Raw genomic sequence first — 57671 nt, 5'->3', positions numbered from 1 at the left:
GACGATCACCGTCATGCGGATCACCGGCGCCAAGGAGGTCCGGGAGGAGCCCATCCCGTACACCGTCGAGAGGACCCGCGACCCCGAACTCTTCGCGGGCACGGAGGTCGTCGAACGGCAGGGGGTACGCGGAGTGCGTCGGGTCACGTACGCCCTGCGGACCGTCAACGGCGTCAGGCAGAAGCCGAAGAAGATCGCCGAGGAGATCGTGCGGGAGCCGGTCACCCGCAAGGTGAAGGTCGGCACCCGGCCGCTGCCCTCGTCGGTGGACGGGGCGGACGGGCTGGACTGGGGCGCGCTCGCGGCCTGCGAGTCCGGCGGCCGGCCGAACGCGGTCGACCCCTCGGGCACGTACGGCGGGCTCTACCAGTTCGACCCCGGCACCTGGCGTTCGCTCGGCGGCAGCGGGACCGCCCAGAACGCGTCCGCCTCGGAGCAGACGTACCGGGCGAAGAAGCTCTACGTGCAGCGCGGCGCGAGCCCGTGGCCGCACTGCGGCCGAAGGCTGTACCCGTGAGCCGTAGGCTGTACCGGTGAGCACCACCACCGGCCCCGAAGGCCCCGACGCCCTCCTCGGCCCCGCCGACATCCGTGAACTGGCCGCAGCCCTCGGCGTGCGCCCCACGAAGCAGAAGGGCCAGAACTTCGTCATCGACGCCAACACGGTCCGGCGGATCGTCCGCACGGCCGAGGTGCGCCCCGACGACGTGGTCGTGGAGGTGGGCCCCGGGCTCGGCTCGCTGACCCTGGCACTCCTGGAGGCCGCGGACCGGGTCACGGCCGTCGAGATCGACGACATCCTGGCAGGGGCGCTGCCGGCGACGATCGCCGCCCGTCTGCCGGCGAAGAAGGACCACTTCGCGCTGGTCCACTCCGACGCGATGCACGTCCAGGAGCTGCCGGGCCCGCCGCCCACGGCGCTCGTCGCGAACCTCCCGTACAACGTGGCCGTGCCCGTCCTGCTGCACATGCTGGACCGGTTCCCGACCATCGACCGGACCCTGGTCATGGTCCAGGCGGAGGTCGCCGACCGGCTCGCGGCGAAGCCCGGGAACAAGGTGTACGGCGTGCCGTCGGTGAAGGCGAACTGGTACGCCGAGGTGAAGCGGGCCGGATCGATCGGCCGCAACGTCTTCTGGCCCGCGCCGAACGTCGACTCGGGTCTCGTCTCGCTCGTCCGCCGTACGGAGCCGGTGGCGACCACCGCATCCAAGGCGGAGGTCTTCGCGGTCGTCGACGCCGCGTTCGCGCAGCGCCGCAAGACCCTGCGGGCCGCGCTCGCCGGCTGGGCGGGCTCGCCCGCGGCGGCGGAGGAGGCGCTGGTGAAGGCCGGGATCTCGCCGCAGGCGCGGGGCGAGGCGCTGACGGTGGAGGAATTCGCGCGGATCGCGGAGGCGAAGGCGTGAGCGGTACGGGTCAGGGGTCCCAGGACCGCCTCGGCGGCGCGGTGACGGCGACCGGCGGCGCCACGGAGGCCGCGAGCGGCGCGGGTTCCAATGCCGCCCCGGGCGTCACCGTACGGGTGCCGGCGAAGGTCAACGTCCAGCTGGCGGTCGGCGCGGCGCGCCCCGACGGCTTCCACGGCCTGGCCAACGTCTTCCTCGCCGTCTCGCTGTACGACGAGGTCACGGCGGCACCCGCCGCCGAGCTGACCGTCACCTGCGAGGGACCGGACGCGGACAAGGTCCCGCTGGACCGGACGAACCTCGCCGCGCGCGCGGCGGAGCTGCTCGCCGCCCGGCACGGCATCTCCCCGGACGTGCGTCTGCACATCGCCAAGGACATCCCGGTCGCCGGCGGCATGGCGGGCGGCAGCGCGGACGGCGCGGGCGCGCTGCTCGCCTGCGACGCGCTGTGGGGCCTGAACTCCTCGCGCGCGGAGCTGCTGGAGATCTGTGCCGAGCTCGGCAGCGACGTTCCGTTCAGCCTGGTCGGCGGGGCGGCGCTCGGTGTCGGACGCGGCGAGATCCTGACGGAGCTCCCCGTGGGCGGCACGTTCCACTGGGTGTTCGCCGTCGCGGACGGCGGGCTGTCGACCCCGGTGGTGTTCGGCGAGTTCGACCGGCTCACCGAGGGTGTCGACGTGCCCGAACCCGCGGCCTCCCCGGCGCTCCTGGAGGCCCTGCGTACCGGCGACGTGACCGCCCTGGCCGGCGCGCTGGCCAACGACCTCCAGCCGGCCGCCGTGTCCCTGCGGCCCGCTCTGAACGCCACCCTGGAGGCCGGTACGGCGGCGGGAGCCCTGGCGGCCCTCGTCTCGGGCTCGGGACCGACGACGGCGTTCCTGGTGAAGGACGCGGAGGCCGCGGACGCCGTGGCGGCCGCCCTGATCGCCTCCGGCACCTGCCGCACGGCCCACGTGGCCATGTCGCCGGCGCCGGGCGCGACGGTCCTGCCCCAGCCCTAGAACCTGGCCCTGGGCCCTAGCCCTTGCCCTTGCCCTTGCCCTTGCCCAGGTTGAGCGTGGCCAGGAGCAGGTTCGGGTCCTTCACCGGCTCGATGAAGGACGAGCTGGTGACGTAGACGGTCTTGTCGCGCACCGCCACGGAGGTCGGGTTGGAGAGCCCGGCCTGCTCCGTGAGCACGATCTCGTGCGTGCCGTCGGGACGTACGAGAGCGATGTCGTTGTCCATGAACAGCGCGGCGAGGACGGTGTCCCCCTTCCCGGTGAAGCCGAAGTCGTCGATCCACATGAGCCCGGTCGCCCGGGTCTCGATCGGGCCGGCGCTCTTGTCGGCGCGTACGGGGATGCGCAGCAGGGTCTGGCGGTCGGTGTTGGACACCCACACGGCGCCGTTGTGGAACTTGAGCCCGTTGGCGCCGACGCCGAAGCCGGCGGGCGGGGCGACGGGCTGGAGCGCGGTCCCGGTGGCCCAGGCCGTGGGCGTACCGCCCTCCTGCGGGACGCTCCACACGGTGCCGCGGACCGAGTCGGCGACGTAGAGCGTGCCGCACTCCTCGTCGAGGGCGAGGGCGTTCGGGAACCCGTCGGCCGGAAGCTCGGCGATCTGCACGGGCGGGGCGCCGTGGGGGCCGATGCGCCAGACGCCGGTCTCGCTCGTCCCGGTCGCGTATGTGACATAGAGGGTGCCGTCGTGGGCGCGGGTGATACCCAGGACCGCGGCCACTCCGATGACGGGGGTGTTCGGGTTCGCGACGGCGGGCAGGGTCGCGAGGATCCGCGTGTCGCCGTCCTTGCCGACGCGGGCCACCTGCCGGGCGAACGCGAACGTCACGTTGGCGGAGCCGTCGGGCGAGAGGACGATGTTCTCCGGGGTCTGGCCGGCAGCGAAGTCGAAGTGGGCGACGATGCGCGGATCGGTGACGATCGGCTCTCCGGCGGAGGTGGGCGCGGAGGCGAGCAGAGCGAGGGTGAGGGCGGCCGTGGCGGTGATCGCCAGGCGTGGGAGTCCGGGCATGGACCTCTCCTTGGGCGGGCTGGAGGTGCCGGGTGTGCCCGGCACCAGAAGAACATGACGATGCGCCAGCTCGGGAGAGCGGCAGCCGTGGCCGGGGGATCGCCCGCCCGGCCGACGACATGGGGCCGGTTGGCAGGCGCGCGGGCGGTGCCGGCGGAGTGGCGGATACGCTCCGGGGCCGGGGCCGTCCGGCGGCGCATGTCCGGCACGGGGGAGTGGCTCCGGCACGTACGTGGTGGGCCCAGCTGCCCCTCCGTATCGCCGCCGCGGCCGTCCTGACCGGCCTGCTGGTCACCGCCTTCCGCCGCTTCGAGCGCCCTGCCCCCGCGGCCCCCGCGCGCCCGGCGGCGGCCCTCCCCCAGGCTCCGGCCGGGGGGACCCCCATCTCGCTTCGCTCGCCGTCGTCGGCGTCACCCTGGCGCTCTTCGGCGTCCTGGGCCTGTCCATGGTCGGCTTCGGGGGCCTTCTGGAGAGCCACTCGGCGACGCTGATCGCGGTCGAGGTCACCGCCCCGATGGCGGTGGCGATGGCCCTGGCGGGCTGGCTCCTGGTCGAACGGGCGGGCCGCGGACGGAACGCGCGAATGCCCTGACCCCAGGTCAGATGTGTTGCCGGACAACAGCCGTCGAAGGTTCCACGAGGCCGCCGGAGGTTCAGGTCCGGGCCGGTGTTCACCCGCGCGGCCAGGCTTCGGACCGTGCGCACTCGCACGTAGGCGTACCCCTACGCTGGATTTCTTGCGGTGGTGGATTCGAGCAGTGCGACGGACGGGGTGTGACAGGTGACGGGGGCGAACGGCGCGGAACTGGTCGGCGAGGTTCTGGGCGGGCGGTACCGCGTGACCGCGACGATCGGGCGCGGTGGCATGGGTGTGGTCGCCCGGGCGGTGGACCAGTTGCTGAACCGTGAGGTCGCGGTCAAGGTGCTGCGGGCCTATACCGACGCCTCGGCGGCCGAACTGGCCGATCTGCGGGTACGGATGCAGCGGGAGGCGCAGGCCGCGGCCCGTATCCGGCACAGCGGCGTGGTCACCGTGCACGACGTGGTCGAGGAGCGGGGACTGCCGGTCATCGTCATGGAGCTCGTCGACGGGCCCTCCCTCGACGACGTGCTGACGCAGCGCGGCCCGCTGGACCCGCGTGAAGCGGCCGCCATAGGCGCCAAGCTGATGGACGCGCTCGACGCGGCTCACCGGGCCGGGGTCCTCCACAGGGACGTCAAGCCCGGCAACGTGCTCCTCGAACGCGCCGAGCGAAGCGAGACGGGGCTCCCCCCGGCCGGAGGCGGAGGCTGGGGGAGGGTCGTGCTCACCGACTTCGGCATCGCCACCATGGAGACCTCCGGCGACGACGCCATGGCCAAGTTGACCCAGAGCGGTCAACTCGTCGGGTCCCTCGACTATCTGCCGCCGGAGCGCGCACAGGGACAGGACCCCGGCCCCGCCTCGGACATCTGGTCGCTCGGCATGACGCTGTACGCGGCGGTGGAAGGCACGTCGCCCTTCCGACGCACGTCGGCCTGGTCCACCTTGTCGGCGATCGTCACCGAGCCGCTGCCGGAGCCGGTGCGAGCGGGACCGCTCGCACCGGTGCTCCGGGCGCTGATGGCCAAGGAGCCGCACCGGCGGCCCGACGCCGGGCAGGCGCGCGAGATGCTGGAGGCGGTCGCCACGGGCGGGGGCATGGACCCCGCGCCGGGGTACGCACAGGCTCCGCCCGCTCCCGGTCCCGTCACCCCGGCTCCCGGTCACGTCACCCACGCCCTTGGCCACGCGTCCCCGGCCCCCGGTCCCGTGACCCCGGCTCCCGGTTCCATGACCCAGGCTCCCGGTCCCGCCACCCCGGCTCCAGGTTCCATGACCCAGGCCCCCGGTCCCATGGCCCCGGCTCCGGCGGCCGCTTTCGTACCGGCGCCGGCCCCCGGGCCCGTCACCCCGCCCGGTTCCTTCGGTTCCGCCGCCGCGCCGTTCCAGCAGCCCGGCGTACCCGGCGCCGGGCAGCCGGGCTTCCCGCCCGGATCGCCCACCGGGGGTGCGGGGCGCTCCGAGACCCGTACCGCGACCGTCCGTGCGCGCCGCCGTCGTACCCGTACCGTCGTCGCGGCGGCGGTCGCGACCGTCGTCGTCGGTGGCGGCGTCGCCTACGGGCTGATGAACACGGAGAGCGAGCCGGCCGGTGGCCCGCAGGCGGCACGACCCACGGCGAGCGCCCCGGCCGACGGCGACATGTCCGGTGGCGCCGGCTCGGGCGGCGACCCGACCTCCCCAGGGGACCTGACGTCCATGAGCCCCGGCGAGACGCCCGCCGGCACTCCCTCGGACGGGGGCGGGAAGTCAGGTGCCACTCCGACGACGCCCGGCGACGGCGACAAGCCGACCGCGACCCCGACCGCCTCCGCGAAGCCGACGCCCACGCCCAGCACCACGGCGAAGGAGCCCACCCCGGTCTCGACGGCGTGCACCGGATGGGCCCACTCGAACGGCAGCGACGGCTACGGATACCTGTCCCAGAACTCCCACCTCTACACCGGGCCGTACGCGGAGTGCGGCTGGGTGACCGCGGTCAAGGACGGTGCGAAGGTCTACTACCACTGCTACGTCACCAACGCCCACGGCAACAAGTGGATCTACGCCCGTATCCAGGGCACGGAGTCCGAGGGCTGGGTGTTCGCCGACAAGACCACCGGGGGGAGCGGCGCCCTGGCCCGCTGCTAGGGGGCGTCCTGGCCCTGCCCGGTGCGGGGCCGGGTCTCGGAGGAAAACGCCGCACGTCGTCCCACCGGCCCGGCGTCTACCCTTGGACGTCGATCCATCCCCCCGTACAGGAGTCAAAGTGGCCGTCAATCTGGTCAATGTCGAGGCTGTCAGCAAGGTGTACGGCACACGTGCCCTGCTCGACGGTGTCTCGCTCGGCGTCTCCGAGGGCGATCGGATCGGCGTCGTGGGCCGCAACGGCGACGGCAAGACCACCCTCATCCGGATGCTCGCCAAGCTGGAGGAGGCCGACACCGGGCGTGTCACGCACAGTGGCGGGCTGCGGCTCGGGGTGCTCACGCAGCACGACTCGCTCGACCCGAAGGCCACCATCCGGCACGAGGTCATCGGTGTCATGGCCGACCACGAGTGGGCCGGCAGCGCCAAGATCCGTGACGTGCTCACCGGGCTCTTCGGCGGGCTCGACCTGCCCGGGTTCGAGCAGGGCCTCGACACCGTCATCGGCCCGCTCTCCGGTGGCGAGCGCCGCCGGATCGCGCTCGCCAAGCTCCTCATCGACGACCAGGACCTGATCGTCCTCGACGAGCCCACCAACCACCTCGACGTCGAGGGCATCGCCTGGCTCGCCAAGCACCTCCAGGAGCGCCGCTCCGCGCTCGTCTGCGTCACCCACGACCGCTGGTTCCTCGACCAGGTCTGCACCCGCATGTGGGACGTGCAGCGCGGAGACGTGCACGAGTACGAGGGCGGCTACTCCGACTACGTCTTCGCCCGCGCCGAGCGCGAGCGCATCGCCGCCACCGAGGAGGTCAAGCGGCAGAACCTGATGCGCAAGGAGCTCGCCTGGCTGCGGCGTGGCGCCCCCGCCCGTACCTCCAAGCCCCGCTACCGCATCGAAGCCGCCAACGAGCTGATCGCCGACGTGCCGCCGCCGCGCGACACCTCCGAGCTGATGAAGTTCGCCAACGCCCGGCTCGGCAAGACGGTCTTCGACCTGGAGAACGTCACCGTCACCGCCGGCCCCAAGACGCTGCTCAAGCACCTCACCTGGCAGCTCGGCCCCGGCGACCGCATCGGCCTGGTGGGCGTCAACGGCGCCGGCAAGACCTCCCTGCTGCGGGCGCTCGCAGACGCGGCCGTGACCCAGGGCGACATCCAGCCCGCCGACGGGAAGATCGTCGTCGGCAAGACCGTACGGCTCGCCTACCTCTCCCAGGACGTCACCGAACTGCCCGCGACGCTGCGCGTCCTGGAGGCCGTCCAGCAGATCCGTGACCGGGTCGACCTGGGCAAGGGCCGGGAGATGACCGCCGGTCAGCTCTGCGAGCAGTTCGGCTTCTCCAAGGAGAAGCAGTGGACACCCGTCGGCGACCTCTCCGGTGGCGAGCGCCGCCGGCTCCAGCTGTTGCGCCTGCTGATGGACGAGCCGAACGTCCTCTTCCTCGACGAGCCCACCAACGACCTGGACATCGAGACCCTGACCCAGCTGGAGGACCTCCTCGACGGCTGGCCCGGCTCGATGGTCGTCATCTCCCACGACCGGTTCTTCATCGAGCGCACCACCGACCGGACCTTCGCGCTGCTCGGCGACGCGACGCTGCGGATGCTGCCGCGCGGTATCGACGAGTACCTGGAACGGCGTCAGAAGATGATCGAGGCGTCGGTGCCGACCCCGGCCGCCGCGGCGCAGAGCGCGCAGCAGAAGCCCGGTGTCTCCGCCGCGGACGCCCGCGCGGCGAAGAAGGAGTTGCAGAAGGTCGAGCGGCAGCTCGACAAGGTCTCCCAGAAGGAGGCCAAGCTGCACACGCAAATCGCCGATAACGCCACAGACTTCGAGAAGGTCGCGAAGCTGGACGCGGAGCTGCGGGAACTGGCCGGGGAGCGCGAGGAGTTGGAGATGCGCTGGCTGGAACTGGCAGAGGACGCGTAGAGAAGCCGTGCAGGACGCGTAACGAGGGCATCACGGGCCGGTCCTCCCTTGGGAACAAGGGACGGACCGGTCACTTTTGCGCCAACCCGGGAGTGGTAGAAAGAAAACCCGCTCACATCAAGGGGGAACGCTGATGACCCAGCCGCCCAGCAACCAGCCGCCGGGCTTCGGCGCATCGAAGGATCCGCAGGACCACGGCTCGGGACAGGGCGTCCCGCCGATGCCCCCGGTCCCGCCGCAGGCTCCGCAGGCACCTCAGGCTCCGCAGACACCTCAGGCTCCGCAGACTCCTCCGCCCGCCGCGCCCGGTCCGTACACCCAGCCGCCGCAGCCCGGTTACGGCTATCCGCAGCAGGCGCCGCAGCCCGGCTACGGCTACCCCCAGCAGCAGCCGCAGCCCGGCCCGTACGGCCAGCCGCCGCAGCCGGGTCCCTACGGCCAGCAGCCCGGCCCGTACAACCAGCAGCCCGGTCCGTACGGTCAACCCGGTCCCTACGGCGGCTACCCCGGCCAGCCCCAGTACCCCGCCGCTCCCACCCCCTCCGGTGGCGGCAACTTCTTCAAGGGCAAGCCGGGTGTCATCGTCGCCGCGGCCGTGGCCGGACTCCTCGTCATCGGCGGCGGCACCTGGTTCGCCCTCAGCGGTGACGACGAGAAGGAGCCGATCGCCAAGCCGACCGCGACCAGCGGCACTCCGAAGGCGTCCGAGTCCGTGGACCAGGGCGACGGCAGCGGCGACGGCCGCAACGCCGAGGACGACCTCAACGCCGGCCGCAAGGCCGGCGAAGCGAAGATCAACTGGCTGCTGAAGAACAATGTCGACCTGCCCCGCAACGGCGCCGACGTCTTCGGCCCGTGGATCGTCGGTGACGTCGTCGTCAAGGGCATGTACAAGAGCCTCGACGGCTACAGCCTCAGCGACGGCTCCGCCAAGTGGCACCTGGACCTGCCCTTCGAGCTGTGCACGACCGCCCCGGAGCCCGCCGCCGACGGCAGCCTCGTCATCGGCGTCAACGACAGCGCCGGCGACCGCGCCAAGTGCACCGAGCTGCAGAAGGTCGACCTCAAGACCGGCAAGGTCGGCTGGAAGAAGTCCGTCCCCAAGGGCACCGGCTTCAGCTCGCTGTCCGACACCACCCTCGCCGTCAGCGGCAACACGGTCACCGCGGCCGGCACCGGCAGCTCGCACGGCTACTCCCTCGCCGACGGGCGCGACCTCTTCACCGGGCCGACCAGCGGCTGCAAGCCCTACGCGTTCGCGGGCGGTGCGAAGCTGATCGCCGCGGCCAGCTGCCCCACCAGCGACTACAAGAACAAGCAGGAGCAGATCAGCGAGGTCGACCCGAACACCGGAAAGCCCCGGTGGACCTTCAAGCTCCAGCCCAACTGGGAAGTCGACAAGATCTACTCGGTGAACCCGCTGGTCGTCTCCGCCCAGCAGCGTGACGAGAAGAAGTGGACCGTCTTCGCGGTCACCGCGGACGGCAAGCTCCGCTCGCAGATCGAGGGCGGCAAGGACAAGTACGCGCCCAAGTGCGGCGGCGGGTTCGTCGTCTTCGGCCGCAACCTCCAGGGCTGCACGGGCGTGGCCGCCGACGCCAACACGTTCTACATGGCCACCGAGGCCGCCTACGGCACCGCCAACGCGGTCGTCGCCTTCGATCTGAACACCGGCAAGTCCAAGTGGCGCGCCTCTGCCCCGGCCGAGCGGACCATGACCCCGCTGCGCATGGAGGGTGCGGACGTCCTGCTCTACGTGGACGCCTCGTACGACACCGGCGGCGGTGTCGCCACCCTCGCCCCGACCGGCGGAGCGCCGAAGATGCTGCTCCAGCACCCGGCGTCGACGGCCCAGATCGAGAACACCTTCTACGACGCCGGCTACGCCTACGGCAACGGCACGTTCGTGGTGTCCAGCGGCCGGGTGAGCGCGTCGAACGACAAGCAGGAGAAGGAAGTCAAGACGATGATGGCCTTCAGTAAGTGATGGTCCGACAGCGATGAGCACTCCGCAGCAGCCGGCTCCGCCCGAACCGACGCACGGACCGTACGGACGGCTCAATCCGTACGGGGGCGGGCAGCCCGGCCCGTACGGACCGCCCCCGTCGGCTCCACCGCCGACGCAGCAGCAGCCGCAGGCCGAGCCGCCCGGTGGCCGCAGGCGCCGCACGACCGCCGTGATCGCGGCGGTCGTGGCGGCGCTGCTCGCCGTCGGCGGTGTGACCTGGTACGCCCTCTCCGGCACCGGGGAGCGCAAGGACGACAAGGCGGCGTCCCCGAGCACGACTCCCACCGTGGGGATGCCTTCCCCGAAGCCCTCGGGTCCCCCCGGGCCGGACGCCGCCGCCGCGGCCGACTACAACAAGGGCCGCGGCCCCGGCGACGCCTCCGTCCTCTGGGTCCGCAAGAACGACATCGACGTGCCCCAGCTCGGCGGCTTCATCTTCGGCCCCTGGGTCGACGGGGACATCGTCGTCACCGCCATGTACCGCACGGTCACCGCTCATTCGGTGAAGGACGGCACGGTGAAGTGGCGACTGACCCTGGACACCGAGATCTGCAAGGCGCCGCATCTGCCCTCCGAGGACGGGAAGATCGCGCTCGCCCTCAAGGACAAGCTCCACGCGGAGTCGGGCGACTGCCGACGGCTCCAGATGGTCGACTTGCGCACCGGCAAGCTCGGGTGGCAGCAGAAGGTCGTGCAGGAGGACACGTTCGACTTCATGACCAACTACTCCATCGCGATGAGCAGTGGAACGGTCACCTTCGGCAGGCACGGGTACTCGACCGGCTACCGCCTCAGCGACGGCAAGAAGCTGTTCGGCCGGTGGGACAAGAGCGAGTGCCAGCCGTACGCGTACGCCGGCGGCCCCAAGCTCGTCGCCGCGGTCTCGTGCCCGACCGCCGACGCGGACAAAGCGCAGGAGGAGATCCACGAGGTGGATCCGGTGACGGGCAAGTCCCGCTGGAAGTACCGGCTCCCGGTCGGCTACCGGGTGGACCACGTCCTCTCCGTGCGGCCGCTCATCGTCTCGGCCACCAACCGCGCCCAGGGCGGCCACGGCATCGTCGTCCTCAACGAGGACGGAACGAAGCGCACCTCGCTCCAGGGCGACGGCCAGTACGCCGAGGGCTGCGCGGACGAGTCCACCCACGACGGCAATCTGCAGCGCTGTCAGGTCGTCGCGGACGACTCCACCGCCTACATCGCCACCCTCGCGCCGTCCAAGGGCAAGGCGAACGAGATCGTCGCCTTCGACCTGAACAGCGGCAAGGTGGTCCGGCACATCCCGGGGATCCCGGGACGCATGGCCTGGCCGCTGCGGATGGAGGGCGGCTCGCTCGTCGTCCGGATGGCGGCGCTGCTCGACGAGCCCAGCTCGTTGGCCACCGTCGCACCGGGCGCGAGCAAGGCCGTCGAGCTGCTCCGCATTCCGCGCGCCGCGGGGCGCGCCGCGTCGCGCTACTACGCCTCCCCGGCGCTGTACGTCGACGGCCGGTTCATCCTTGTGCAGAGTCTCATCGCGGGCACGACCGACAAAGAGGAACGGGAGAGGGAGACGCTGATGGCCTTCGGCAAGTGACACCGATTCCCCACCCTCCTTCCGACACCTCAGAGGTACTCACGCCATGACCCAGCCACCGCCCCCGCCGAACCAGCCGCCGGGCCCCCCGCCGAACCAGCCGCCCGGCCCGCCCCAGGGGGGCTTCGGCGCGCCCCAGGACCCCCCGCCCGGCGGGTTCGGCGCGCCGACGCCGCCGCCGGAGCAGCCCGGTTACGGGTATCCCCAGCAGCCGCCCACGCAGCCGCAGTACGGATACCCGCAGCCGCCGACGCAACCGCAGTACGGGTATCCGCAGCCGCCGACGCAGCCGATGGGGGCACCTCCCGGGCCGCAGGGGTACGGCTACCCCACCCAGCCGCAGTACCCGCAGGCGCCCGTGCCGGCCGGCGGCGGCAAGAAGCTGTCCACGCAGATGCAGATCGTGATCGCCGCGGTGGTCGCCGTCGCCCTGATCGTCGGCGGCGGCATCTGGTACGCCAACTCCGGTGGCGGTGAGGAGAACCCCAACGCCAAGGGTGGATCCGGCTCGACCCAGGGCCAGGGCGGGGACAAGGGCAACGGGCTCGGCGGCAACGGCAAGGAGAAGGTGCCCGCCAACACCCAGTCCAAGCTGTCCTTCCAGCTGCCGAAGCCGAAGGTCACGGACCTCACGGACGTGACCGGCTCCTGGATCACGGACAAGGCGTTCGTGAAGACGGGCGTCAACTCGATCGTCGCCTACGACCTCGACAAGGGCACTCCGCTGTGGACGCTGCCCCTGGCGGGCCAGGTCTGCGGCTCCTCGCGCCATGTCACGGCCGACCACAAGGTCCCGATCCTCTTCGAGGCGGCCAAGCGTGTCGCGCCGAAGTTCTACCAGCCGTGCACCGAGGTCGGCGTGGTCGACCTGGCCACCGGCAAGCTGGTGTGGTCGACGTCGGTCACCGGCGGTTCGGCCGGCGACCAGAAGGCGCGGTTCAGCGAGGTCACGCTGAGCGGCACGACCGTCGCGGCCGGCGGCACGGACGGCGGCGCCGCCTTCGACCTGGCCAACGGCAACCCGCGGTGGAAGCCGTCTGTCGACGGCAACAGCTGCTACGACATGGGGTACGGCGGCGGCGAGGGCATCGTCGCCGCGCGCAAGTGCGGGTCGTACGACGCCGGGTACGTCATGATCCAGAACCTCGACCCGATGACGGGCCGGCCGATCTCGCAGTACAAGATGCCCGCGGGCGTGAAGTACGCGTCGGTCGTCTCGACCAAGCCGCTGGTCGTCGCGGCCGACGTCGGCGACACCGCCGGTGACGGCAGCGGCATCTCGGACTTCTTCTCGATCGACGAGAAGACCGGCAAGCTGAAGGCCAAGATCGCGGCGAACGCGGACCGGTTCGCGGCCCGCTGCCGTTCGACCAAGGTCGAGTCGTGCTCCAAGGTGCTCGTCGGCAACAACCGGCTCTACCTGCCGACCGAGGAGCACGAGGGCTCCACCGGGGAGTACGGCGACGAGACCAACGAGATCGTCTCGTTCGACCTGGCCAACGGGAAGACGACCGCCGACAAGGCGGACGCCGGGGACCGGTACACGCTGGTGCCGCTGCGGATGGACGGCGGCAACCTCATCGCGTACAAGGTTCCGCCGTACGACAAGGGCGGACAGGTCGTCTCGATCGACGGCGGCACGATGAAGGCGACGGTCCTCATGGAGAACCCGTCGGACAAGTCGGTGCGCGACGCGGAGGACACCTTCAGCGAGGACTACTCCGAGATCCTCTACGGGAACGGCCGGATGTTCATCTCCGCGCTGATGGTCAGCAAGCCGCGTGAGTCGTCCTCCACGGACCTCAAGGAGTACCTGGCGCTGGGGTTCAGCACGAACTGACCCCGCCGGTGACCGGGACGGCCCGGCGCGTCGACCTGTCGATGCGCCGGGCCGTCCGTATGTCCGCCCCGGGCGATCCGGCCGGTCCGATCCGGCCATGGGACAGCGTCTGATGTTCCGCCAGGAGGTGTCCGAGCGAGGCGATTTCGGCCCGTGGGTGGCATTCCGTCGGAGTTCGGGAACGTATGCCCCCAGGAGCGTGTAGTTTGCCGGGTCATCGGAGTGCTGGGGCCGGGGGACGGCACCAGGGGGGATAAGGGGTTGCTCGATGGGCGTGCGGCTCATGGTGGTCGACGACCACCGACTGCTCGCCGAGGCGCTCGCCTCGGCATTGAAATTGCGCGGGCACCGGGTGCTCGCGGCGGCCGCCCCGGTGGCGGGCGCCGCGGAGCTGGTGGTGAGCCGGGCGCCGGAGGTGTGTCTGCTCGGCACGGCCGCCCCGGCCGAGCCGGGCGTCTTCGACCCGATCGTGCGGATCAAGCGCGAGCGGCCGCAGGTGGCCGTGGTCGTGCTCGGCCCGGTGCCCTCGCCGCGCGGGATCGCGGCCGCCTTCGCGGCCGGCGCGTCGGGGTACGTACGACACGACGAGCGCATCGAGGGCGTCGAGCGGGCGCTGATCAAGGCGCGGGCGGGGGAGACGGCGGTGGCGCCGCAGCTCCTCCAGGGGGCCTTCGCCGAGCTGCTCAACCCGGCGGTCCAGCCGGACGACGAGGGACAGCGGCTGCTCGGAATGCTGACGCCGAGGGAGGTCGAGGTCCTGGTCCGGGTGGCGGAGGGGGAGGACACCCGCCTGATCGCCGCGGGCATGGGCATCGCCCCGAGCACGGCACGGACGCATGTCCAGCGGGTCCTGATGAAACTGGGCGTCGGCTCCCGCCTGGAGGCGGCTGCGCTCGCCGCGCGGACGGGGTTGCTGGACCACGCACCCGTACCGGGCGCGCGGAGGGAGCACCCCTAGGGGCCGCGCGGGCCGCGTCCGTAGGAACCAACGTGCACAAAGCGCCCTGAGCGTTGACTGTCGATGTTTGGTTGTGGTTCCTTGTGCGTGGTTCTGTTTGGTTCCCTTCTGAGGACACCTTGTGAAGAAGACCGTCACCACGCTCGCCGACGGGCGCGAGCTCATCTACTACGACGCGCGGGGCGACGCCGTTCGCGACGGTGTCGACGCGCGGCCCCTCGATCCCGTCTCCTCCCGGTCCGAGATCCGGTACGACGCGCTCCTCGGGGACAACGTCGTCATCGCCTCGCACCGGCAGACGCGGACCTACCACCCGCCCGCCGACGAGTGCCCGCTCTGTCCCTCCGTCGACGGGCGGCAGAGCGAGATCCCGGCCGCGGACTACGAGGTCGCCGTCTTCGAGAACCGCTTCCCCTCCCTCGCCGGGGACGCCGGGCGGTGCGAGGTCGTCTGCTTCACGGCCGACCACGACGCGTCCTTCGCCGACCTCACCCCCGAGCGCGCCGCGCTCGTCCTCGACGCCTGGACCGACCGGACCGCCGAGCTCGCCGAGCGGCCCGGCGTCGAGCAGGTCTACTGCTTCGAGAACCGGGGCGCCGAGATCGGCGTCACCCTCGGCCACCCCCACGGCCAGATCTACGCGTTCCCGTTCACCACCCCCCGTACCGCCCTCCAGCTGCGCAACGCAGCCGAGCACCGGGCCCGTACCGGACGCAACCTCTTCGACGACCTCGTCGCCCGCGAGCGCGCCGACGGCGCCCGCGTCGTCCTGGAGAGCGAGCACTGGATCGCCTTCGTGCCGTACGCCGCGCACTGGCCGTACGAGATCCACCTCCACCCGACACGCCGGGTGCCCGATCTCCGGGCCCTCGACGACGCGGCGCGCACAGACTTCGCACAGATCTATCTGGAACTGTTGAGACGCTTCGACCGGATCTTCGGTCCGGACGAGCCGCCCACGCCGTACATCGCCGCCTGGCACCAGGCGCCGTTCGCCGGCGCGGACCGGGAGGAGTTCGGGCTGCACCTGGAGCTTTTCACCGTCCGGCGGGCGCCCGGAAGGCTGAAGTTCCTCGCGGGCACCGAGTCCGGCATGGGCGCGTTCATGAACGACGTGCCGCCGGAGGCGGCGGCCGAGCGACTCCGAGAGGTGGCGACCACATGAAGGCTGCGACATCCAAATACCTGGTGACGGGCGGCGCGGGATACGTGGGGAGCACGGTCGCCCGCCATCTGCTGGAGGCGGGCCACGAGGTCACCGTCCTCGACGACCTCTCCACCGGCTTCGCCGAAGGCGTCCCGGCCGGCGCGGAGTTCGTCGAGGGCCGCGTCCAGGACGCCGCGAGGTGGCTCGACGGCTCCTACGACGGCGTCCTGCACTTCGCCGCCTTCTCCCAGGTCGGCGAGTCCGTCGCCAAGCCGGAGAAGTACTGGGAGAACAACGTCGGCGGGACGATGGCTCTGCTGGCCGCCATGCGCGCGGCGGGCGTGCGCAAGCTGGTCTTCTCCTCCACGGCCGCCACCTACGGCGAGCCGGAGTCCGTCCCGATCACCGAGTCCGCGGCGACCGCTCCGACGAGCCCCTACGGCGCCTCCAAGCTGGCCGTGGACCACATGATCGGCGGCGAGTGCGCCGCCCACGGCCTCGCCGCGGTCTCGCTGCGCTACTTCAACGTGGCGGGCGCGTACGGCGACTGCGGCGAGCGCCACGACCCCGAGTCGCACCTGATTCCGCTCGTCCTGGAGGTCGCCCTCGGCCGTCGGGAGGCGATCCGCGTCTACGGCGACGACTACCCGACCCCCGACGGCACCTGCGTGCGCGACTACATCCATGTCGCCGACCTCGCCGAGGCCCATCTGCTCGCGCTCGGCGCCATGGCGCCCGGCGAGCATCTGATCTGCAACCTCGGCAACGGCAACGGCTTCTCCGTGCGCGAGGTCGTCGAGACGGTGCGCAAGGTGACCGGGCACGCGGTTCCCGAGGTGACGGCCGCGCGCCGGCCCGGTGACCCGGCGGTGCTCGTCGCCTCGGCGGAGTCCGCGCGCGAGCGGCTCGGCTGGATTCCGTCCCGCCCGGACCTGGCGGACATCGTGCGCGACGCGTGGGCGTTCGCGAGAGAGCGGGAGCGGGGACGCGGATGAGCGTGGCGGGCGAGTTCGAAGCGCTGTACGGGGCGGCGCCGGAGGGCGTCTGGGCCGCCCCCGGGCGCGTCAACCTGATCGGTGAGTACACCGACTTCAACGAGGGCTTCGTGATGCCGCTGGCCCTGCCGCACGCGGCCGTGGCCGCCGTGTCCCGGCGTGACGACGGGGTGCTGCGGGTGCACTCCGCGGATGTCGAGGGCGGGGTCGTCCAGCTCGATGCCGACGCCCTCGAACCCCTCTCCGGCGCGGGCTGGGCCGCGTACCCCGCCGGAGTCGTCTGGGCTCTGCGCGAGGCGGGCCACCCGGTCACCGGGGCGGACATCCATCTCGCCTCGACCGTCCCGACCGGCGCGGGGCTCTCCTCCTCCGCCGCCCTGGAGGTCGTCACCGCGCTCGCCCTGAACGATCTGTTCGGGCTCGGTCTGAGCCGTCCCGAACTCGCCGTTCTCGCCCAGCGCGCGGAGAACGCCTTCGTCGGCGTCCCCTGCGGGGTGATGGACCAGATGGCGTCCGCGTGCGCGGACGACGGCCATGCGCTCTTCCTCGACACCCGCGACCTCTCGTACCGCCAGGTGCCCTTCGACCTCGCCGCGCGCGGGCTGCGGCTGCTCGTCGTGGACACCCGGGTGAAGCACGCGCTCGGGGACGGCGCGTACGCGGAGCGACGCGCCGGGTGCGAGGCCGGTGCGCGGGCGCTCGGTGTGCGCGCGCTGCGCGAAGTTCCGTACGTGCAACTGCCCGATGCTCTCGCGCGTTTGAGTGACGAATCGGTTCGCCGCTATGTCCGGCACGTCGTCTCGGACAATCACCGGGTCGAGCGCACCATAGCCCTCCTCGACGCCGGGGACGCGCGGGCGGTCGGCCCGGTCCTCACGGAGGGCCATGCCTCGCTCCGGGACGATCTGCGGGTCTCCTGCCCCGAGTTGGACCTGGCGGTCGAGGCGGCGAACGCGGCCGGGGCGCTCGGGGCGCGGATGACGGGCGGCGGCTTCGGCGGCTCGGCGGTCGTCCTGGTGGAGGAGCGGGCGGCTGACCAGGTGGCCGCGGCGGTGGAGAAGGCTTTCGCCGAGGCCGGGTTCACCACCCCGAGGATCTTCCCCGCGGTGCCGTCGGAGGGTGCGCGACGGCTCTGAATGCCCGGAAAGAGCCCCTCAATTGTCGACTTCTGTCGCGATCGGACACATGCGTCGCAGCTGTACCGAGGTGTTCGGCCACTTCTGCGAATCGGCTTCCGTGGCGGCGCCCCGCCCGTACTCTGATGCACAGCGCCGGTGGGGGCCGGTGCTGATCAGGGGGCGAGACCAGTCGGGTACGGCGTTCGGGACGGGGTAACAGTCACTGCACGGCGGCGGCCGTGCGGTCGACGGACCCCCGTCCCCGGCGCCGTACCCGCGCCGGTCCGTTCCTCGACACTTGGGGGTGTCCGTGGGTCGCATCCGGGTCCTGGTGGTGGACGACCACCGCATCTTCGCCGAGTCTCTGGCGGCCGCGCTCGCGGCGGAGCCGGACGTCGACGTGTCCGCCGCGGGCAGCGGCCCCGCCGCCCTGCGCTGTCTGGACCGCGCGGTCGCCGAAGGGCGCCGGTACGACGTGATGCTGATCGACGCCGACCTCGGCGCGGTCGCCGGGCCGGCGGCTTCGGTCGCGGTGGCCCGGGTCGTACCGGACAACGGCGAGGGCGTCGTCGACGGCATCTCGCTCGTCGCCGGGGTCCGTTCGGCCCAGCCGGCCGTCCGTACGGTCGTGCTCGCGGAGAAGGACGATGCCCACCGGGCCGCCCTCGCGCTGCAGGCCGGGGCCTCGGGATGGGTCGCCAAGGACTGCTCGCTGCAGCGGCTGCTCGCCGTGATCCGCGGTGTCCTGCGCGACGAGACGCATCTGCCGCCCGCCCTTCTCACCGGTGTTCTACGGGAGCTGACGGCGGCCCGGAAGCACCGGACCGAGAGCGAACAGCTGGTCGAGTCGCTGACCCCGCGCGAGGTGGAGGTGCTGCGCTGCATGGTGGCGGGCCTGGGGCGCAAGGCCGTGGCCGAGCGGCTCTTCCTCTCCCCGCACACCGTCCGTACGCACATGCAGAACGTGCTCGGAAAACTGGGCGTGCACTCCACGCTGGCCGCGGTCGCCCTGGCGCGCCGGGCCGGTGTCGGCCCCGCCGAGCTGGGCGGGCATCCGCTAGCCGGGGATGTTGTCGAACGGGGCGGTCAGCTGGCGTAGCAGCCCCGCCAGTTCGCCCCGCTGGGTGCGGGAGAGCTGGGCCAGGATGGCCCGCTCCTGGGCGAGCAGCCCGGCGAGCGCCTGGTCGGCCCGGTCGCGGCCCTCAGGGGTCAGACGGACCAGGACCCCACGCCGGTCGCTGGGGTCGGGCAGCCGCTCGACCAGACCCTTCTTGGTGAGCCTGTCGATGCGGTTGGTCATGGTGCCCGAGGTGACCAGTGTCTGGGTGAGGAGCTGGCCGGGGGAGAGCTGGTACGGGGCGCCGGCGCGGCGCAGCGACGTGAGGACGTCGAACTCCCAGGGCTCCAGCTGATGCTCGGAGAATGCGAGCCGACGGGCGCGGTCGAGGTGGCGGGCGAGCCGTGAGACGCGGCTCAACACCTCGAGCGGTTCCACGTCGAGGTCCGGGCGCTCACGGCGCCATGCAGCGACCAGCCGGTCGACCTCGTCCTCCATGTCGATCAGTGTAGAGGGTCTGTTGACATAAAGTCTCTTGACGTCAAGATATATTCCGCTGGACTATGGGGAAGGACCGGGCCGGAACCCTGTTCCGCTTCGGCAACTCGTTCCAGCAAGGGGGCTCGAACATGCATTCCGCACCATCCTCGGCGTCCACCGCACCGACATGGGACCCGCAGCAGTACCTCCGGCACTCCGGCCACCGCGCCCGACCCTTCCTCGACCTGCTCGCCCGAATACCACACCTCCCCACAGGTGACCGTCCCGCTCGGATCGCCGACCTCGGCTGCGGCCCCGGCAATGTGACCGTCCTGCTCGCCGACCGCTGGCCGGACGCCCACATCACCGGCTTCGACCTCTCACCGGACATGCTGGAACAGGCCGAGAAGGACTGGGCCGGCACCACGTCCGGCGGCGGCTGGCTGGACTTCCGGCGCGCCGACGCCGCCCACTGGACTCCCGAAGAGCCCTACGACCTGATCGTCTCCAACGCCGCCCTCCAGTGGGTCCCCAACCACCCCGAGTCCTTCGCTCCCTGGATCGACGGCCTCAAGCCGGGCGGAACGCTCGCCTTCCAGGTCCCCGGCAACTTCACCTCGCCGAGCCACGCCCTGCTCGGCGAACTCTGCGACGCCCCGCAATGGCGCGACCGCCTCCATGGCGAGGGGCGGCGATTCGTGCATGTCCTCGACGCGGCCGACTATCTGAACCGCCTTGCCGACCTCGGCTGCGAGACCGACACCTGGGAGACCACCTACTCACAACTCCTGCTCGGCGAGGACCCCGTCCTCGACTGGGTCAAGGGCACCGCCCTGCGCCCCGTACTGACCGCACTGGAAGGCGACCAGGAGGCGACCGACGCCTTCCTCGCCCAATACCGCGACCTGCTGCGCGAGGCATACCCCCCGGGGCCGCACGGCACGGTCTTCCCCTTCCGCCGCATCTTCGCCGTAGCGACGAAGCCGCGATGACGGAGCCGCGGTCGACCAAGCCCCGGTTACACCCGGGCGCCCCGCACCTGGACGAGGTGCGGGGCGCCCGTGAACCGCCGAACCGGCAGGTCAGCTCTTGCGATGCCCTATCAACCGCGGCTTCTGCTCGAGACCGTCCAGGCCGTGCCACGCCAGATTCACCAGATGCGCCGCGACCTCCGCCTTCTTCGGCTTGCGGACGTCCAGCCACCACTGGCCCGTCAGCGCCACACTGCCCACCAGCGCCTGCGCGTACAGCGGGGCCAGCTTCGGGTCGAAGCCACGGGCCTTGAACTCCAGACCCAGGATGTCCTCGACCTGCGTGGCGATGTCGCTGATCAGCGAGGCGAACGTGCCGGTCGACTGCGCCACCGGCGAATCGCGGACCAGGATCCGGAAACCGTCCGTGTACCGCTCGATGTAGTCCAGCAGTGCGAAGGCCGCCTGCTCCAGAAGCTCCCGAGGGTGGCCCGCGGTCAGCGCCCCGGTCACCATGTCCAGCAGCTGGCGCATCTCCCGGTCGACCACGACCGCGTACAGCCCCTCCTTGCCGCCGAAGTGCTCGTACACCACCGGCTTGGACACCCCGGCCTTCGCCGCGATCTCCTCCACCGACGTGCCCTCGAACCCCTTCGCGGCGAAGAGCGTCCGACCGATGTCCAGCAGCTGCTCGCGGCGCTCCGCGCCCGTCATCCTCACCCGGCGGCCACGCCGGGGCTTGTTCTCGCTGCTGCTGGTACTGCCGTCGATCGCCACGTTCTCCATCATGCCGCGTCGACGGGCTCGCCCCGGCGTCGGGCTTCGATCCGGGAGGCGTTCGGCCAGCGCACGTCGTACGCCCAGCCCAGCTGCTCGAACCAGCGGATCAGCCGCGCGCTGGAGTCGACCTGGCCCCGCAGCACCCCGTGCCGCGCCGAGGTCGGGTCCGCGTGGTGCAGGTTGTGCCAGGACTCGCCGCAGGACAGCACCGCCAGCCACCACACGTTGCCCGAACGGTCCCGGGACTTGAAGGGGCGCTTGCCGACCGCGTGACAGATCGAGTTGATCGACCACGTCACATGGTGCAGCAGCGCGACCCGGACCAGCGAACCCCAGAAGAACGCGGTGAACGCGCCCCACCAGGACATCGTCACCAGACCGCCGACCACCGGGGGGATCGCCAGGGACAGCGCCGTCCAGAAGATGAAGTCACGGGAGATCCGCCGGATCGCCGGGTCCTTGATCAGATCGGGCGCGTACTTCGCCTGCGGCGTGCGCTCCTCGTCGAACATCCAGCCGATGTGCGCCCACCACAGCCCCTTCATCAGGGCCGGCACCGTCTCGCCGAAGCGCCACGGCGAGTGCGGGTCGCCCTCCGCGTCGGAGAACTTGTGGTGCTTGCGGTGGTCCGCCACCCAGCGCACCAGCGGGCCCTCCACCGCCAGCGAGCCCATGATCGCGAGCGCGATCCGCAGCGGCCGCTTGGCCTTGAAGGAGCCATGGGTGAAGTAACGGTGGAAGCCGATCGTGATGCCGTGGCAGCCGATGTAGTACATCGCGACCAGCAGGCCCAGATCGAGCCAGGACACGCCGCCCCAGCTCCAGGCCAGCGGCACGGCCGCGACCAGGGCGATGAAGGGCACCGTGATGAACAGCAGCAGCGTGATCTGCTCGATCGATCGCTTCTTGTCCCCGCCGAGCGTGGCGGGGGGCAGGGCCTGTTCGGTTTCGAGCATCTCGGGGCTTGTGGTCATGGGTGTCCCCTGGGGATGAAGGGATGAGGATGAAAGTGAGCGGAACGGGACAAAAAGAGCGCGTGGCTACGCCTCCGTAACCTACGGCGACGTAAGTATGGCAGCGCGGTGGCGCGCGGCAAGAGGGCGCAAGAGGGGCTAGGGCGGAGTCCAGGGAATGGACACCTATCCTGTGTGCGTCGGACAGCGCGGTCCGCAAGCCTCCAGTACCCCTCCAGACGTGCTCAAACACTGCAAGGAGCCGCACCTGTGAGCAGTGCCGACCAGACCCCCACCGCCAGCGCCGAGCTGCGATCCGACATCCGCCGACTGGGCGATCTGCTGGGCGAGACCCTCGTCCGCCAGGAAGGACACGACCTTCTCGACCTCGTCGAGAAGGTCCGCAGCCTTACCCGTGAGAACGGCGAGGCAGCCGCCGAGCTGCTCGGCGAGACCGACCTGGAGACCGCCGCCAAGCTGGTGCGCGCCTTCTCCACGTACTTCCACCTGGCGAACGTCACCGAGCAGGTCCACCGCGGCCGCGAGATGCGCGAGAAGCGCGCCGCCGAGGGCGGACTGCTCGCCCGCACCGCCGACATGCTCAAGGACGGCGACCCCCAGCACGTCCGCGAGACGGTACGGAACCTCAACGTACGGCCCGTCTTCACCGCGCACCCCACCGAGGCCGCCCGCCGCTCGGTCCTCAACAAGCTGCGCCGGATCGCCGCCCTCCTGGAGACCCCGGTCATCGAGGCCGACCGGCGCCGCCACGACCTGCGGCTCGCCGAGAACATCGACCTCATCTGGCAGACCGACGAGCTCCGGGTCGTCCGCCCCGAGCCCGCCGACGAAGCCCGCAACGCCATCTACTACCTCGACGAGCTGCACGCCGGCGCCGTCGGCGACGTCCTGGAGGACCTCGCCGCCGAGCTCGAGCGCGTCGGCATCGATCTGCCGGCCGGGACCCGCCCGCTGACCTTCGGCACCTGGATCGGCGGCGACCGCGACGGCAATCCCAACGTCACCCCCGCCGTCACCCGGGACGTGCTGATCCTCCAGCACGAGCACGGCATCACCGACGCGCTCGAGATGATCGACGAGCTGCGCGGATTCCTCTCCAACTCCATCCGGTACGCGGGCGCGACGGAAGAACTGCTCACCTCCCTCCAGGCCGACCTGGAGCGGTTGCCCGAGATCAGCCCCCGCTACAAGCGCCTCAACGCGGAGGAGCCGTACCGGCTCAAGGCCACCTGCATCCGCCAGAAGCTCCTCAACACCCGAGAGCGTCTCGCCCAGGGAACCCCGCACCAGGACGGCCGCGACTACCTCGGCACCGCCGAGCTGGTCCACGACCTCGCCCTGATCCAGACCTCGCTGCGCGAGCACCGCGGCGCCCTGTTCGCCGACGGCCGGATGGACCGCACCATCCGCACCCTGTCCGCCTTCGGCCTCCAGCTCGCCACCATGGACGTCCGTGAGCACGCCGACGCCCACCACCACGCACTCGGCCAGCTCTTCGACCGGCTCGGCGAGGAGTCCTGGCGGTACGCCGACATGCCCCGCGACTACCGGCAGAAGCTGCTCGCCAAGGAGCTGCGCTCCCGCCGCCCGCTCGCGCCCACCCCGGCCCCGCTGGACGCCGCGGGCGAGAAGACCCTCGGTGTCTTCCACACCGTCAAGGAGGCCTTCGAGCGCTTCGGCCCCGAGGTGATCGAGTCGTACATCATCTCGATGTGCCAGGGCGCCGACGACGTCTTCGCCGCCGCCGTCCTCGCCCGCGAGGCCGGACTGATCGACCTGCACGCCGGCTGGGCCAAGATCGGCATCGTGCCGCTCCTGGAGACCACCGACGAGCTGAAGGCCGCCGACGTCATCCTCGACGGGATGCTCGCCGACCCCTCCTACCGCCGCCTCGTCTCGCTCCGCGGCGACGTGCAGGAGGTCATGCTCGGCTACTCCGACTCCTCCAAGTTCGGCGGCATCACCACCTCGCAGTGGGAGATCCACCGGGCCCAGCGGAGGCTGAGGGACGTCGCCCACCGATACGGGGTTCGGCTGAGGCTGTTCCACGGGCGCGGCGGCACCGTCGGCCGAGGCGGCGGCCCCTCGCACGACGCGATCCTCGCCCAGCCCTGGGGCACCCTGGAGGGCGAGATCAAGGTGACCGAGCAGGGTGAGGTCATCTCCGACAAGTACCTCATCCCGTCCCTGGCCCGCGAGAACCTCGAACTGACCGTCGCCGCCACGCTGCAGGCCTCCGCCCTGCACACCGCGCCGCGCCAGTCCGACGAGTCCCTGGCCCGCTGGGACGCGGCCATGGACACCGTCTCCGAGGCCGCCCACACCGCGTACCGCAAGCTCGTCGAGGACCCCGGCCTGCCTGCGTACTTCCTCGCCTCCACCCCCGTCGACCAGCTCGCCGACCTACACCTGGGCTCACGACCCTCTCGCCGCCCCGGCTCCGGCGTCTCCCTCGACGGACTCCGCGCCATCCCGTGGGTGTTCGGCTGGACCCAGTCCCGCCAGATCGTCCCCGGCTGGTTCGGCGTCGGCTCCGGCCTCAAGGCCCTCCGCGAAGCCGGCCTCGAAGCGGTCCTCGGCGAGATGCACGAGCGCTGGCACTTCTTCCGCAACTTCCTCTCCAACGTCGAGATGACGCTCGCGAAGACCGACCTGCGGATCGCCCGCCACTACGTCGACACCCTCGTCCCCGACGAGCTCAAGCACGTCTTCGCCACCATCGAGGCGGAGCACGCACTCACCGTCGCCGAGGTCCTGAAGGTGACGGGCGGCCGGAAGCTGCTCGACTCCAACCCGGTGCTCCAGCAGACCTTCGCCATCCGCGACGCCTACCTGGACCCGATCTCCTACCTCCAGGTCGCCCTGCTGGCCCGTCAGCGCGCCGCGGCCGAGCGCGGCGAGGACCCGGACCCGCTGCTCGCCCGAGCCCTCCTGCTCACGGTGAACGGTGTCGCGGCCGGCCTCCGCAACACCGGCTGACCTGCACCGCGTACGACAGTGCCCCCGCCGGAAACCCTTCCGGCGGGGGCACTTCGCTGTACCGGTGGATCAGTGCTGCTGGGCCTTGCGGCGACGCGTCACCATGAACGCACCGGCACCCGCGAGGGCGACGGCGGCAGCGGCCATGATGCCGACGGGCGCGCTGGAGCCGGTCTCGGCAAGGTCGCCACCGGCGCCGGCGCTCGTCGAGGCGGACGGCGTCGCCCCGGCGGAAGCGGAGTCCGTGGCGGACGGCGTGGCGGAGGTGCCCGGGGTGCCGGACGTGGCCGACTCGCTCGGGGTCTCCGACGGGGTGCCGGACGGCGTACCGGACGGGGAGGTCGAGGTCGACGGGGTGCCCGTCGGCGTCGCGTCGGTGCTGGACGGGCAGGTGTGGGACAGGTTGAACCACTCCTTCTTGAACTTGCCCTTGACCTCGGCCGTTGCCGAGATCAGCTTGGCGCCCGGCTCGGAGCTCACGTAGGCGTGCTTGTCGGAGGGCGGGCCGAAGACCGTGATGGTCTGAACCCCGCCCGGCTGGAACTCCACCGTCAGCTTGGTGAAGACGGCGTTTTCGCCCTTGCCGCTGCCCGGCAGCACGAAGTGCCAGCCGTCCTTGGTGGCCGGGATGTCCGCGCAGGTCTTCTCCTGCGTGCCGAACTCGTCGGCGGTCAACGGAAGGTCCTTCGCCTGGTGCAGGGGAAGGACCTGCGGGCTGTCGCTGGCCGAAGCCACCGGAGCCAGCACGAGGGAGCCCGCCAGGGCCGCGACCAGCGCGCCGGCGGGAATGAGGGATCGTCGCATGTGCAGTCGTCCATCTGGGAGATGAGAGGGATGCCGTGGGGGGCAGCGAGGGCAGCCTAACCGTCCCTTTAAGTCATCCTTAACCCATGGCTTGATAACAATCCCGCCAGCCCCTCCCGTTATGGGTCACAACGCGAAGAACGTTCCAACCAGCAGCAGGGCGCCCGCACCCGCCAGCGACCACGCCGTCCGCGTCAGCCGCAGCCCGCCCCCGACGAGCGGCGCCGCGAGCAGCAGCGCCCCGCCCAACGGCAGCCAGGCATGCAGCCCGCCGCCCCACCCCGTCCGTACGGCCTCCGTCGTGTCCGGCTTCACTACCACCGGCACCGTCTGGCCCTTGTCCACGGCCACCGAGCGGTCGATCGTCAGAGTGTTGTGCGGCGAAGGCGAACCGTCCGGGACATAACGGCCGCTGCACGTCTCCTCGTTGCAGCCGGTCACCGTCAACGTGCCGTGCTCACGGCCCTTGGAAAGCAGGATGTGCTGCGCCGAACCCCAGGACGACCACGCTCCCGCGACAAGGAGCAGCAGGGCGACCAGGGCCATGGCGGCGTTACGGGCGTGCGTCATGACCCGCGATCGTACAGTCGTACTGTTCCGGCGCGTCGATCAGGAGCTGCACACGGGCCGCCGCCCCGATCAGGAGTTGTACGCGGACTGCGCGCGCTCCAGACCCTCCGCCACCAGGCACTCGACGGAATCCGCCGCCCGGTCCACGAAGTAGTCCAGCTCCTTGCGCTCCGTCGACGAGAAGTCCTTCAGAACGAAATCCGCGACCTGCATCCGACCCGGCGGACGACCGATCCCGAACCGCACCCGGTGATACTCGGCGCTCATCGCCTTCGTCATCGACTTCAGACCGTTGTGGCCGTTGTCGCCACCGCCGATCTTCAGCCGCAGCACCCCGTAGTCGATGTCCAGCTCGTCATGGATCGCCACCACGTGCGCCGTCGGCACCTTGTAGAAGTCCCGCAGCGCCGTCACCGGACCGCCCGAGAGATTCATGTACGACATCGGCTTCGCGAGGATCACCCGACGGTTGGCCGGCCCGGGAGGACCCATCCGGCCCTCGACCACCTGCGCCTGCGCCTTCTGCGCCCGCTTGAACTTCCCGCCGATACGGTCAGCGAGCAGATCCACGACCATGAAGCCCACATTGTGGCGGTTCGCGGCGTACTCGGGACCCGGATTGCCGAGACCGACGATCAGCCAGGGGGCGTTCGCGTCGTCCGTCATCGTGGGACGTCTCCTCGTCTGCGTACTACTGGGCGGGGAACAGGGGAACGGGGTGGCGGGCCGCAGCCCACCACCCCGTCCGCGTCAGACAGAGCCTACGGCTCAGGCCTCGGCGCCCTCGGCCTCGGCGGCCTCGCCCTCGGCGGCCTCGGCAGCCGGCTCCTCGGCCTGCGCGGCCAGGACCTGCAGGACGACAGCGTCGGCGTCGGTGGACAGGGTCACACCGTTCGGGAGCGTGATGTCCTTGGCGAGGATGGAGGCACCGGCCTCCAGGCCCTCCACGGAGACCGTGACGGCCTCGGGGATGTGGGTGGCCTCGGCCTCGACGGAGAGCGTGTTCAGCACGTGCTCCAGCAGGTTGCCACCGGCGGCGAGCTCGCCCTCGGCCTGAACCGGGATCTCGACGGTGACCTTCTCGCCACGCTTGACGAGGATCAGGTCGACGTGGACCAGGTAACCCTTGATCGCGTCACGCTGGACGGCCTTCGGGATCGCCAGCTCGTTCTTGCCGTCGATGTCCAGGGCCAGCAGAACGTTCGGGGTACGCAGGGCGAGCAGCAGCTCGTGGCCCGGAAGCGTCACGTGGACCGGCTCGGTGCCGTGACCGTAGACGACGCCGGGAACCTTGTTCTCGCGACGGATCGAACGGGCCGCACCCTTGCCGAACTCGGAACGAACCTCGGCGGAGATCTTCACCTCGGACATATGCACTCCTCGTAAGCAGAAACAGAACAGTGTGGCTACCCGGCCACGACTGGCCTGCTACGAAGAGCGCGTCGATAACGGACCGCCGCACCTCACCGGTACGGCCTCCCTCGCCGAGCAACTACGGCAGTCTACTCGCCACGCGCCGCCCCACCCAATTGGATCACCAGGACCCCTCCCGGATCCCCTGCCGGATCGCCTGCCGGGTCCTCCCGGATCCCCTCCCGGGCCCTCCCGGATCGCCGGACCCCGATCGCCGGGACAGCCACGGCCGACTGCCTATCCTTGCCGCCCATGGACCTGCTGCTGCACCTGCGGTACTTCCGGACCGTCGCCGAGGAACAACACTTCGGACGCGCCGCCGAACGCCTGCACATGGCCCAGCCCTCCCTCTCCCAACGCATCCGACGCCTCGAACACGAACTCGGCGTCCGCCTCCTCGACCGCACCAGCCGCGGCACCACCCTCACCCCCGCCGGCCGCCTCGTCCTCACCGAAGCCGAACACCTCCTCACCGCCGCCGACCGGCTCACCGCCGCCGTCGCCCGCGTCCGCAACGGCCAGGCCGGCACCCTCCGCGCCGCCGTCCCACCCCGCCTCGGCGCCGCAGCCGTCGGAGCCCTCCTCATCACCTACCGCGACCGCTCCCCGGGCGGCGACCTCGACCTCCGTGAACTCACCAGCACCCAGCAGACCGCCGAACTCACCGCCGGCACCCTCGACGTCGGCGTCGTCCGCCACCCCTGCCCCGCCCCCGGCCTCGCCTTCGGCCCCCTCCTCCACCAGCCCCTCGGCGTCCTCCTCCCCGACACCGACCCCCTCGCCACCCACCCCGACATCCCCGCAGCCGCCCTCACCGGCCGCGACCTCGTCCTCTTCCCCCGCGCCGAAGCCCCCGCACTCCACGACGAAACCCTCACAGCCTGCGCCCGACACGGCTGCACCCCCGCCACCGTCCACGAAGCCGCAGCACCCGACTTCACCCGTGGACTCGTCCTCTCCGGAGGCGCCGTCGCCCTCCAACCCCGCTCCCCGGCCGAACCCGGCACCATCTGGCGCCCCCTACGCGACAACCCCGTCACCTGGCGCACCTCCACGGCCTGGCCCCAAGGCCGCGACGGACCCGCCGTACGCCTCTTCGCCGCCACCGCCCACGAAACCCTCCGCGACCACGCGGGCATGATCACCGACACCCCCACCGGCGCATCCTCGAGAGTGCTCTTCCCCCGCCCCGCATCGGAGTTCCCCCTGTGACCGCCGCAACCCGTACACGCATCACCTCGGCCTTCACCGACGCGGGCGTCACCGGACAGCTCCACGCCACCGACATCGACACCGGCACCACCATCACCATCGGCGCCGACCTCGAAACCCCCACCGCCAGCGTCCACAAGCTGTGCGTCATCGCCGCCCTCTACCGACAAGCAGCCCACGGCCACATCGACCTGCGCCACCCCGTCGACATCCCCGCCGAAGGCCGCTCACCCGGCGCCACCGGCCTCGCCACCATGCGCGACGCCGCCCGCCTCTCCCTACGCGACCTCGCCGGCCTCGCCGTCGCCGTCAGCGACAACACCGCTGCCGACCTCCTCATCGACACCATCGGCCTCGACACCGTCAACCGCACCATGGCCGACCTCGGCCTCACCCGCACCATCGCCGTCCACACCATGCGCGAGCTCTACGCCACCCTCCGCGAGGACGCCGACGGCACACCCGCCGCCCTCACCGACCCCACCGTCGTCACCCGCCTCCGCGCCCTCGACCCCACCCGCACCAACCGCTCCACAGCCCGAGAGATCGCCGCCCTCCTCGCCGCCATCTGGCGCGACGAACTCTGCACAGGCGCGTACGCGCACGAACTCCGCACCATCCTCGGACTCCAGACCTGGAGCCACCGCCTCGCCGCCGGATTCCCCTTCGACGACGTCCGCGTCAGCGGCAAGACCGGCTCCCTGCCGACCCTGCGCCACGAAGCCGGAGTCGTCGAATACCCCGACGGCGGCCGCTACGCCATCGCCGTCTTCACCCGGGCCGCCACGACCACGGTCACCCTCCCGGCGGCGGACGCGGCCATCGGCAAGGCCGCACGCATCGCGGTGGACGCGCTGAGGACATGACCGAGGGCAGGACGCTGAAGGCAGGACGCCGAGGGCAGGACGCCGAGGGCATGAGGAAGGCCCGCCTCCCGAAAGGGAAGCGGGCCTTGCTCAGAGACTCCTGGGGACCGCTCAGTGCTCCTCGAAGAGGCTCGTCACCGAACCGTCCTCGAACACCTCGCGCACGGCACGCGCGATCGTCGGAGCGATCGACAGAACCGTGATCTTGTCGAGCTCCAGCGAACTCGGCACCGGCAGCGTGTCCGTGAACACGAACTCGCTCACCTTCGAGTTCTTCAGACGGTCCGCGGCCGGCCCCGACAGGATGCCGTGCGTCGCCGTCACGATGACGTCCTCCGCGCCGTGCGCGAACAGCGCATCGGCAGCGGCACAGATCGTGCCACCCGTGTCCACCATGTCGTCGACCAGGACACAGACCCGGCCCTTCACGTCACCGACGACCTCGTGGACCGTCACCTGGTTGGCGACGTCCTTGTCACGACGCTTGTGCACGATCGCCAGCGGCGCGTCCAGACGGTCGCACCAGCGGTCGGCCACACGCACACGGCCCGCGTCCGGGGAGACGATCGTCAGCTTCGACCGGTCCACCTTGTTGCCCACGTAGTCCGCCAGGACCGGAAGAGCCGACAGGTGGTCCACCGGACCGTCGAAGAAGCCCTGAATCTGGTCCGTGTGCAGATCGACCGTGAGAATGCGGTCCGCACCCGCCGTCTTCAGCAGATCCGCGACCAGACGCGCCGAAATCGGCTCACGACCGCGGTGCTTCTTGTCCTGACGGGCATAGCCGTACGACGGGATGATCACGGTGATGCTCCGAGCGGAAGCCCGCTTCAGAGCATCGATCATGATCAACTGCTCCATGATCCACTTATTGATCGGAGCCGTGTGGCTCTGGATCAGGAAGCAGTCCGCGCCACGAGCCGACTCCTGGAAACGGACGTAGATCTCACCGTTCGCGAAGTCGAAAGCCTTGGTCGGCACGAGACCGACACCCAGCTGGTGTGCGACCTCCTCGGCCAGCTCGGGGTGGGCGCGGCCGGAGAAGAGCATCAGCTTCTTCTCGCCGGTCGTCTTGATCCCGGTCACAGCACTGTCTCCTCAGACGTGTCTTCTGGCCGCGACCCCCGCGCTCCCGTGCGCGTGTGCGAGCCAGCCGAATTTATGTGCACGTATCACGGTACGCCGAGTTCGACGTACCCGTTTCCGGTCAGCTTTCGCCGGCGGACTCCTCCGGGACCGCCTGAGCGGCCTGCGCGGCAGCACTGCCGGGCCGCTTCCGAGCCACCCAACCCTCGATATTCCGCTGCTGGCCCCGGGCCACGGCCAGCGCACCGGACGGCACATCCTTCGTGATCACCGACCCCGCAGCGGTGTAGGCACCGTCCCCGATGGTGACAGGAGCCACAAACATGTTGTCCGAACCCGTCTTGCAGTGCGACCCCACCGTCGTGTGGTGCTTCGCCTCACCGTCGTAGTTCACAAAGACGCTCGCCGCGCCGATGTTCGTGTACTCACCGATCGTCGCGTCACCCACGTACGACAGATGGGGGACCTTCGTGCCCTCACCGATCTTCGCGTTCTTCATCTCCACATACGTACCCGCCTTGGCCCTCACGCCCAGGTTCGTCCCCGGACGGAGATACGCGTACGGGCCCACGGAGGCGCTCTCGCCGATCACGGCGGAATCGGCGACGGTGTTGTCCACCCGAGCGCCCTTGCCGACCGTCGTGTCCTTCAGACGCGAGTTCGGGCCGACCTCGGCGTCCTCGCCGATGTGCGTCGCACCGAGCAGCTGCGTACCGGGGTGGATGACGGAGTCCGGCTCGAACGTCACCATCACGTCGACCAGCACCGAAGACGGGTCGACCACCGTGACACCGGCCGTCATCGCCCGCTCCAGCAGACGCGCGTTCAGCAGGGCACGGGCCTCGGCGAGCTGCACCCGGTTGTTGATACCGAGAATCTCGCGGTGATCACCGGCCACCGAAGCGCCGACCCGGTGGCCCGCCTCACGCAGGATGGACAGCACATCCGTGAGGTACTCCTCACCCTGGCTGTTGTCCGTCCGGACCTTGCCCAGAGCGTCGGCGAGCAGCCGGCCGTCGAAGGCGAACACGCCGGAGTTGATCTCCTTGATCGCGCGCTGCTCCTCGGAGGCGTCCTTGTGCTCGACGATCGCGGTGACGGCACCCGAGGCGTCCCGGACGATGCGCCCGTAGCCGGTGGAGTCCGGCACCTCGGCGGTCAGCACGGTGACGGCATTGCCGTCGGCGGCGTGGGTGCCGGCGAGCGCCTTCAGGGTCTCCCCGGACAGCAGCGGAGTGTCGCCGCACACGACGACGACGGTCCCCTCGGGGGCCTGACCCAGCTCCTCGAGACCCATGCGGACGGCGTGACCGGTGCCGTTCTGCTCGTACTGCACGGCGGTACGAGTCCCGGCGTAGTGCGCGTCGAGATGCGCGGTGACCTGCTCACGGGCGTGCCCGACGACCACGACGAGGTGCTCGGGCTCCAGCTCCCGCGCGGCGGAGACGACGTGTCCGACGAGGGAACGTCCGGCGATTTCGTGCAGGACCTTGGGGGTCTTCGACTTCATGCGGGTGCCCTCACCCGCTGCGAGGACGACGACGGCGGCCGGGCGGTTGGCGCTCACGGGAATGCCCTTCGGCTTCGGGTGGTGGACAACCGCAGGATACCGGGGGGTTTCGGGGCGGAAATGAGTGCGGGTCCCGACCGTGGAGGTCAGGACCCGAACACAGGCCTTGTGTGTTGTTGCTCCCCCGCCAGGACTCGAACCCGGACATAAGGCACCAAAAGCCTCAGTGCTGCCAATTACACCACAGGGGATGATGTCCGACTAAACCGGACATTCGGTCAGGTCTTCGGACCGGCACCCAACACTATGCCGTACCAAGCCCCCTCCATGCGACGGTAGAGCTCTGCGCTCTTGGTTACGTAGATGACCAGGCATCCTCTGTACGCCTCGGTCGTGTTCTTCCGGACCGTCTTCGGGTTGTGCCGCTTGAGGGTCGCCTTCTGGAAGGTCGCAATATCGACGCCGGCCAGCGCCGCCCAGAATCTCTCGGCCTCGGCGACGTCGGCCGTTTCGTGAATGCTTACGCGGAAGTGCATGCGCTCTCGCGTGACTCCGAGCAGTTCGAGCCACCTCAGATACAAGGTGATCACCTGCGGGTCGCTGTTGATGAACTGCAGTGACTCGCGTCGGCTGTACGTCTTGTCCTTGGCTCCCTCGGCCCAGTAGAGCGCGACCCCCGCGATGAAGAGTTCACGGTCCGACAGTCGGCCGATGGCGTCACGTGCCGAGCGTTTCGTCGCTTGTCGTTCCTCGTCCTGCGCCGCGCGAAGGTGGCGCAGGCCCGCGTTCATCCGCTCACGACGCTCGGTCTCCGTGTACCGGGGCTCCGGCTTCGGCAGGTCCCGTACCCAGAGGGAGATCGAGCTCTTCGAGCAGCCCAGCTCCAGCTGGATCTGGTCGTACGTCCTGCCCTGGAGGCGCAGCTCGCGTGCTCGGTCCCGGAGGTCGTCCTTCGCGTTCGGGCGCTTCGTCCACTCCGGTGGGGGCTCGCCCTTCACCAGGCGGTGGAGGATGTCGTTGTTGTAGACCTGCAGGCGGTCTCGGATCTGGCGCAGGCCGAGGCCCTCGCGGCGTAACGCGATCGCCTGTTCGCGCAGGGTCTCGAAGTCCGTGTACCGGCTCGTCTCGGATGTCATATGAACACCGTCGTCCGGAATGCGGACGTCCGGGGTCGAATGTGTGGGCGATTCATTAGTTCGAGGGACTGGTGTGTGCGCGCCGTTGACGTGCGGCGCTCCCGCGTCCGGCTGTCTCCGGAAAATGACTCGCGCTCGCCCGTACGCTGGAGGGCATGACCACAACGGGGGCGCATCAGGACGCGGCGGCTATGGCCGCCCGGGGCTGGTGGTGGTGGGGGAGACGGCGTAGTGCGGTGCTCGATGTCGGGCTGGCCGTGGTGTCCGCGCTGGAGTGCGGGCTGGAGGGGGTCGGCTTTGCCGACAAGGCGGGGCTGCCCGTGCCCGTGGGGGTGTTGTTCGGGCTGATCGTGGGGTCCGCGCTGCTCGTGCGGCGTCGGTGGCCGATCGCCGTGGTTCTGGTCTCGATCGCCGTCACGCCGGCCGAGATGGGCTATCTGATGGGGATCGTCGGGCTCTATTCGCTCGCCGCCTCCGAGGTGCCCCGGCGGATCACGGCCGCTCTCGCCGGTATGTCGACGCTCGCCGTGTTCGTCGTGACCGTGGTGCGGGTGCGTCAGGACGTCGCGCAGGCGGATGTCGGTCAGCCGGACTTCGATCCCAGTGGCTGGTACGTCCCGACCGTCGCGGTCTTCATGACGTTGGGTCTCAACGCGCCTCCGGTCCTGTTCGGCCTCTACATAGGTGCCCGGCGGCGGCTCATGGAGAGTCTGCGGGAGCGGGCCGACAGTCTGGAGCAGGAGCTGTCGCTGCTTGCCGATCGGGCGGAGCAGCGGGCTCAGTGGGCGCGGCAGGAGGAGCGGACCCGGATCGCGCGGGAGATGCACGACGTGGTGGCGCATCGGGTGTCGCTGATGGTGGTGCATGCGGCGGCGTTGCAGGCGGTGGCGTTGAAGGATCCGCAGAAGGCTGTGAAGAACGCGGCGCTGGTCGGTGACATGGGTCGCCAGGCGTTGACGGAGTTGCGCGAGATGTTGGGCGTTCTGCGGGAGGACGTGGCTCCGGTCGTGGCTTCTCCGGTGCCGCTGGCCGCGGTCGGTCGGGCGGCTGCGGCTGCGGCGGAGGCGGCTTCGGAGGACGGGCCGTGTCTGGATGCTCTGGAGGATCTGGTCGAGCAGTCGCGGTTGGCCGGTGCGGTCGTGGAGCTGATGGTGCTCGGTGAGGTGCGGGCGTATGCGGCGGAGGTCGAGCGGACTGCGTATCGGGTGGTTCAGGAGGCGCTGACCAATGTGCACAAGCATGCGGCCGGTGCCAAGGTCGTGGTTCGGCTCGCGCACCGGGACGCCGAGGTCGCGATGCAGGTGGAGAACGGTCCGTCGGACGCGGCGGCGACCGATGCTCATCTGCCGAGCGGTGGGAACGGTCTGGTCGGTATGCGGGAGCGTGTGAGCCGGCTGGGTGGTGCGTTCGTCTCGGGTCCGACGGATGTGGGTGGCTTCCGGGTGTCGGCGGTGCTGCCGGTGGGGGAGCCGGCGGCGTAGTCGGTCCCTGATGTCGGATCCCGGATGTCGATCCGGGTGTCGATCCGGGTGTCGGATCCGGTGCAGGGTTCCTGCATTACATCCTGGATATCGGATCCAATGTCCGATATCCAATGCCCGATCTGCCGGTCCCGCCCCCGGCCCCAGGCTCAGCCCGTGACCAGCCGCGTCGGCTGTGTTCCCGTGATCAGTGTCGACAGCGCCGCGTCGATGTCCTGGCCCAGGAACCAGTCTCCTGTGTGGTCCAGGCTGTACACCCGGCCCTCCTGGTCGATCGCGACCACCGCTTGGTGCTCGCCTTCCTCGCCGAGGGGGGCGATCTCGGTGCCGAGGGCGCGTCCGAGGTCCGCGAGGGTGCGGGCCAGGTGGAGGCCGGCGAGCGGGTCGAAGCGTACGGTCGCCGGGGCAATCTGGCGGCCGCTGCCGGGTGCCGTGACGCGCAGGCCGCCGAATTCCGCCCATGCCTCGACGGCCGCCGGGAAGACGCTGTGTCGGTGGCCGCCCGGGGAGACGTGGGCGCGCAGGGTGTCGGCCCATTGTTCGGCGAGTTTGATGTCCCAGCGGCCGGGTTGCCATCCCGCTTCGCGGAGGGCGGCGTCGACGTTGACCGGGAACCGGGTGGTGCTCAGGTGGTCGGGCATGAAGGTGCGGTCAGCCGTTCTCGACAGTCGAGGTGGGGTCGACGGGGCGTACCCCGAAGTGGGCGAGCATCGCCGTGCAGGAGCGGCAGGGGGCGGCGTAGCTGCCGTGCAGCGGGTCGCCGTCCTCGCGGATGCGGCGCGCGGTCAGTTTGGCGTGCTTGAGCGAGCGGCGGGCCTCGCCGTGGGTGAGGGGTTTGCGCTGGGCGCGCTTGGAGCGGCCGTTCTCGGTGGCGGTGAGGTGGCGGGAGAGCAGGATCGCTTCGGGGCAGCGGCCGGTGAAGCGTTCGCGCTGTCCGCTGGTGAGGGTGTCGAGGAAGTCCTGGACGAGTGCGTGAAGGCGGGGCGGCTGGTCGCCGCGGCCCGCGGTGCAGGTGAGGGTTTCGCCACGTACGGAGAGCGCGGCGCCGACGGTGGGGAGGATGCCGTCGCGGCGGAAGCGCAGTAACGGGGCGCGGGTGGGCTCGGCGCTGCTCCAGTTGAGGCGTGGGTCACCCTGAGTGGGCGTTTGTGCTGCGTGCATGGTGCGTGTCTTCCCCTCCTGCAATCCCCCGAGTTGCGGGAACAGACTGCCAAATGGGACGCCTCATGTGGAAGCGGGGTACACAAAAGGGGTGTCGGTGTGTCGGAACTATCGCCGGTGTGTCATCCGGTCGTGACACTTGGTCACGGGCTGTGGTGGTGGCCGTATCGGGCCGGGTCGTGGGGTTGTGGCAGCGCATAGGCTGTGCGGAATCAGCCAGCAGCCAGCGCAGGGGGCAACCGCCATGACGACAGGTCGGCTCGGGCAGCATGCCGCGCCACCGAACGCGGCTTACGCCGGGCAGGTCGTGCACTTCCCGGACCCGGTCCGTGCTTCCCGGCACCCGAGAGGGGTACGGGTGGATGAGCAGGGCTATCCCGACTTTTCGCCGTATGCCCGGGCGGCAGCGGAGATCGCCGATCCTCCTGAGGGGTTCGGTGTCGACGAGCTGCGGTTGACGGACTACGTGTCGGCGAACGCGGCGCTGGCCGCGACCGGGCATGAGCTGTGGGGCACGATCCCCGCGGTGGCGACTCCGCACGGCTGGACCTGGCACCACGTGGCGGGCGGTCGGCGGATGGAGCTCGTACCGGTCGAGGTGAAGGCGTTGTTGCGTCACCACGGCGGGGTGGCGACGGCTGCTGTCGACCATGGCAAGCGGGGTACGCGTCCGTTGCAGGAGACGCGCCCGGCGCACTTCGGGCTGCCGAAGGGTCTGGTGTCGGTGACCGAGCAGCAATTGCTCGGTGTGGAGGAGGACCTGGGTTACCGGCTGCCGGGGGCATACCGCGCGTTCCTGAAGGCGGCGGGCGGTTGCGCGCCGGTCGGCGCGGGGCTCGACGCGGAGCTGGGTCTGCTGGTGGATCAGCCGTTCTTCACGGTGCGCGAGGAGGCGGGGGTCAATGACCTCGTCTACGTCAACAAGTGCTTGCGCGATCACCTGACGAAGGACTACTTGGGTGTCGCGTTCGTGCAGGGCGGGATTCTCGCGTTGAAGGTGAAGGGCGAGGGGATCGGGTCAGTGTGGTTCTGCGCGTACGACGACGCGCGGGATCAGGACGGTTGGAGTGTGAACGAGCGCGTGGAGCGGTTGCTGCTGCCGTGCGGCGAGGATTTCGACGCGTTTCTGCAGCGGCTGGCCGGTAATCCGCCGGAGCTGGAGACGGTGGCGAACCTGATGGTGGACGGCGGCTTCGCGCGCGCCGTGCCCGTGGTCCCGGTGGGGGAGTGAGCTGGCTGTGGTGACGTTCGCGCAGGCGCAGGAGCGCGCCGAGGAATGGATCAACGGTGATGTGCCGGCGTACCAGCAACGCGAGGTGCGGGTACGGGAGTTCGGGCTGGGCTTCGTCGTGTGGGCGGAGGACCGCGAGGAGGGTCCGACCTCGGACGGTGGCCGGCAGCGGCTGGTCATCGCGCGGGACAGCGGCGATGCGACGCTGTGGCCCGGGCTGCCGGTGGGTGAGGTGATCCGCCGGTACGAGGAGGAGTACGGGGCGTCGGAGGGTGCCGACGCGGGTGCTGCGGCGCCTGCGCCGCCGGAGCGGATCGATCTGAATGCGACGTCGTTCCTGCTGAGCCCGCCGGAGTGGCTGCAGGACGCTGCGGACAAGCTCGGCCTGCCGTCTGCTCTGCCGAAGGGTCCGAACGCTTCGCAGGCGGGCGGGAGTTCGTCGGCCGCGGAGGCGACGGGCGCGGCGGCGCCGGCTTCGGTGCCTACGCCTACGCCTGTGCCTGCACCTGCGCCTGCACCTGCGTCGGCTTCGGAGGGCGCTTCGGTGGGCCGTCCGGTCGACTACGAGCCGACGGCCTCGGACGGGGTGCCGGCGAGCAGTCCGTGGGTGGACGCGAACGCGAGCTCGGGCGGTGCGGAGGGTTCGGTGCCGCTGCCGGCCACGGTCTTCGCCCCGCCGCTCTCGGGCGCGGACGACGACGACACGCCGCCTCCGGTGGTGGGCGCGGACGCCCCGACGGCCTTGATGTCGGGCGGCAGTGCGCTCCCGCCGACGGCGATCGCCACCCCGGCCCTGGACCGGAACGCTCCGCCGCCGGCGGGTGCGGGTCCGCTCGGCGGTTCCGGCGCGTCGGCCGGTCCGGCGTCTGCCGGCGGTTCGGGTACGCCTTCGGCCCCCGGCGCCCCGGGGGCTGCGGGCTCGATCGGTGGACCGACGCCGCCCGGTGCTCCCGGTACTCCGGCGGCCGCCGGTGGCCCGGGTGCGCCTCCGGCCCCTGGTGCTCCCGGCGTCCCTGGCGCCCCCGGTGTGCCTCCGGCCCCCGGTGCTCCTGGTGTGCCCGGTGGTACGCCCGCTCCTGGTGTGCGCGTTCCGTCGCCCACGGCCGGGGACATCGCGGATGCCGCCACCAGCAAGGCCGCGCTGCCCCCGCGGGGTGCGCGGGGGAGTGGGGGGAATCCGCCTCCGCCGCCGCAGGCGCCGGGGGTTCCCGGTGTGCCCGCGGGTGGATACGTACCGACGCAGCTCGTGGCGCAGCTCGGGCCGGACGGGCCTCAGCCTCCTGGACCTCCCACGCCTCCGCAGCCCGTGCACCAGGCCGCGACGATGCTGGCGCACCCGAGTCAGGGCGGCCCCGGCGCGCCGCCGCCCCCGCCCGCGCCTCCGGGTGCGCCCGGTGGGTCCGACGGTGCCGGTGTCGCGCACGCGGCGACGATGCTGGCGCACCCGAACCAGGGTGGACCCGGCGCGCCGCCGCCCCCGCCGGCGCCTCCGGGTGCGCCCGGTGGGTCCGACGGTGCCGGTGTCGCGCACGCGGCGACGATGCTGGCGCACCCCGGGCCCGGCGGTCTCGTCGCCCCGCCCGGACCTCCCGGTGCTCCTGGCGCTCCCGGTGCTCCGGGCGCTCCCGGGACCCCGCCCGGTGGTGTGCACCACGCGGCGACGATGCTGGCGCAGCCCGGTCCCGGTGGTCCGCCGGGACCGCCGGTGCCCCCGCCGTCCGCGCCGGGCACCCCGCCTCCGGCGTACGGGTACCCGCAGCAGCCCGCCGGTCAGCCGACCGTCGGCCCCGGCTACCAGGCCGTGCTGCGTTACCGCGCCCCCGACGGTTCCGAGGCCCAGATCATCCGGCGGTCCGCCCCCGGCACTCCGCACCCCGAGTGGCAGATCCTGCACGAGCTGCGCGCCATGAACGTGCCGCCGCAGCAGGTGCTGGAGCTGCACACGGAGTTGGAGTCCTGTGAGCTGCCGGGCGGTTACTGCGCACGGATGATCCGGGAGACCTGGCCGCAGGCGCGGATCACCAACATCGCTCCGTACGGCAAGGATCACGCGGGGCGTCAGCAGGGAATGCGGCAGCTCCTCACTCACCAGGGTGAGTTGCATCAGGTCGCGGACGGTCCGGCGCGTCCGGCGCCGATCCGTGCTCCGCTGCCGCAGGTGCAGCCGGCCCCGCCGATCCCCCCGGACGGTGTCGCGCAGGAGCTGGCCGGTGCCTTCGGCCCCGGCATCTGCCGGTTCGACCAGCGGGCCGTGTCCCGGCAGGGTGTGCCGGAGGTCGTGGCGCTGACCCTCGTATGGGCGGGTCTGCCGGCCGACTTCGGGCCGTTCTTCTGGGCGCAGCCGGCCCAGCCGGTGGTGCCGACGCTGGCGGAGCTCGCCACGCAGCGGCAGGTTCAGCCGGCGTCGGACGCGGGCTCGTACCTCGTGATCGGCTCGGACTTCGGGCGGGCGATCTGCGTCCAGTACGGGACGGCGCACATTGTCGCCGTACCGGTCGAGGCCGGTCCTGGCGGACAGCCGGTGCCGCCGCAGTTCGTGAACAGCGGGCTGCCGGAGTTCACCCGGGCCATGGCGTTGCTCGGCCGGATGTGGCGACTGCGGTTCGGGCTCAATCCGGAGCAGGCGGGCCGCTGGACGGTCGACTTCCAGGCGCAGCTGGCGATGCTGGACCCCGCGGCGCTGGCGTCGCCGGAGAACTGGTGGTCGGTGCTCCTGGAGCAGATGTGGGACGGACTGCTCTAGTACGGCTCCGGCAGGCATGACGCCGTTCGTGACCGAAGGCGCCCGACGTGTACGCACGTCGGGCGCCTTTTGTCGTGTCCGATGACGCATCCTGGCATGTAAGTCATTGCGGACATTACGGAAGGGGTGTCAGGGATGAGTTTCGCCGTCGCTCGTGGTCGCGGCTACCGCCCGAAGCAGGTCGACCGCCGTCTCGCCGCGCTCTCCGACGAACGCGACGCCGCCTGGGAGCGGGCGGCCCGGCTGACCGTCCTCGCGAGGGAGATGGGGGAGGAGGCGGACCGGCTGCGTACGGAGGTCGCCGCGCTGGTTCCGCAGCGGTACGAGTCGCTGGGTGAACGGGCGGGGCAGTTGCTCGAACTCGCCGAGGCGGAGGAGGAGAGCCTGGTGCGGGCCGCCGAGTCGGAAGCACAGGCCTTCGCGGCAGAGGCGGAGGAGGCGGCGCGGTCCGTGGAGGAGGCGGCGCGGGCGTACGCGGAGCGGGTACGGACGGAGGCGGAGGCCGTGGCCGCGGCGACGCTCGGCGCGGCGGGTGAGGAGGCCGGGAGCACGCTGGCGGCGGCTCTTCGCGCGGCGGAGGGTCAGCGCGCCGAGGCCCGGGAGGCGTTCGAGGAGGCGGCCCGCGGGGCGGCGGCGCTGGTGGCGGCCCAGCGGGAGGAGCAGACGGCGGTACGGGAGGAGGCCGAGCGGGTCGCGACGGCTCGGGCGGCCGAACTGGGCGCCCGGCACGAGGAACTCCTCACCGCCGCGGAGGCCCGTCTCGCGGACGCCCGACGCGCCCTCGCGGCGACGGAGGAGCAGGCCCGGCACGGCCAGGAGGACGCGGAGGCCCGGGCGGAGGAGCTGCTGGCCGAGGCGCGGTCGCAGCGGGAGCGGATCGAGCGGGCGACGGAGCGGGTGCTGGGCGAGCACACGGAGGCCAGTGAGGAGATCCACACCCACATGGACCACATCCGCACCTCCCTGGCGGCCCTGACGGGCCGTCCGGCCCGGCCGAAGGACGAGACGCCGGGGGCCGAGGAGCCCGAGCCGCCCGCCCCGTGATCATGTCGATCGGCGGGGCGGGCGGCCGGGGAGAGCGGGCTGTGGGTCAGCCGCACAGGCAGGGATCGGTGCTCCCGCCCAGGCCGTTGATGTCCTTGTCCCGCAGGGCACCGGCGTACGCCTGGATCTCGTCGAGGTCGCCGTGCAGGTACTCGCCCCAGCCGTCGGCGGTCCGGGAACGTCCCACCTGGAGCGGGCCGTTGCTGTGCCAGCCGTTGGGGAGGTCCGCGGTCGCCGCCGCGTCGGTGTACCCGTTCATGTAGAGCTTGATCTTGTCGGTCGCGTCGTCGTAGACCACGGCCAGTTCGTAGCGATCGCTGTTGGCGCCGTGGTAGCCCGCGACCTGCGCCACCACCTTCTCGGGCGCGCCCGCCTCGTCCTTCTCCGGAACGACCAGCTGCCAGGCATGCGTCGTCGGCTCGTACCGCAGCTTGAACGCGTCGGTGTGCTCGCCGGCCTGGGACAGCAAGGTCATCGGACGGTTCGGCTCGTCGTCCGCCAGGCGGACGACCACGCCGATCGTGAAGCTGTCCGCGGTGTCCACGACGGGCCCGTCCAGAGTGGCGTGTCCGCTCTCGCCGTCCAGCTTCAGGTTCCCGTCTCCGACCAGCGGGTACGGCACGACCGGGCAGTCGGGGTCGAGGTCGGGGATGCAGGAGTCGTCCGGGCCACGGTGGATCGTGGCCCCGGGGCCGAGTCGCAGCGGAGCGCCGCCCTTCTGCTCGGGGCTGACACCGTCCGTCGCCGTCTCCAGCGACCAGTGGCCGAGCAGCTGCGGCTTCCGGTACGCGAGCCGGGTCACCTCGTCCGGCACCACGACGCGGTCGTACGCCTGGATGTCACCGAGGTCGCCGTGCCAGCGGGCGTGGTACCGGGATCCGTCCCGGACACGGCCGATCTGGAAGGCGCCGGTAGCCTCCGCCGGTGCGGCCTGGACCGCGTTGCCGACCTCGTGGCCGTTGACGTAGAGCTTGGCGCGGCCGGTCTCGGTGTCGTAGAGACCCAGCAGATGGGCCCACTCGCCGGTCTCCGGCGCGCCGCCGGTCACCCGTGCGGCGCCGACGGTGAACGACCAGGTGGCGCCGGAGTCCCGACTGCGGAGTCCGAGGGCGAAGCCGGCCCCCTTGTCCGTGTCCTGGCTGGCGACGGTCATGGTGCGGTCGGTCTGCGCCGGGCGCACCCAGGCGCTGACGGCGAAGGTCTTGCGGGTGTCGACGGCCGGAGCGTCCGGCGTGAGGAAGCCATGGCTGCTGCCGTCGAGGCGCGCGCTGGAGGTGATGCCGGTGCCCTTGGGCGCCTCTCCGCCGAAGACGACTCCGGTGCCGGCGCGGGCGGCTGCGCCGGTCTCGGCAGCGGCCGTTGTGGACCCTGCCGCGTCGCCCAGCTTCCAGTGGGCGACGGGGGCACGGCCGGCCTTCGCGTAGAAGTGGTACGTGGTGGTCGTGCTGCTGCGCCCCGACCGGTCGATCGCGCGGACGGTCACGTAGTCCGGGCCGCTCCGGAGCGGCAGGAAACGGACGGTGGCGGGTCCGCCCATCTCGTCGGGACGGACGGTCCCGTACGGTCCGCCGATGAAGCCGTAGTCGTACGCGACGACGTCCGGCGAAGGGGAGTCCAGGGTGAAGCTGCCGTAGACGCCGACACCGTCCTGCCACTGCTCCTGCGGGTACTCCGCCGAGGTGACGACCGCCTTCTCCGGGCTCACGTCGTCGATGACGAACTGACAGGCGGAGCCTCCGCCTTCGGAGCTCCACGCAGAGGTCGCGGTGCCGTCGTTCGCGCGGACGTGCCACGAGACGACGGTGTTCGCAGGGATGCCCTGCGGCATCCGCCAGCTCTGCCCCACCCCGGAGCGCGTCTGGTACGTGGTGTACGTGAGGCGCTGCTCGGCCCCGGCGGCGTCGGTCCACCAGGCCTCGAACTCGCCCTGGACCATGTTGGCCCCACCGGGCTGGTCGTCCTCCACCGGGTCGTACAGCACGGCGGTGAGCGTGGGCGTGGGCGACGCGACGTACACCTTGGTGTCACCGGTCCCGCACGCCTTGAACTCCGACTGCAGATCCTGGACGAGCGGCTGCTTCGGCGGCAGATTGTCCACCGCGTACGCCGTACCGGGCACGCCCGCCACGATGGCTGCCAGGCCGCACCCCACCGCCAGCGCTCTGCCGCCGAATCTTCGGGTGTCACTTCTTCTGATGTCGGACACGTGTCCCTCCCCTGTGTGCACGTGAGGCCCGTGGATCACACGGGCCGCTGGAGGCTAACAGGGGCCGCAGACACCGGCGTAGGGGTTTTCGCACCGGACGCGACCTGCGTACTTCACCGTCCCGCTCACCCCTCGCCGGCCCGCTCCGCCTCCCTCAGGATCGGGAAGCGGCGCGGGGCCAGGACCAGTAGGACCAGCAGGGCCAGTGCCGCTGCCCCCGCCGCGCCCAGGTACACGTAGTCGACGGCCGCGTCGATCGCGCGGCGCAGTGTGTCGTCCGCGTGGGAGAGCGTGGACGCGAGGCTGTCCAGGTCCTGGCCGGCGCCGAGGCGGGCGGCCAGGACGCCGTTGGCGATCGCTCCGAACAGGGCCGCGCCCACGCTCTGGCCGACCTGGCGGCAGAAGAGGACGGACGCGGTGGTCGTACCGCGCTCCTCGTACGGGACGGTCGACTGGACGCCGACGATCAGCGGGAGCTGGAAGAAGCCGAGCGCGCCGCCGAGCAGCAGCATGAGCAGGGCCGGCTGCCACGGTTCCCCGGGGAAGGGGAGGAAGGGGAAGGCGAGCAGGACGAGGAGTGCGAGGGTGATGCCGACGATCGCGGTGAGGCGGAAGCCGATGCGGTTGTACACCCGGTTGGACAGGGCGGCGGTGACCGGCCAGCTGAGGGTCATGGCGGAGAGGACGAAGCCGGCGGCCGTGGAACCGAGGCCGAGGACGGCCTGGGCGTAGGTGGGCAGGAAGACGGTCGGGGCGACCATCACCAGGCCGAGCGCGCCGAGGGCCAGGTTGACCGCGGCGATCGTGCGGCGGCGCCAGATCCAGCCGGGGATGATCGGTTCGGCGGCCCGGCGTTCCACGAGGACGGTCACCCCGGCGAGGGCGAGGGCGCCCCCGAAGAGGCCGAGGGAGGGGGCGGACAGCCAGGGCCAGGCGACTCCGCCCTGGACGAGCGCGGTGAGGAGGAGGGTTCCGGTCGCGAAGACGGCGAGGGCCCCGGCCCAGTCGACGGAGACCTTCCGGGGTGTCCTGTCCGGCGCCCGATCCGGCTCCACCAGGAATCGTCCGACCAGCCACAGTGCCAGCAGGCCCACCGGCAGGTTCAGCAGGAAGATCCAGCGCCAGTCCCCGTACCCCGCGAGGAGTCCGCCCGCCGCCGGTCCCGCGACCGAGGCGGTGGCCCAGACCGAGGAGAGCTTCGCCTGGATCTTCGGGCGTTCCTTCAGCGGGTACAGGTCGGCGGCGATCGTCTGGATCGTGCCCTGGAGCGCGCCGCCGCCCAGGCCCTGGACGACCCGGAACGCGATGAGCGAGCCCATGTTCCAGGCCGACGCGCACAGCAGGGAGCCGATGAGGAAGAGGACGGTTCCGGCGATGAGGACCGGCTTGCGACCGAAGGTGTCGCAGAGCTTGCCGTACACCGGCAGTGTCACCGTCACGGCGAGCAGATAGCCGGAGAAGAGCCAGGAGAAGACCGAGAGGCCGCCGAGGTCGCCGACGATCTGCGGTACGGCGGTCGAGACCACTGTGCCGTCGAGCGCGGTCAGGCCCATCACCAGCATGAGGGCCGCGACGACGGGGCCGCGTCCGCGCGGCGTGGTGGCCGATGGCGTGACCTGCCGCGTCGTCGTCCTGCTCACGCCGGAATCCCCTCTCCGCGCATCGACACATCCACCGCCGCACCCGCCGGTATCCGTCGACGCCAACCTGAATGGGTCGTACATCTAATCTGCTCGGCTCAGCCTCTCACTCGATCCACGGGTGGAGAACCCCTAGGGGCCCCTCCCCCATAGAGGGCAGGGCCTGTTCGTCCCGACGGAGGACGAGGAAGTGCCCTGTCCGTCTTTAGCTTGGTCTTACGGATAACCCCAGGGCGAAGAGTGCGACGAGCACCAGTGACCAGCAGCCCCGGCTCCCCGCAGACTCGGAAACAAGCCCCACCTGACCTACGCGTTCCTGCGCATACTCAGTTATAGGAGACATACCGTGACTTCGGCTGTGACCATCCCCCAGCGCGGGGACACTGGAGGCAATACGGCCGTGGCCGCGCGGGCGCGGCAGGTCGTCAAGGCGTACGGTGCGGGCGAGACGCGGGTCGTCGCGCTCGACCACGTCGATGTGGACATCGCCCGCGGGCAGTTCACCGCGATCATGGGCCCCTCGGGCTCCGGCAAGTCGACCCTGATGCACTGCCTCGCCGGTCTCGACACCGTCACCAGCGGCGAGATCTTCCTCGACGACACGCAGATCACCGGCCTGAAGGACAAGAAGCTCACGCAGCTGCGGCGGGACCGGATCGGCTTCATCTTCCAGGCGTTCAACCTGCTGCCGACCCTCAACGCGCTCGAGAACATCACGCTGCCGATGGACATCGCCGGCCGCCGCGCGGACCAGCAGTGGCTCGACCGCGTCGTGTCCACGGTCGGTCTCGCCGACCGCCTCAAGCACCGGCCCAACCAGCTCTCCGGCGGCCAGCAGCAGCGGGTCGCCGTGGCCCGCGCACTCGCCGCGCGCCCCGAGATCATCTTCGGTGACGAGCCGACCGGAAACCTCGACTCCCGGGCCGGGGCGGAGGTGCTGGGCTTCCTGCGGCAGTCGGTGGACGAGCTGGGCCAGACCATTGTGATGGTCACCCACGACCCCGTCGCCGCCAGCCACGCCGACCGCGTCCTGTACCTCGCGGACGGCCGGATCGTCGACGAGATGTACCGGCCCACCGCCGACGCCGTACTCGACCGCATGAAGGACTTCGACGCGCGCGGGCGGACGTCATGACCGTGCTCAAGACCTCGCTGCGCAACTTCTTCGCGCACAAGGGCCGCATGGCGCTCTCCGCCGTCGCCGTCCTGCTGTCCGTGGCGTTCGTGAGCGGCACGCTGGTGTTCACGGACACCATGAACACCACGTTCGACAAGCTCTTCTCCTCGACCGCCTCCGACGTCACGCTCAGCCCGAAGGACGCGGCGGTCGACGACGAGACCCCGCAGACCGGCCGCCCCGAGACCCTGCCCGCCTCCCTCGTGGAGCAGGTCCGCAAGGCCGAGGGCGTCAAGGCCGCCCAGGGCTCGGTCATCTCCCTGAGCGTGACCGTCGTCGACTCCCGCGACAACAACGTCGGACCCACCAGCGGCGCCCCGACGATCGCCGTCAACTGGAGCGCCAACGAGCTGCGTTCGGTGGACGTCGCCTCCGGCCACGAGCCGCGCGGCCCCACCGAGGTGATGGTCGACGCCGGCACCGCCGAGAAGCACAAGCTGAAGATCGGCGACGAGCTGCGCACGATCGCGGTCACGGGCGACTTCAAGGCGAAGATCTCCGGCATCGTCGAGTTCAAGGTCACCAACCCCGGTGCCACCGTCGTCTACTTCGACACCGCCACCGCGCAGCGTGAACTCCTCGGCAAGGAAGGTCTGTTCACCCAGATCACGGCCGACGCCGTGCCCGGGGTCGGCGACGACAAGCTGAAGAGCAACATCGCCGCCGCGGTCGGCGGCGGCTACACCCTCCAGACGGCGGCCGAGGTCGCCGACGCGGGCCGCGAGGACGTCGCCGGCTTCCTCGACGTCATGAAGTACGCGATGCTCGGCTTCGCCGGAATCGCCTTCCTCGTCGGCATCTTCCTCATCGTCAACACCTTCTCCATGCTGGTCGCCCAGCGCACCCGCGAGATCGGCCTCATGCGGGCCATCGGCTCCAGCCGCAAGCAGGTCAACCGTTCCGTCCTCGTCGAGGCGGTCCTCCTCGGTGTCGTGGGCTCGATCGCCGGCGTCGCGGCCGGTGTCGGACTCGCCATCGGCCTGATGGAGCTCATGTCCTCCATGGGCATGGAGCTGTCCACCGAGGACCTGACCGTGAAGTGGACGACGCCCGCCGTCGGTCTCCTCCTCGGCATCGTCGTCACCGTCCTCGCCGCGTACATCCCGGCACGGCGGGCCGGCAAGGTCTCCCCGATGGCCGCCCTGCGCGACGCGGGCACCCCGGCCGACGGCAAGGCCGGCATGGTGCGGGGCGGGCTCGGCCTGCTCCTCACGCTGGGCGGCGCCGCCGCGCTGTGGGCCGCCACCCAGGCGGAGAAGGCCTCCGCCGGCTCCCTCTGGCTCGGCCTCGGCATCGTCCTCTCCCTCATCGGCTTCATCGTCGTCGGACCGCTCCTCGCGGGCGGCGTCGTCCGGGTCCTCGGCACGATCGTCCTGCGGATCTTCGGCCCGGTCGGGCGGATGGCCGAGCGCAACGCGCTGCGCAACCCGCGCCGTACGGGTGCCACCGGCGCCGCCCTGATGATCGGGCTCGCCCTCGTCGCCTGCCTGTCGGTGGTCGGCTCGTCGATGGTCGCCTCGGCCACCGAAGAGCTGGACCGCTCGGTCGGCGCGGACTTCATCATCCAGTCCAGCAACGGGCAGCCGGTCATGCCGCAGGCCCAGGCCGCCGTGGAGAAGACGCCCGGCCTGAGCCACGTCACCGAGTACACCTGGGTCGAGGCGACGATCACCGACCCGCGGGGCAAGCCCGTGGAGAAGGGCCTGGTCGCCGCCGAGCCGACCTACGCGCAGGACCTGCGGCGCGACACGACCGCCGGTGAGCTCTCGGCCGCGTACGGCACGAACGCGATGTCCGTGGGCAGCGACTACGCCACCGAACACGGCGTGAAGGTCGGCGACGAGCTGACCGTCGCCTTCAAGGGCGGCGACAGCGCGAAGCTGAAGGTCGCGGCGATCACCTCGGACGAGAACAACGTCGACAAGGGCGTGATGTACACCAGCATCACCACCGCGGCGCAGCATCTGGCCGCCGACAAGCGGCCGAAGAGCATGATCATGTTCGCGACGGCCGAGGACGGCAAGGAGAAGGAGGCGTACGCGGCCCTCAAGGACTCGCTCGCCGCCTACCCGCAGTACAAGGTGCAGAACCAGGCCGACTACAAGCAGGACCTGAAGGACCAGGTCGGCCAGCTGCTCAACATCGTGTACGGCCTGCTCGCCCTCGCGATCATCGTCGCCGTGCTCGGTGTGGTGAACACGCTCGCCCTGTCGGTGGTCGAGCGGACCCGGGAGATCGGCCTGATGCGGGCCATCGGCCTCTCGCGCCGCCAGCTGCGCCGCATGATCCGCCTGGAGTCGGTGGTCATCGCCCTCTTCGGCGCCCTGCTCGGCCTCGCCCTGGGCATGGGCTGGGGCACGGCGGCCCAGAAGCTGCTGGCCCTGGAGGGTCTCGGGGTCCTGGAGATCCCGTGGCCGACGATCCTGACGGTCTTCGTGGGCTCGGCGTTCGTGGGCCTGTTCGCGGCGCTGGTCCCGGCGTTCCGCGCGGGCCGGATGAACGTCCTGAACGCGATCGCGACCGAGTAGTCCCGAGGGGGCCACGGGGGTGCCCCCATGGGATCGTACGGCCCCGGTGACGGTCACCGGGGCCGTACGCGTCAGTGTCGACCCGGTCCCACCGATCCGGTGGGAAACGGCAAGGAGGGCCGGGTGACCGGCCCTCCTTCCGTGTCCTCGCCCCCGGTGACAGCAATCCTTCGCGCGAGTGACGGAGCCACGTCGTAGGCTGGTCCCACCCGGCCGTCGCGCCGGGACCCCCGGCCCGTGAGACGTGTCGGGCCGTTCGCGTTGCCCGCTGCCGTAAACCCACCGGGATGGAAGTCCATGAGCCTGCACGGTCTGCTCGACCTCGTCGTCAAGGACGCGGCCCTCGCCGAGGCGGTGAAGGCCGCCGCCGACGGCAACCGTATGCACGTGGATCTGGTCGGCCCCCCGGCCGCGCGCCCCTTCGCGGTGGCCGCGCTCGCCCGTGAGGCGGGCCGGACCGTGCTCGCCGTCACCGCGACCGGCCGGGAGGCCGAGGACCTGGCGGCCGCCCTGCGCAGCCTCCTTGACCCGGACACGGTCGTCGACTACCCCTCCTGGGAGACGCTGCCGCACGAGCGGCTCTCGCCCCGTTCCGACACCGTCGGACGGCGCCTCGCCGTGCTGCGCCGTCTCGCCCACCCGTCCGCCGACGACCCGTCCGCCGGCCCGGTCTCCGTCGTCGTCGCGCCCGTACGCTCCGTGCTCCAGCCGCAGGTCAAGGGCCTCGGCGACCTGGAGCCCGTGGCGCTGCGCACCGGGCAGACGGCGGATCTGAACGAGATCGTGGAGGGCCTGGCCGCCGCCGCGTACTCCCGGGTCGAGCTGGTCGAGAAGCGCGGCGAGTTCGCCGTGCGCGGCGGCATCCTGGACGTCTTCCCGCCGACCGAGGAGCACCCGCTCCGGATCGAGTTCTGGGGCGACGACGTCGAGGAGATCCGTTACTTCAAGGTCGCCGACCAGCGCTCCCTGGAGGTCGCCGAGCACGGGCTGTGGGCCCCGCCCTGCCGTGAGCTGCTCCTGACCGACGAGGTGAAGCGGCGCGCCGCCGCCCTCGCGGAGGAGCACCCGGAGCTGGGCGAGCTGCTCGGCAAGATCGCCGAGGGGATCGCCGTCGAGGGCATGGAGTCCCTCGCCCCGGTCCTGGTCGACGACATGGAGCTGCTCCTCGACGTCATGCCGAAGGGCTCGATGGCCGTCGTGTGCGACCCCGAGCGGGTCCGTACGCGCGCCGCCGACCTCGTCGCGACCTCGCAGGAGTTCCTCCAGGCGTCCTGGGCGGCGACCGCCGGTGGCGGCGAGGCGCCGATCGACGTCGGCGCGGCCTCCCTGTGGGGGATCGCGGACGTACGGGACCGGGCGCGCGAGCTCGACATGATGTGGTGGTCGGTCTCCCCGTTCGCGGCGGACGAGACGCTGGACGCGGACACGGTGAAGCTGGGGATGCACGCCCCGGAGACGTACCGCGGCGACACCGCCCGGGCGCTCGCCGACACCAAGGGCTGGCTGGCCGACGGCTGGCGCACGGTCTACGTCACCGAGGCCCACGGCCCGGCGACCCGCACGGTCGAGGTCCTCGGCGGCGAGGGCATCGCGGCCCGCCTCGACGCGGACCTGGCCGAGGTCTCCCCGTCCGTGGTCCATGTGGCGACCGGCTCGATCGACTTCGGCTTCGTCGACCCGGCGCTCAAGCTGGCGGTGCTCACCGAGACCGACCTGTCCGGGCAGAAGGCGGCCGGCAAGGACGGCCAGCGGATGCCCGCCAAGCGGCGCAAGACGATCGACCCCCTGACCCTGGAGGTCGGCGACTACATCGTGCACGAGCAGCACGGCGTCGGCCGGTACATCGAGATGGTTCAGCGGACGGTGCAGGGCGCCACCCGCGAGTACCTCCTCGTCGAGTACGCCCCGGCCAAGCGCGGCCAGCCCGGCGACCGGCTCTACATCCCGACCGACCAGCTGGAGCAGGTCACCAAGTACGTCGGCGGAGAGGCCCCCACCCTGCACCGGCTCGGCGGCGCGGACTGGACGAAGACCAAGGCGCGCGCGAAGAAGGCCGTCAAGGAGATCGCCGCCGACCTGATCAAGCTCTACTCGGCGAGGATGGCGGCCCCCGGCCACGCCTTCGGCCCCGACACCCCCTGGCAGCGGGAGCTGGAGGACGCCTTCCCGTACGCGGAGACGCCCGACCAGCTGTCCACCATCGCCGAGGTGAAGGAGGACATGGAGAAGACGGTCCCGATGGACCGCCTGATCTGCGGCGACGTCGGCTACGGCAAGACCGAGATCGCCGTACGCGCGGCCTTCAAGGCGGTCCAGGACGGCAAGCAGGTCGCGGTCCTGGTCCCCACCACGCTCCTCGTCCAGCAGCACTTCGGCACGTTCTCGGAGCGGTACTCGCAGTTCCCCGTCGTCACCCGCGCGCTCTCCCGCTTCCAGACGGACACCGAGTCGAAGGCGACGATGGAGGGCCTGAACGACGGTTCCGTCGACATCGTCATCGGCACCCACCGTCTCTTCTCCTCCGAGACCAAGTTCAAGGACCTCGGCCTGGTCATCGTCGACGAGGAGCAGCGCTTCGGCGTCGAGCACAAGGAGCAGCTGAAGAAGCTCCGTGCCAACGTCGACGTCCTGACGATGTCCGCCACCCCCATCCCCCGTACGCTCGAAATGGCGGTCACCGGCATCCGTGAGATGTCGACGATCACCACCCCGCCAGAGGAGCGGCACCCGGTCCTCACCTTCGTCGGCCCGTACGAGGAGAAGCAGATCGGCGCGGCCATCCGCCGTGAACTGCTGCGCGAGGGCCAGGTCTTCTACATCCACAACCGGGTCGAGTCGATCGACCGAGCGGCGGCGCGGCTGCGGGAGATCGTGCCGGAGGCGCGGATCGCGACCGCGCACGGCCAGATGTCGGAGTCGGCCCTCGAGCAGGTCGTGGTCGACTTCTGGGAGAAGAAGTTCGACGTGCTGGTCTCCACGACGATCGTCGAATCCGGCATCGACATCTCCAACGCCAACACGCTCATCGTCGAGCGCGGTGACAACTTCGGGTTGTCGCAGCTGCACCAGCTGCGCGGCCGCGTCGGCCGTGGGCGCGAGCGGGGTTACGCGTACTTCCTCTACCCGCCGGAGAAGCCGCTGACCGAGACCGCGCACGAGCGGCTCGCGACGATCGCCCAGCACACCGAGATGGGTGCGGGCATGTACGTGGCGATGAAGGACCTGGAGATCCGCGGCGCGGGCAATCTGCTCGGCGGTGAGCAGTCCGGTCACATCGCGGGTGTCGGCTTCGACCTGTACGTACGGATGGTGGGCGAGGCGGTCGCCGACTACCGGGCCTCCCTGGAGGGCGGTGTCGAGGAGGAGCCGCCGCTGGAGGTCAAGATCGAGCTTCCGGTCGACGCGCACGTCCCGCACGACTACGCGCCGGGCGAGCGGCTCCGCCTCCAGGCGTACCGTGCGATCGCCTCCGCCAACACGGAGGAGGACGTCAAGGCGGTGCGGGAGGAGCTCACCGACCGCTACGGCAAGCTGCCCGAGCCGGTGGAGAACCTGCTCCTGGTCGCCGGCCTGCGGATGCTGGCCCGCGCGTGCGGGGTCGGCGAGATCGTGCTCCAGGGCCCGAACATCCGCTTCGCCCCGGTGGAGTTGCGCGAGTCGCAGGAGCTGCGGCTCAAGCGTCTCTACCCGCGGACGGTCATCAAGCCGGCCGTCCACCAGATCCTGGTGCCGCGCCCGACGAGCGGGAAGATCGGCGGGAAGCCGGTGGTGGGGCGCGAACTGCTGGCGTGGACGGGCGAGTTCCTGACCACGATCCTGGGGTCGTAGAGCGTGGGTGGGTCCGGGGCCGGCCGGCCCCGGACCCGGGTTCCTACAGCGCGTCGAGGTCGAGCGCCTCGGCCATCGCCCTGTAGCCGGCGTCGCCCGGGTGCAGGTGGTCGCCCGAGTCGAAGGCGGGGAGCATCCGGTCCGGGTCGGACGGATCGGCCACGGCGCGGTCGAAGTCGACCACCGAGTCGTATGCGCCCGAGGTGCGGATCCACTCGTTGACCGCGTCCCGCTTGGCCTCGTTGACCGGGGTGTCGTAGAACGAGCCCTTGATCGGGGTCAGCGTCGCGCCGACGACCTTGATGCCCCGGGCGTGGGCCTGGCGGATCAGGGAGCGGTGGCCCTCGATGAGCTGCTCGACCGACACCTCGGGTGTGGGGCCGCCGGGGAAGGCCGGGCCGCTGCCGCCGATGTCGTTGATGCCTTCGAGGACGATGACCGTGCGCACGCCCGGCTCGGTCAGGACGTCCTTCTTGAACCGCTCGATGCCCTTCTCGCCCGCCCAGGTCGTGTCGTTGGTGACCTGGTTGCCGCCGATGCCGTGGTTGAGGACGCTCCGTGGCTTGCCCGCGGCGGCGAAGCGCTCGGCCAGCTCGTCGGGGTAGCGGTTGTTCACGCCCGGGCCCGAGCCGACGCCGTCGGTGATGGAGTCGCCGAACGTCACGATGCCGTCCCGGCGGGCGGGAGCGCCGCCGCTCACCTCGACGCCGGAGAGGTAGTACCAGGACTCGCTGCTCTCCTTGAACGCGGTGCCGTCGCGGTCCGAGCGGTGGTCGCCGTCCGCGCGGTAGCTGGTGGCGGAGGCGAAGTGGTGGAAGGTGGCCGGTCCGGTGGGCGCGGCCAGGTAGAGGGTGACCGTCACCGACTCCAGCGCCTTCACCGTGAACGGCACGCCGTCGCTGTACGCCGTCCCGCCGGCGGGAATCGTCACCGAGCGGCCCTTGCCGAAGGACAGCGGCCGGACCGAACCGGCCTTCACCGAGGCGCCTTCGTCCGTGCGGGCCACGGTCGCACCGGTGATCCGCAGCGGGGTCGTGCCGTAGCGGTTGGACAGCTCGATACGGGCCTTGGTGCCGCCGGTGGTGACGCGGACGACCTGGCGGACCGTGTGGTTCGAGAAGCCCTGCTGGGACCAGTTGGGGGCGAAGGGGGCGGTCGGGGCGTGCGGCGAGGTGGCCCAGGCGCCGCGCCAGGAGCCGTCGTGCCGGTGTTCGGCCGCGACGGCGCCGCCGAGCGGAACGGCGGTGAGGGCGGCGGCACTTAAGGCGGCGACGGTCGTGAGGCGTACGGACGTGGTGAAGGTCTTCGTGGTCTTCGTCGTCATGTACGTGACCAAGTGGAGCGCGACTCCGCTTATTCCTGGGCCGGTTGTGCGGTGTCGGACGCGAACAGCAGCCCGGCGAGGGTGCGGAAGACCTCCTCGGGGTCCTGTTCGCCGATCGGGCCCGCGAGGTTGTGGCTGAGCAGCAGGGTCGCGAAGCCATGGGCCAGCGACCAGGCCGCGACGCCCGCGAGGCGGGCGTCGGGGCCCCGGCCGTCGGCCGGTACGCCCGCGATGCCCGCCTGGAGCCCCGCGCCGGCCCGTTCCTTGGCGGCGAGCAGCTCCGGGTCGTCGGGCCGGTGCAGGTCCGGCTGGAACATCACCTGGAAGTGCGCCGGATGCTCGGTGGCGAAGCGCACGTACCGCACCCCGGCGTCCTTCAGGTCCTTCGCCTGCGCGAGGGCCGCCGCGAGCAGGTCGAAGCCCTCGGCCGCGACGGCCGTGAGCAGGCCCGCGCGGTCCTTGAAGTGGTGGGCCGGGGCCGCGTGCGAGACGCCCGCGCGGCGCGCCAGGTCGCGCAGGCTCAGGGCGGAAGGGCCCTCGGTGGCGATGACGTCGAGGGCGGCGCTCAGGACCGCCTGCCGCAGGTCGCCGTGGTGATAGGTGCTCCGGCTGCTCATGAACAGCAGCCTACGCCTGATCTAGGCATTGACAAGTTCGCCGGACGGGAGCAATCTAGTCAGCGTCAAGATGAAGGTGGAATTCGACCGAGGAGGCGGACATGAGCACCGAGATCGGCACGGCCGTCGAGCACACCGTGGAGCCCGGGCGCGTACGGCAGATGTGGCATCTGCTCGAACCCCTCCACGCGCTGCTCTACTACGCCCCCGAGGCCTTCGATGAGGCCCGCGCGCTCGGCCACGACGTGGAGGAGCGCTGGCCCGCCTACTTCGCCTGGCGTGCCGCGCCCCTCGGTCCGGCCGGGGCCGAGCGGGTCGGCTCCGCGTTCTACAGCTTCAGCCCGGAGATGGTGGCCCGATACGTGCCGGAGGTCTGGCGGACCGCCGCGCCCGCCGACGCCCTGGACGCCCGGCTGCGCGCCGTCGACCGTGCCTATCGCGCCGTCCTCGGTCCCGAGGTCGTCGACGGGCCGGGCCTCGCCGAGGCGGCCGCGCTCGCCCGGCGGGCCGCCGGGGCCGCGGTGACGGCCGGTCGTCCGCTCGCCGCCGCCAACGCCGAGCTGCCCTGGCCCGAGGCCCCGCACCTGGTGCTCTGGCAGGCCGCGACGATCCTGCGCGAGCACCGCGGCGACGGCCATCTGACCGCCCTCCTCGCCGCCGGCCTGGACCCGGCCGAGTCCCTGGTCTCCTTCGCGGCCGTCGGGGCCGCGTCCGAGCAGACCTTCGCGAGCCGCGGCTGGAGCGAAAGTGCCTGGTCGGCGGCCCGGGACCGGCTGACCGCCCGAGGTCTGCTCTCCGCCGACGGCTCGGTCACCGACGCCGGCCGCGCCCTGCGTGCGGGGGTGGAGTTGCGTACGGACGAACTGGCCGCCGCCCCCTGGGCCGCCCTCGGGTCCGAGTCCACCGCCCGGCTCGCCGAGCTCCTCGGCGGACCCTGGCTGGCCGTCATCGGCTCCGGCCTGCTGCCCGGCGAGAACACCCTGGGGATCGGCAAGATCTGAGGGCGCCGGAAGCGCCGCGACCGAAGGCGTCCGGAAGCACCGCGGCCGTGGGTTGCGCGCGCGGCGCACCCCACGGCCGCACAGGTGCGGGGGAGTCGTCAGGTCGGGGGCTGGTCCTGCCCCCGCTGCTTGTCGATGTACTCCTGTGCCTTCTGCTGGCCCTGGTCGACCTTGCCGGCGTGCTTCCCGCCGGTCTTCTGGTCGATCATGTCGCCGCCGCGTTCGACGGTCTGCTCGGCCTTGTCCGGATGCTGGCCCATCATGCCCTTGAGCTTGTCCATGATCCCCATGATCTTCGCGACTCCTTTGAAAGGGGACAAACAGCTCATTCGACGCTACGCGCCCCCTGTCGATTCCGCGCGCCGAACAGCTCAATGGTCTGGACCGCAAAGGGGCTGGCTAGGATCCCCGCGTGCCCAGCCATCCGAAGACCCTCCCCCTCGCCGCACTTGCCGCCGCCGTCCTCATAACCTCCGGCTGCACGGCGGACCCTGACGGTTCCCCGGCCGGAGCCGCCCCGGGCGGGGGCGGCCCCGCGCTCGCCGCCGTCGACACCCTCACCGTCAAGGGCCGCGCCCCCAGGACCGGCTACGAACGGGAGAAGTTCGGCCGTGCCTGGATCGACGTCGACGGCAACGGCTGCGGGACCCGCGACGACATTCTCCAGCGCGACCTCTCCGACGTCCGCTTCAAGGAGGGCCGCTGCAAGGTCGCCTCCGGGGTCCTCGCCGACGACCCGTACACGGGGGACCGCGTCGACTTCGTCCGAGGCCGCAGCAAGGTGGACATAGACCATCTCGTCGCCCTCTCCGACGCCTGGCAGAAGGGCGCGCAGCAGTGGGACGAGGCGAAGCGGCACCGCTTCGCCAACGACCCGCTGAACCTCCTCGCCGTCGACGCGTCCGCCAACCGCCGCAAGTCCGACGGGGACGCCGCGACCTGGCTGCCGCCCAACAAGGCGTACCGCTGCACTTATGTGGCCGCACAGGTCGCCGTGAAGAAGAAGTACGGGGTGTGGGTCACCCGGGGCGAGCGCGACGCGATGAAGACGGTCCTGCGCGGTTGCCCGGACCAGAAGCTGCCGTGACCTCACGGCTGCCGTAAATGAGTTGGGGTATGCGTGAACGGGCGTTAGCCTGCGCCCTCATGGAGCTGAACATAACGACCCTCGCCGAACGCCCCGAGCTCGAAGCTCCGATGTGGGGGATGAAGGACCTCTGGCCGGAGTTCGTCATGTACGACCCGGTCGGCTGGTCCCACTTCGGGCGGATCGTCGCCGAGCTGCCTGAGTACGTCCTCGTCGCCACGGACTCCGAGGGCAGGGTCGTCGCCCGCGCGCTCAGCGTGCCCTTCCAGCTCCGGGCCGAGGGCCGCGGCGAACTGCCCGCCACCGGCTGGGACCAGGTGCTGCTGTGGGCGTTCTCCGACCGGCGGCACGGGCGTACCCCGGACACCGTCAGCGCGATCGAGGTCACCGTCGACACGAGCGCGCTCGGGCAGGGGCTCTCGGCGAAGATGCTGGAGGCCATGCGGGACAACGCCCGCCGGCTCGGCTTCTCCGACGTCGTCGCCCCGGTCCGCCCCAACGGCAAGCACCTGGAGGCCGCCGCCTCCATCCACGAGTACGCCTTCCGCACCCGCGAGTCGGACGGCCTGCCCCACGACCCGTGGCTGCGCGTCCACGTCCGCGCGGGCGCCACGATCGAGGCGGTCGCCCCGGCCTCGATGACGATCGGCGCCTCCGTCGAGCAGTGGCGCGAGTGGACGGGCCTGCCGTTCGACACGGACGGCCCCGTCGAGGTCGAGGGCGCGCTGGTTCCGGTCCACTGCGAGGCCGCGCGCGGCTACGCCGTCTATGTCGAACCCAACGTGTGGGTCCGCCACCGGCTGTAGACCCTCTTCCTATGATCCGACCCGGGAGGCGACGTTTCGGGGAGCGGGATGTACCGTACGGCGTCCCTGTCGTATGTCCTGCGCCTCGAGAGGTCACCGATCGTGAAGCAAGCCGTCCCCGTCGAGAGTCCGGACGTCCCGCCGGTCCAAGGGTCCGGACCCGCCCTGCCCGGGCTGCGGGCCCGGCTGGCGCTGGCGGTCGTTCCGCTGCTGAGCCTCGGGGTGCTGGGTCTCGTACCCTCCCTCGTCATCGCC

45 protein-coding genes, 1 tRNA gene and 1 pseudogene (1 of these 47 running past the window's edge) are annotated in these 57671 nt (G+C 71.2%); 28 read left to right on the top strand and 19 right to left on the bottom strand.

All coding sequences use genetic code 11. The features are described from left to right. The 3 genes in view from ACZ561_RS37160 to ACZ561_RS37150 are tightly spaced (at most 41 nt apart) and all read left to right on the top strand, a layout consistent with a single transcriptional unit that may run on beyond the window. Positions 1–517 carry the final stretch of a ubiquitin-like domain-containing protein gene (locus ACZ561_RS37160; RefSeq protein ID WP_471004056.1) on the top strand. Its footprint begins 809 nt before the window's first position, so only the last 517 of its 1326 coding nucleotides appear in the window; its start codon lies off the left edge, out of view; it ends in the stop codon at positions 515–517. A gap of 16 nt (positions 518–533) precedes the next feature. Next, positions 534–1406, top strand: coding sequence for a 16S rRNA (adenine(1518)-N(6)/adenine(1519)-N(6))-dimethyltransferase RsmA (rsmA, locus tag ACZ561_RS37155; protein WP_471004054.1), 873 nt, complete (start codon positions 534–536; stop codon positions 1404–1406). Positions 1407–1447: 41 nt separating this feature from the next. Next, the gene (locus ACZ561_RS37150; protein ID WP_471004190.1) at positions 1448–2407 is read left to right on the top strand and encodes a 4-(cytidine 5'-diphospho)-2-C-methyl-D-erythritol kinase; all 960 of its coding nucleotides are present in this window, start codon (positions 1448–1450) and stop codon (positions 2405–2407) included. A 16-nt stretch (positions 2408–2423) separates the two neighbouring features. On the opposite strand, the gene ACZ561_RS37145 is transcribed toward ACZ561_RS37150, so the two are convergent. Then, positions 2424–3419, bottom strand: coding sequence for a hypothetical protein (locus tag ACZ561_RS37145; RefSeq protein ID WP_471004052.1), 996 nt, complete (start codon positions 3417–3419; stop codon positions 2424–2426). 218 nt (positions 3420–3637) lie between these two features. On the opposite strand from ACZ561_RS37145, the pseudogene ACZ561_RS37140 reads away from it, so the two are divergent. The 11 genes and pseudogenes from ACZ561_RS37140 to ACZ561_RS37090 form a co-directional block, all read left to right on the top strand. Further along, positions 3638–4011, top strand: a pseudogene (locus tag ACZ561_RS37140) (acyltransferase family protein); the annotation flags it as partial. Positions 4012–4200: 189 nt separating this feature from the next. Then, positions 4201–6132: a serine/threonine-protein kinase gene (locus ACZ561_RS37135; RefSeq protein ID WP_471004050.1), complete on the top strand. Its 1932-nt coding sequence runs from the start codon at positions 4201–4203 to the stop codon at positions 6130–6132. 118 nt (positions 6133–6250) lie between these two features. Next, on the top strand, positions 6251–8062 hold the full coding sequence (locus ACZ561_RS37130) for an ABC-F family ATP-binding cassette domain-containing protein (protein ID WP_471004048.1): 1812 nt from the start codon (positions 6251–6253) through the stop codon (positions 8060–8062). Positions 8063–8195: 133 nt separating this feature from the next. After that, complete coding sequence (locus tag ACZ561_RS37125; RefSeq protein WP_471004046.1) at positions 8196–10049, top strand: outer membrane protein assembly factor BamB family protein; 1854 nt, start codon at positions 8196–8198, stop codon at positions 10047–10049. Between the two features lie 13 nt (positions 10050–10062). Continuing rightward, positions 10063–11646 carry an outer membrane protein assembly factor BamB family protein gene (locus ACZ561_RS37120; RefSeq protein WP_471004044.1) on the top strand — a complete coding sequence of 528 codons (1584 nt, stop codon included), beginning with the start codon at positions 10063–10065 and terminating at the stop codon, positions 11644–11646. Positions 11647–11692: 46 nt separating this feature from the next. Further along, positions 11693–13486, top strand: a complete 1794-nt coding sequence (locus tag ACZ561_RS37115; protein WP_471004042.1) for an outer membrane protein assembly factor BamB family protein — start codon at positions 11693–11695, stop codon at positions 13484–13486. 268 nt (positions 13487–13754) lie between these two features. Beyond that, positions 13755–14444, top strand: coding sequence for a helix-turn-helix transcriptional regulator (locus ACZ561_RS37110; protein ID WP_329119632.1), 690 nt, complete (start codon positions 13755–13757; stop codon positions 14442–14444). Positions 14445–14565: 121 nt separating this feature from the next. After that, a complete protein-coding gene (gene galT / locus ACZ561_RS37105) occupies positions 14566–15609 on the top strand; it encodes a galactose-1-phosphate uridylyltransferase (RefSeq protein ID WP_471004040.1) in 1044 nt (347 codons plus the stop codon). Continuing rightward, a complete protein-coding gene (gene galE / locus ACZ561_RS37100; protein ID WP_471004038.1) occupies positions 15606–16586 on the top strand; it encodes a UDP-glucose 4-epimerase GalE in 981 nt (326 codons plus the stop codon). The genes galT and galE overlap by 4 nt, the downstream gene beginning before the upstream one ends. Further along, a complete protein-coding gene (galK, locus tag ACZ561_RS37095) occupies positions 16583–17722 on the top strand; it encodes a galactokinase (protein ID WP_471004036.1) in 1140 nt (379 codons plus the stop codon). The genes galE and galK overlap by 4 nt, the downstream gene beginning before the upstream one ends. Before the next feature lie 292 nt (positions 17723–18014). Next, the gene (locus tag ACZ561_RS37090; RefSeq protein ID WP_376435393.1) at positions 18015–18803 is read left to right on the top strand and encodes a LuxR C-terminal-related transcriptional regulator; all 789 of its coding nucleotides are present in this window, start codon (positions 18015–18017) and stop codon (positions 18801–18803) included. On the opposite strand, the gene ACZ561_RS37085 is transcribed toward ACZ561_RS37090, so the two are convergent. Then, complete coding sequence (locus ACZ561_RS37085) at positions 18762–19259, bottom strand: MarR family winged helix-turn-helix transcriptional regulator (protein WP_355114470.1); 498 nt, start codon at positions 19257–19259, stop codon at positions 18762–18764. The genes ACZ561_RS37090 and ACZ561_RS37085 overlap by 42 nt on opposite strands. Positions 19260–19390: 131 nt before the next feature. Between ACZ561_RS37085 and ACZ561_RS37080 the strand changes: the two genes are divergently transcribed. Next, positions 19391–20233 (top strand): trans-aconitate 2-methyltransferase, encoded by an 843-nt coding sequence (locus tag ACZ561_RS37080; RefSeq protein ID WP_471004033.1) that lies wholly within the window; start codon positions 19391–19393, stop codon positions 20231–20233. Positions 20234–20323: 90 nt separating this feature from the next. On the opposite strand, the gene ACZ561_RS37075 is transcribed toward ACZ561_RS37080, so the two are convergent. Together ACZ561_RS37075 and ACZ561_RS37070 are read right to left on the bottom strand one after the other, a co-directional pair. Then, positions 20324–21001 carry a TetR/AcrR family transcriptional regulator gene (locus ACZ561_RS37075; RefSeq protein ID WP_471004031.1) on the bottom strand — a complete coding sequence of 226 codons (678 nt, stop codon included), beginning with the start codon at positions 20999–21001 and terminating at the stop codon, positions 20324–20326. After that, positions 20998–21966 carry an acyl-CoA desaturase gene (locus ACZ561_RS37070; RefSeq protein ID WP_471004029.1) on the bottom strand — a complete coding sequence of 323 codons (969 nt, stop codon included), beginning with the start codon at positions 21964–21966 and terminating at the stop codon, positions 20998–21000. The genes ACZ561_RS37075 and ACZ561_RS37070 overlap by 4 nt, the downstream gene beginning before the upstream one ends. Before the next feature lie 249 nt (positions 21967–22215). On the opposite strand from ACZ561_RS37070, the gene ppc reads away from it, so the two are divergent. Further along, a complete protein-coding gene (gene ppc / locus ACZ561_RS37065) occupies positions 22216–24945 on the top strand; it encodes a phosphoenolpyruvate carboxylase (RefSeq protein WP_471004027.1) in 2730 nt (909 codons plus the stop codon). Positions 24946–25014: 69 nt separating this feature from the next. Here the strand turns inward: ppc and ACZ561_RS37060 are convergent, their stop codons facing one another. The 4 genes from ACZ561_RS37060 to ACZ561_RS37045 form a co-directional block, all read right to left on the bottom strand. Next, the gene (locus tag ACZ561_RS37060; protein ID WP_471004025.1) at positions 25015–25749 is read right to left on the bottom strand and encodes an LPXTG cell wall anchor domain-containing protein; all 735 of its coding nucleotides are present in this window, start codon (positions 25747–25749) and stop codon (positions 25015–25017) included. 126 nt (positions 25750–25875) lie between these two features. Further along, positions 25876–26319 carry a hypothetical protein gene (locus ACZ561_RS37055; RefSeq protein WP_471004023.1) on the bottom strand — a complete coding sequence of 148 codons (444 nt, stop codon included), beginning with the start codon at positions 26317–26319 and terminating at the stop codon, positions 25876–25878. Positions 26320–26388: 69 nt separating this feature from the next. Further along, the gene (gene pth / locus ACZ561_RS37050; RefSeq protein ID WP_471004021.1) at positions 26389–26985 is read right to left on the bottom strand and encodes an aminoacyl-tRNA hydrolase; all 597 of its coding nucleotides are present in this window, start codon (positions 26983–26985) and stop codon (positions 26389–26391) included. 102 nt (positions 26986–27087) lie between these two features. Continuing rightward, a complete protein-coding gene (locus ACZ561_RS37045) occupies positions 27088–27690 on the bottom strand; it encodes a 50S ribosomal protein L25/general stress protein Ctc (RefSeq protein WP_471004019.1) in 603 nt (200 codons plus the stop codon). Positions 27691–27984: 294 nt separating this feature from the next. Between ACZ561_RS37045 and ACZ561_RS37040 the strand changes: the two genes are divergently transcribed. Both ACZ561_RS37040 and ACZ561_RS37035 read left to right on the top strand, forming a co-directional pair. Next, a complete protein-coding gene (locus tag ACZ561_RS37040) occupies positions 27985–28944 on the top strand; it encodes a LysR family transcriptional regulator (RefSeq protein ID WP_471004017.1) in 960 nt (319 codons plus the stop codon). Beyond that, positions 28941–29810 (top strand): serine hydrolase, encoded by an 870-nt coding sequence (locus tag ACZ561_RS37035; RefSeq protein WP_471004015.1) that lies wholly within the window; start codon positions 28941–28943, stop codon positions 29808–29810. The genes ACZ561_RS37040 and ACZ561_RS37035 overlap by 4 nt, the downstream gene beginning before the upstream one ends. 111 nt (positions 29811–29921) lie before the next feature. Here the strand turns inward: ACZ561_RS37035 and ACZ561_RS37030 are convergent, their stop codons facing one another. The 4 genes from ACZ561_RS37030 to ACZ561_RS37015 all read right to left on the bottom strand — a co-directional run bounded on the left by ACZ561_RS37030 (position 29922) and on the right by ACZ561_RS37015 (position 33542). After that, entirely contained in the window at positions 29922–30896 is a 975-nt protein-coding gene (locus ACZ561_RS37030) for a ribose-phosphate diphosphokinase (protein WP_471004013.1), read from the bottom strand. Positions 30897–31017: 121 nt separating this feature from the next. Then, entirely contained in the window at positions 31018–32463 is a 1446-nt protein-coding gene (glmU, locus tag ACZ561_RS37025; RefSeq protein ID WP_471004011.1) for a bifunctional UDP-N-acetylglucosamine diphosphorylase/glucosamine-1-phosphate N-acetyltransferase GlmU, read from the bottom strand. A gap of 122 nt (positions 32464–32585) precedes the next feature. After that, a tRNA-Gln gene (locus tag ACZ561_RS37020) sits at positions 32586–32657 on the bottom strand. Between the two features lie 27 nt (positions 32658–32684). After that, positions 32685–33542, bottom strand: a complete 858-nt coding sequence (locus ACZ561_RS37015) for a hypothetical protein (RefSeq protein WP_471004009.1) — start codon at positions 33540–33542, stop codon at positions 32685–32687. A 155-nt stretch (positions 33543–33697) separates the two neighbouring features. Here ACZ561_RS37015 and ACZ561_RS37010 point away from each other — a divergent pair, with 155 nt between their 5' ends. Further along, a complete protein-coding gene (locus ACZ561_RS37010; RefSeq protein ID WP_471004007.1) occupies positions 33698–35023 on the top strand; it encodes a sensor histidine kinase in 1326 nt (441 codons plus the stop codon). A 149-nt stretch (positions 35024–35172) separates the two neighbouring features. Here ACZ561_RS37010 and ACZ561_RS37005 read toward each other — a convergent pair whose 3' ends face one another. Both ACZ561_RS37005 and ACZ561_RS37000 read right to left on the bottom strand, forming a co-directional pair. Continuing rightward, a complete protein-coding gene (locus ACZ561_RS37005) occupies positions 35173–35664 on the bottom strand; it encodes an SUKH-3 domain-containing protein (protein ID WP_471004005.1) in 492 nt (163 codons plus the stop codon). 10 nt (positions 35665–35674) lie between these two features. Beyond that, on the bottom strand, positions 35675–36184 hold the full coding sequence (locus ACZ561_RS37000) for a YwqJ-related putative deaminase (RefSeq protein WP_471004003.1): 510 nt from the start codon (positions 36182–36184) through the stop codon (positions 35675–35677). A 244-nt stretch (positions 36185–36428) separates the two neighbouring features. Between ACZ561_RS37000 and ACZ561_RS36995 the strand changes: the two genes are divergently transcribed. From ACZ561_RS36995 to ACZ561_RS36985, 3 genes are all read left to right on the top strand, one after another. Further along, the gene (locus ACZ561_RS36995; protein WP_471004001.1) at positions 36429–37415 is read left to right on the top strand and encodes an HNH endonuclease; all 987 of its coding nucleotides are present in this window, start codon (positions 36429–36431) and stop codon (positions 37413–37415) included. A 7-nt stretch (positions 37416–37422) separates the two neighbouring features. Then, positions 37423–40158 (top strand): SUKH-4 family immunity protein, encoded by a 2736-nt coding sequence (locus tag ACZ561_RS36990; RefSeq protein ID WP_471003999.1) that lies wholly within the window; start codon positions 37423–37425, stop codon positions 40156–40158. 135 nt (positions 40159–40293) lie between these two features. After that, entirely contained in the window at positions 40294–41202 is a 909-nt protein-coding gene (locus tag ACZ561_RS36985; protein ID WP_471003997.1) for a cellulose-binding protein, read from the top strand. Between the two features lie 46 nt (positions 41203–41248). Here the strand turns inward: ACZ561_RS36985 and ACZ561_RS36980 are convergent, their stop codons facing one another. After that, the gene (locus ACZ561_RS36980; RefSeq protein WP_471003995.1) at positions 41249–43408 is read right to left on the bottom strand and encodes a LamG domain-containing protein; all 2160 of its coding nucleotides are present in this window, start codon (positions 43406–43408) and stop codon (positions 41249–41251) included. A 125-nt stretch (positions 43409–43533) separates the two neighbouring features. After that, complete coding sequence (locus ACZ561_RS36975; RefSeq protein WP_471003993.1) at positions 43534–45132, bottom strand: MFS transporter; 1599 nt, start codon at positions 45130–45132, stop codon at positions 43534–43536. Positions 45133–45394: 262 nt separating this feature from the next. On the opposite strand from ACZ561_RS36975, the gene ACZ561_RS36970 reads away from it, so the two are divergent. The 3 genes from ACZ561_RS36970 (at position 45395) to mfd (ending at position 52581) form a co-directional block, all read left to right on the top strand. Then, positions 45395–46183, top strand: coding sequence for an ABC transporter ATP-binding protein (locus ACZ561_RS36970; protein WP_471003991.1), 789 nt, complete (start codon positions 45395–45397; stop codon positions 46181–46183). Next, positions 46180–48753: an ABC transporter permease gene (locus tag ACZ561_RS36965; protein WP_471003989.1), complete on the top strand. Its 2574-nt coding sequence runs from the start codon at positions 46180–46182 to the stop codon at positions 48751–48753. Before ACZ561_RS36970 ends, ACZ561_RS36965 begins: the two co-directional genes overlap by 4 nt. A 297-nt stretch (positions 48754–49050) precedes the next feature. Then, a complete protein-coding gene (gene mfd / locus ACZ561_RS36960; protein WP_471003987.1) occupies positions 49051–52581 on the top strand; it encodes a transcription-repair coupling factor in 3531 nt (1176 codons plus the stop codon). Between the two features lie 43 nt (positions 52582–52624). On the opposite strand, the gene ACZ561_RS36955 is transcribed toward mfd, so the two are convergent. Both ACZ561_RS36955 and ACZ561_RS36950 read right to left on the bottom strand, forming a co-directional pair. Then, complete coding sequence (locus tag ACZ561_RS36955) at positions 52625–53905, bottom strand: SGNH/GDSL hydrolase family protein (RefSeq protein ID WP_471003985.1); 1281 nt, start codon at positions 53903–53905, stop codon at positions 52625–52627. A 29-nt stretch (positions 53906–53934) separates the two neighbouring features. After that, the gene (locus ACZ561_RS36950; RefSeq protein WP_471003983.1) at positions 53935–54522 is read right to left on the bottom strand and encodes a TetR/AcrR family transcriptional regulator; all 588 of its coding nucleotides are present in this window, start codon (positions 54520–54522) and stop codon (positions 53935–53937) included. Positions 54523–54623: 101 nt separating this feature from the next. Between ACZ561_RS36950 and ACZ561_RS36945 the strand changes: the two genes are divergently transcribed. After that, the gene (locus tag ACZ561_RS36945; RefSeq protein WP_471003981.1) at positions 54624–55523 is read left to right on the top strand and encodes an SCO6745 family protein; all 900 of its coding nucleotides are present in this window, start codon (positions 54624–54626) and stop codon (positions 55521–55523) included. Between the two features lie 98 nt (positions 55524–55621). On the opposite strand, the gene ACZ561_RS36940 is transcribed toward ACZ561_RS36945, so the two are convergent. After that, the gene (locus ACZ561_RS36940) at positions 55622–55813 is read right to left on the bottom strand and encodes an antitoxin (RefSeq protein ID WP_471003979.1); all 192 of its coding nucleotides are present in this window, start codon (positions 55811–55813) and stop codon (positions 55622–55624) included. Positions 55814–55935: 122 nt separating this feature from the next. Here ACZ561_RS36940 and ACZ561_RS36935 point away from each other — a divergent pair, with 122 nt between their 5' ends. Together ACZ561_RS36935 and ACZ561_RS36930 are read left to right on the top strand one after the other, a co-directional pair. Further along, on the top strand, positions 55936–56610 hold the full coding sequence (locus tag ACZ561_RS36935) for an HNH endonuclease family protein (RefSeq protein ID WP_471003977.1): 675 nt from the start codon (positions 55936–55938) through the stop codon (positions 56608–56610). 59 nt (positions 56611–56669) lie between these two features. Beyond that, on the top strand, positions 56670–57416 hold the full coding sequence (locus ACZ561_RS36930; protein ID WP_471003975.1) for a GNAT family protein: 747 nt from the start codon (positions 56670–56672) through the stop codon (positions 57414–57416). The last annotated feature ends 255 nt before the right edge of the window (positions 57417–57671 follow it).

This window comes from Streptomyces sp. NPDC039609 (assembly GCF_055596705.1).
This window is presented reverse-complemented; position numbering and strand designations above follow the sequence as displayed.

Coding starts and splice junctions, on each gene's coding strand:
- ACZ561_RS37145 (WP_471004052.1), bottom strand. CDS start 3,419: ATGCCCGGACTCCCACGCCTGGCGATCACCGCCACGGCCGCCCTCACC.
- ACZ561_RS37125 (WP_471004046.1), top strand. CDS start 8,196: ATGACCCAGCCGCCCAGCAACCAGCCGCCGGGCTTCGGCGCATCGAAG.
- ACZ561_RS37120 (WP_471004044.1), top strand. CDS start 10,063: ATGAGCACTCCGCAGCAGCCGGCTCCGCCCGAACCGACGCACGGACCG.
- ACZ561_RS37115 (WP_471004042.1), top strand. CDS start 11,693: ATGACCCAGCCACCGCCCCCGCCGAACCAGCCGCCGGGCCCCCCGCCG.
- ACZ561_RS37110 (WP_329119632.1), top strand. CDS start 13,755: ATGGGCGTGCGGCTCATGGTGGTCGACGACCACCGACTGCTCGCCGAG.
- galE (WP_471004038.1), top strand. CDS start 15,606: ATGAAGGCTGCGACATCCAAATACCTGGTGACGGGCGGCGCGGGATAC.
- galK (WP_471004036.1), top strand. CDS start 16,583: ATGAGCGTGGCGGGCGAGTTCGAAGCGCTGTACGGGGCGGCGCCGGAG.
- ACZ561_RS37085 (WP_355114470.1), bottom strand. CDS start 19,259: ATGGAGGACGAGGTCGACCGGCTGGTCGCTGCATGGCGCCGTGAGCGC.
- ACZ561_RS37080 (WP_471004033.1), top strand. CDS start 19,391: ATGCATTCCGCACCATCCTCGGCGTCCACCGCACCGACATGGGACCCG.
- ACZ561_RS37075 (WP_471004031.1), bottom strand. CDS start 21,001: ATGATGGAGAACGTGGCGATCGACGGCAGTACCAGCAGCAGCGAGAAC.
- ACZ561_RS37070 (WP_471004029.1), bottom strand. CDS start 21,966: ATGACCACAAGCCCCGAGATGCTCGAAACCGAACAGGCCCTGCCCCCC.
- ACZ561_RS37060 (WP_471004025.1), bottom strand. CDS start 25,749: ATGCGACGATCCCTCATTCCCGCCGGCGCGCTGGTCGCGGCCCTGGCG.
- ACZ561_RS37055 (WP_471004023.1), bottom strand. CDS start 26,319: ATGACGCACGCCCGTAACGCCGCCATGGCCCTGGTCGCCCTGCTGCTC.
- pth (WP_471004021.1), bottom strand. CDS start 26,985: ATGACGGACGACGCGAACGCCCCCTGGCTGATCGTCGGTCTCGGCAAT.
- ACZ561_RS37045 (WP_471004019.1), bottom strand. CDS start 27,690: ATGTCCGAGGTGAAGATCTCCGCCGAGGTTCGTTCCGAGTTCGGCAAG.
- ACZ561_RS37040 (WP_471004017.1), top strand. CDS start 27,985: ATGGACCTGCTGCTGCACCTGCGGTACTTCCGGACCGTCGCCGAGGAA.
- ACZ561_RS37015 (WP_471004009.1), bottom strand. CDS start 33,542: ATGACATCCGAGACGAGCCGGTACACGGACTTCGAGACCCTGCGCGAA.
- ACZ561_RS37010 (WP_471004007.1), top strand. CDS start 33,698: ATGACCACAACGGGGGCGCATCAGGACGCGGCGGCTATGGCCGCCCGG.
- ACZ561_RS37005 (WP_471004005.1), bottom strand. CDS start 35,664: ATGCCCGACCACCTGAGCACCACCCGGTTCCCGGTCAACGTCGACGCC.
- ACZ561_RS37000 (WP_471004003.1), bottom strand. CDS start 36,184: ATGCACGCAGCACAAACGCCCACTCAGGGTGACCCACGCCTCAACTGG.
- ACZ561_RS36995 (WP_471004001.1), top strand. CDS start 36,429: ATGACGACAGGTCGGCTCGGGCAGCATGCCGCGCCACCGAACGCGGCT.
- ACZ561_RS36985 (WP_471003997.1), top strand. CDS start 40,294: ATGAGTTTCGCCGTCGCTCGTGGTCGCGGCTACCGCCCGAAGCAGGTC.
- ACZ561_RS36975 (WP_471003993.1), bottom strand. CDS start 45,132: ATGTACGACCCATTCAGGTTGGCGTCGACGGATACCGGCGGGTGCGGC.
- ACZ561_RS36965 (WP_471003989.1), top strand. CDS start 46,180: ATGACCGTGCTCAAGACCTCGCTGCGCAACTTCTTCGCGCACAAGGGC.
- mfd (WP_471003987.1), top strand. CDS start 49,051: ATGAGCCTGCACGGTCTGCTCGACCTCGTCGTCAAGGACGCGGCCCTC.
- ACZ561_RS36955 (WP_471003985.1), bottom strand. CDS start 53,905: ATGACGACGAAGACCACGAAGACCTTCACCACGTCCGTACGCCTCACG.
- ACZ561_RS36950 (WP_471003983.1), bottom strand. CDS start 54,522: ATGAGCAGCCGGAGCACCTATCACCACGGCGACCTGCGGCAGGCGGTC.
- ACZ561_RS36945 (WP_471003981.1), top strand. CDS start 54,624: ATGAGCACCGAGATCGGCACGGCCGTCGAGCACACCGTGGAGCCCGGG.
- ACZ561_RS36940 (WP_471003979.1), bottom strand. CDS start 55,813: ATGGGGATCATGGACAAGCTCAAGGGCATGATGGGCCAGCATCCGGAC.
- ACZ561_RS36930 (WP_471003975.1), top strand. CDS start 56,670: ATGGAGCTGAACATAACGACCCTCGCCGAACGCCCCGAGCTCGAAGCT.